54 protein-coding genes (1 of these 54 running past the window's edge) are annotated in these 56,093 nt (G+C 70.4%); 19 read left to right on the forward strand and 35 right to left on the reverse strand.

The annotated features are described in order from the left end of the window. Positions 1–90: 90 nt before the first annotated feature. Positions 91–1,179 carry a redox-regulated ATPase YchF gene (gene ychF, locus AB0389_RS29045; protein ID WP_366398472.1) on the reverse strand — a complete coding sequence of 363 codons (1,089 nt, stop codon included), beginning with the start codon at positions 1,177–1,179 and terminating at the stop codon, positions 91–93. A 361-nt stretch (positions 1,180–1,540) separates the two neighbouring features. Between ychF and AB0389_RS29050 the strand changes: the two genes are divergently transcribed. Beyond that, positions 1,541–2,029: a DUF6542 domain-containing protein gene (locus AB0389_RS29050; protein ID WP_366398542.1), complete on the forward strand. Its 489-nt coding sequence runs from the start codon at positions 1,541–1,543 to the stop codon at positions 2,027–2,029. A gap of 13 nt (positions 2,030–2,042) precedes the next feature. Here AB0389_RS29050 and ppgK read toward each other — a convergent pair whose 3' ends face one another. After that, positions 2,043–2,780 carry a polyphosphate--glucose phosphotransferase gene (ppgK, locus tag AB0389_RS29055; RefSeq protein ID WP_366398473.1) on the reverse strand — a complete coding sequence of 246 codons (738 nt, stop codon included), beginning with the start codon at positions 2,778–2,780 and terminating at the stop codon, positions 2,043–2,045. 84 nt (positions 2,781–2,864) lie between these two features. After that, complete coding sequence (locus AB0389_RS29060; RefSeq protein WP_366398474.1) at positions 2,865–3,893, reverse strand: 4-hydroxy-3-methylbut-2-enyl diphosphate reductase; 1,029 nt, start codon at positions 3,891–3,893, stop codon at positions 2,865–2,867. Between the two features lie 82 nt (positions 3,894–3,975). On the opposite strand from AB0389_RS29060, the gene AB0389_RS29065 reads away from it, so the two are divergent. From AB0389_RS29065 to AB0389_RS29080, 4 genes are all read left to right on the forward strand, one after another. Continuing rightward, positions 3,976–5,394, forward strand: coding sequence for an APC family permease (locus AB0389_RS29065; protein ID WP_366398475.1), 1,419 nt, complete (start codon positions 3,976–3,978; stop codon positions 5,392–5,394). Between the two features lie 80 nt (positions 5,395–5,474). Continuing rightward, positions 5,475–6,683 carry an exodeoxyribonuclease VII large subunit gene (gene xseA, locus AB0389_RS29070; RefSeq protein ID WP_366398476.1) on the forward strand — a complete coding sequence of 403 codons (1,209 nt, stop codon included), beginning with the start codon at positions 5,475–5,477 and terminating at the stop codon, positions 6,681–6,683. 78 nt (positions 6,684–6,761) lie between these two features. Beyond that, entirely contained in the window at positions 6,762–7,007 is a 246-nt protein-coding gene (locus AB0389_RS29075; RefSeq protein WP_366398477.1) for an exodeoxyribonuclease VII small subunit, read from the forward strand. A gap of 152 nt (positions 7,008–7,159) precedes the next feature. After that, positions 7,160–7,750, forward strand: coding sequence for a malonic semialdehyde reductase (locus AB0389_RS29080; protein WP_366398478.1), 591 nt, complete (start codon positions 7,160–7,162; stop codon positions 7,748–7,750). A 126-nt stretch (positions 7,751–7,876) separates the two neighbouring features. Here the strand turns inward: AB0389_RS29080 and AB0389_RS29085 are convergent, their stop codons facing one another. Continuing rightward, complete coding sequence (locus AB0389_RS29085; RefSeq protein ID WP_366398479.1) at positions 7,877–8,398, reverse strand: DUF4245 domain-containing protein; 522 nt, start codon at positions 8,396–8,398, stop codon at positions 7,877–7,879. Between the two features lie 122 nt (positions 8,399–8,520). Between AB0389_RS29085 and glpX the strand changes: the two genes are divergently transcribed. After that, positions 8,521–9,552, forward strand: a complete 1,032-nt coding sequence (gene glpX, locus AB0389_RS29090) for a class II fructose-bisphosphatase (RefSeq protein WP_366398480.1) — start codon at positions 8,521–8,523, stop codon at positions 9,550–9,552. A gap of 147 nt (positions 9,553–9,699) precedes the next feature. On the opposite strand, the gene AB0389_RS29095 is transcribed toward glpX, so the two are convergent. Together AB0389_RS29095 and AB0389_RS29100 are read right to left on the reverse strand one after the other, a co-directional pair. Beyond that, a complete protein-coding gene (locus AB0389_RS29095) occupies positions 9,700–10,074 on the reverse strand; it encodes a WhiB family transcriptional regulator (protein ID WP_366398481.1) in 375 nt (124 codons plus the stop codon). 255 nt (positions 10,075–10,329) lie between these two features. Beyond that, entirely contained in the window at positions 10,330–11,010 is a 681-nt protein-coding gene (locus AB0389_RS29100; RefSeq protein ID WP_366398482.1) for a DUF1707 domain-containing protein, read from the reverse strand. A 195-nt stretch (positions 11,011–11,205) separates the two neighbouring features. Here AB0389_RS29100 and AB0389_RS29105 point away from each other — a divergent pair, with 195 nt between their 5' ends. The 5 genes from AB0389_RS29105 (at position 11,206) to AB0389_RS29125 (ending at position 19,064) form a co-directional block, all read left to right on the forward strand. Further along, on the forward strand, positions 11,206–12,873 hold the full coding sequence (locus AB0389_RS29105; RefSeq protein WP_366398483.1) for a fumarate hydratase: 1,668 nt from the start codon (positions 11,206–11,208) through the stop codon (positions 12,871–12,873). Positions 12,874–12,964: 91 nt separating this feature from the next. Beyond that, complete coding sequence (locus AB0389_RS29110; protein ID WP_366398484.1) at positions 12,965–14,362, forward strand: class II fumarate hydratase; 1,398 nt, start codon at positions 12,965–12,967, stop codon at positions 14,360–14,362. 63 nt (positions 14,363–14,425) lie between these two features. Beyond that, the gene (locus tag AB0389_RS29115) at positions 14,426–15,136 is read left to right on the forward strand and encodes a DUF402 domain-containing protein (RefSeq protein WP_366398485.1); all 711 of its coding nucleotides are present in this window, start codon (positions 14,426–14,428) and stop codon (positions 15,134–15,136) included. A 426-nt stretch (positions 15,137–15,562) separates the two neighbouring features. Next, positions 15,563–17,464 carry an ATP-binding SpoIIE family protein phosphatase gene (locus AB0389_RS29120; protein WP_366398486.1) on the forward strand — a complete coding sequence of 634 codons (1,902 nt, stop codon included), beginning with the start codon at positions 15,563–15,565 and terminating at the stop codon, positions 17,462–17,464. A gap of 139 nt (positions 17,465–17,603) precedes the next feature. Further along, positions 17,604–19,064 carry a catalase gene (locus AB0389_RS29125; protein WP_366398487.1) on the forward strand — a complete coding sequence of 487 codons (1,461 nt, stop codon included), beginning with the start codon at positions 17,604–17,606 and terminating at the stop codon, positions 19,062–19,064. Positions 19,065–19,149: 85 nt separating this feature from the next. On the opposite strand, the gene AB0389_RS29130 is transcribed toward AB0389_RS29125, so the two are convergent. Beyond that, on the reverse strand, positions 19,150–21,411 hold the full coding sequence (locus tag AB0389_RS29130; RefSeq protein WP_366398488.1) for a transglycosylase domain-containing protein: 2,262 nt from the start codon (positions 21,409–21,411) through the stop codon (positions 19,150–19,152). A gap of 244 nt (positions 21,412–21,655) precedes the next feature. Continuing rightward, a complete protein-coding gene (locus AB0389_RS29135; protein WP_366398489.1) occupies positions 21,656–22,624 on the reverse strand; it encodes a LysR substrate-binding domain-containing protein in 969 nt (322 codons plus the stop codon). Positions 22,625–22,756: 132 nt separating this feature from the next. On the opposite strand from AB0389_RS29135, the gene AB0389_RS29140 reads away from it, so the two are divergent. After that, complete coding sequence (locus AB0389_RS29140; protein WP_366398490.1) at positions 22,757–23,311, forward strand: peroxiredoxin; 555 nt, start codon at positions 22,757–22,759, stop codon at positions 23,309–23,311. Positions 23,312–23,317: 6 nt separating this feature from the next. After that, positions 23,318–23,863 carry an alkyl hydroperoxide reductase gene (locus AB0389_RS29145; RefSeq protein WP_366398491.1) on the forward strand — a complete coding sequence of 182 codons (546 nt, stop codon included), beginning with the start codon at positions 23,318–23,320 and terminating at the stop codon, positions 23,861–23,863. A 91-nt stretch (positions 23,864–23,954) separates the two neighbouring features. Here AB0389_RS29145 and AB0389_RS29150 read toward each other — a convergent pair whose 3' ends face one another. From AB0389_RS29150 to AB0389_RS29170, 5 genes are all read right to left on the reverse strand, one after another. Further along, positions 23,955–24,752: a hypothetical protein gene (locus AB0389_RS29150; RefSeq protein WP_366398492.1), complete on the reverse strand. Its 798-nt coding sequence runs from the start codon at positions 24,750–24,752 to the stop codon at positions 23,955–23,957. Beyond that, the gene (locus tag AB0389_RS29155; RefSeq protein WP_366398493.1) at positions 24,749–26,197 is read right to left on the reverse strand and encodes an AI-2E family transporter; all 1,449 of its coding nucleotides are present in this window, start codon (positions 26,195–26,197) and stop codon (positions 24,749–24,751) included. The genes AB0389_RS29150 and AB0389_RS29155 overlap by 4 nt, the downstream gene beginning before the upstream one ends. A gap of 194 nt (positions 26,198–26,391) precedes the next feature. Continuing rightward, positions 26,392–27,120, reverse strand: coding sequence for a transglycosylase SLT domain-containing protein (locus AB0389_RS29160; RefSeq protein WP_366398494.1), 729 nt, complete (start codon positions 27,118–27,120; stop codon positions 26,392–26,394). Positions 27,121–27,507: 387 nt separating this feature from the next. Continuing rightward, positions 27,508–28,842, reverse strand: a complete 1,335-nt coding sequence (locus AB0389_RS29165; RefSeq protein WP_366398495.1) for a PhoH family protein — start codon at positions 28,840–28,842, stop codon at positions 27,508–27,510. A 335-nt stretch (positions 28,843–29,177) separates the two neighbouring features. After that, complete coding sequence (locus AB0389_RS29170) at positions 29,178–29,939, reverse strand: isoprenyl transferase (RefSeq protein ID WP_366398496.1); 762 nt, start codon at positions 29,937–29,939, stop codon at positions 29,178–29,180. Positions 29,940–30,102: 163 nt separating this feature from the next. Here AB0389_RS29170 and mgrA point away from each other — a divergent pair, with 163 nt between their 5' ends. Continuing rightward, positions 30,103–31,140 (forward strand): L-glyceraldehyde 3-phosphate reductase, encoded by a 1,038-nt coding sequence (mgrA, locus tag AB0389_RS29175; protein ID WP_366398497.1) that lies wholly within the window; start codon positions 30,103–30,105, stop codon positions 31,138–31,140. Positions 31,141–31,482: 342 nt separating this feature from the next. Here mgrA and AB0389_RS29180 read toward each other — a convergent pair whose 3' ends face one another. Both AB0389_RS29180 and AB0389_RS29185 read right to left on the reverse strand, forming a co-directional pair. After that, positions 31,483–32,412, reverse strand: a complete 930-nt coding sequence (locus tag AB0389_RS29180) for a methyltransferase domain-containing protein (RefSeq protein WP_366398498.1) — start codon at positions 32,410–32,412, stop codon at positions 31,483–31,485. Between the two features lie 79 nt (positions 32,413–32,491). Continuing rightward, positions 32,492–33,382, reverse strand: coding sequence for a prepilin peptidase (locus AB0389_RS29185; RefSeq protein WP_366398499.1), 891 nt, complete (start codon positions 33,380–33,382; stop codon positions 32,492–32,494). A gap of 126 nt (positions 33,383–33,508) precedes the next feature. Between AB0389_RS29185 and AB0389_RS29190 the strand changes: the two genes are divergently transcribed. Beyond that, the gene (locus AB0389_RS29190; RefSeq protein ID WP_366398500.1) at positions 33,509–33,925 is read left to right on the forward strand and encodes a DUF192 domain-containing protein; all 417 of its coding nucleotides are present in this window, start codon (positions 33,509–33,511) and stop codon (positions 33,923–33,925) included. Here the strand turns inward: AB0389_RS29190 and AB0389_RS29195 are convergent. The 17 genes from AB0389_RS29195 to AB0389_RS29275 all read right to left on the reverse strand — a co-directional run bounded on the left by AB0389_RS29195 (position 33,918) and on the right by AB0389_RS29275 (position 50,279). Continuing rightward, positions 33,918–34,742, reverse strand: a complete 825-nt coding sequence (locus AB0389_RS29195) for a hypothetical protein (protein WP_366398501.1) — start codon at positions 34,740–34,742, stop codon at positions 33,918–33,920. The two genes, AB0389_RS29190 and AB0389_RS29195, sit on opposite strands and share 8 nt — an antisense overlap. A 33-nt stretch (positions 34,743–34,775) precedes the next feature. Continuing rightward, positions 34,776–35,654: a hypothetical protein gene (locus AB0389_RS29200; protein WP_366398502.1), complete on the reverse strand. Its 879-nt coding sequence runs from the start codon at positions 35,652–35,654 to the stop codon at positions 34,776–34,778. Further along, positions 35,651–37,372: a Hint domain-containing protein gene (locus AB0389_RS29205; RefSeq protein ID WP_366398503.1), complete on the reverse strand. Its 1,722-nt coding sequence runs from the start codon at positions 37,370–37,372 to the stop codon at positions 35,651–35,653. The genes AB0389_RS29200 and AB0389_RS29205 overlap by 4 nt, the downstream gene beginning before the upstream one ends. A gap of 272 nt (positions 37,373–37,644) precedes the next feature. After that, positions 37,645–38,295, reverse strand: a complete 651-nt coding sequence (locus AB0389_RS29210) for an OmpA family protein (protein WP_366398504.1) — start codon at positions 38,293–38,295, stop codon at positions 37,645–37,647. Beyond that, positions 38,295–38,909, reverse strand: a complete 615-nt coding sequence (locus AB0389_RS29215) for a hypothetical protein (RefSeq protein WP_366398505.1) — start codon at positions 38,907–38,909, stop codon at positions 38,295–38,297. Before AB0389_RS29215 ends, AB0389_RS29210 begins: the two co-directional genes overlap by 1 nt. A 34-nt stretch (positions 38,910–38,943) precedes the next feature. Next, the gene (locus AB0389_RS29220) at positions 38,944–39,606 is read right to left on the reverse strand and encodes a pilus assembly protein TadG-related protein (RefSeq protein WP_366398506.1); all 663 of its coding nucleotides are present in this window, start codon (positions 39,604–39,606) and stop codon (positions 38,944–38,946) included. After that, positions 39,603–39,848, reverse strand: coding sequence for a hypothetical protein (locus AB0389_RS29225; RefSeq protein ID WP_366398507.1), 246 nt, complete (start codon positions 39,846–39,848; stop codon positions 39,603–39,605). Before AB0389_RS29225 ends, AB0389_RS29220 begins: the two co-directional genes overlap by 4 nt. A 206-nt stretch (positions 39,849–40,054) precedes the next feature. Further along, positions 40,055–41,020, reverse strand: a complete 966-nt coding sequence (locus AB0389_RS29230) for a response regulator transcription factor (RefSeq protein ID WP_366398508.1) — start codon at positions 41,018–41,020, stop codon at positions 40,055–40,057. A 260-nt stretch (positions 41,021–41,280) separates the two neighbouring features. Beyond that, the gene (locus AB0389_RS29235) at positions 41,281–42,609 is read right to left on the reverse strand and encodes a histidine kinase (RefSeq protein WP_366398509.1); all 1,329 of its coding nucleotides are present in this window, start codon (positions 42,607–42,609) and stop codon (positions 41,281–41,283) included. 302 nt (positions 42,610–42,911) lie between these two features. Beyond that, a complete protein-coding gene (locus AB0389_RS29240; RefSeq protein ID WP_366398543.1) occupies positions 42,912–43,799 on the reverse strand; it encodes a DUF5936 domain-containing protein in 888 nt (295 codons plus the stop codon). Positions 43,800–43,821: 22 nt separating this feature from the next. Continuing rightward, positions 43,822–44,763, reverse strand: coding sequence for a type II secretion system F family protein (locus AB0389_RS29245; protein ID WP_366398510.1), 942 nt, complete (start codon positions 44,761–44,763; stop codon positions 43,822–43,824). Positions 44,764–44,893: 130 nt separating this feature from the next. Continuing rightward, positions 44,894–46,234, reverse strand: a complete 1,341-nt coding sequence (locus AB0389_RS29250) for a CpaF family protein (RefSeq protein ID WP_366398511.1) — start codon at positions 46,232–46,234, stop codon at positions 44,894–44,896. Positions 46,235–46,334: 100 nt separating this feature from the next. Next, positions 46,335–46,742, reverse strand: coding sequence for a TadE family protein (locus tag AB0389_RS29255; protein WP_366398512.1), 408 nt, complete (start codon positions 46,740–46,742; stop codon positions 46,335–46,337). A gap of 3 nt (positions 46,743–46,745) precedes the next feature. After that, on the reverse strand, positions 46,746–47,141 hold the full coding sequence (locus AB0389_RS29260; protein WP_366398513.1) for a TadE family protein: 396 nt from the start codon (positions 47,139–47,141) through the stop codon (positions 46,746–46,748). 47 nt (positions 47,142–47,188) lie between these two features. Then, positions 47,189–48,445 (reverse strand): AAA family ATPase, encoded by a 1,257-nt coding sequence (locus AB0389_RS29265; RefSeq protein WP_366398514.1) that lies wholly within the window; start codon positions 48,443–48,445, stop codon positions 47,189–47,191. Positions 48,446–48,452: 7 nt separating this feature from the next. Beyond that, a complete protein-coding gene (cpaB, locus tag AB0389_RS29270; protein ID WP_366398515.1) occupies positions 48,453–49,163 on the reverse strand; it encodes a Flp pilus assembly protein CpaB in 711 nt (236 codons plus the stop codon). 153 nt (positions 49,164–49,316) lie between these two features. Beyond that, positions 49,317–50,279 carry a hypothetical protein gene (locus AB0389_RS29275; protein WP_366398516.1) on the reverse strand — a complete coding sequence of 321 codons (963 nt, stop codon included), beginning with the start codon at positions 50,277–50,279 and terminating at the stop codon, positions 49,317–49,319. A 354-nt stretch (positions 50,280–50,633) separates the two neighbouring features. On the opposite strand from AB0389_RS29275, the gene AB0389_RS29280 reads away from it, so the two are divergent. The 4 genes from AB0389_RS29280 (at position 50,634) to AB0389_RS29295 (ending at position 53,806) form a co-directional block, all read left to right on the forward strand. Then, positions 50,634–52,175, forward strand: coding sequence for a hypothetical protein (locus AB0389_RS29280; RefSeq protein WP_366398517.1), 1,542 nt, complete (start codon positions 50,634–50,636; stop codon positions 52,173–52,175). Positions 52,176–52,202: 27 nt separating this feature from the next. After that, positions 52,203–52,841 (forward strand): hypothetical protein, encoded by a 639-nt coding sequence (locus tag AB0389_RS29285; protein WP_366398518.1) that lies wholly within the window; start codon positions 52,203–52,205, stop codon positions 52,839–52,841. A gap of 7 nt (positions 52,842–52,848) precedes the next feature. Further along, complete coding sequence (locus tag AB0389_RS29290) at positions 52,849–53,271, forward strand: DUF3592 domain-containing protein (protein WP_366398519.1); 423 nt, start codon at positions 52,849–52,851, stop codon at positions 53,269–53,271. 91 nt (positions 53,272–53,362) lie between these two features. After that, positions 53,363–53,806 carry a hypothetical protein gene (locus tag AB0389_RS29295; RefSeq protein ID WP_366398520.1) on the forward strand — a complete coding sequence of 148 codons (444 nt, stop codon included), beginning with the start codon at positions 53,363–53,365 and terminating at the stop codon, positions 53,804–53,806. Positions 53,807–53,844: 38 nt separating this feature from the next. On the opposite strand, the gene AB0389_RS29300 is transcribed toward AB0389_RS29295, so the two are convergent. The 3 genes in view from AB0389_RS29300 to AB0389_RS29310 are tightly spaced (at most 56 nt apart) and all read right to left on the reverse strand, a layout consistent with a single transcriptional unit that may run on beyond the window. Beyond that, positions 53,845–54,273 (reverse strand): hypothetical protein, encoded by a 429-nt coding sequence (locus AB0389_RS29300; RefSeq protein ID WP_366398521.1) that lies wholly within the window; start codon positions 54,271–54,273, stop codon positions 53,845–53,847. Between the two features lie 56 nt (positions 54,274–54,329). After that, positions 54,330–55,085, reverse strand: coding sequence for an IclR family transcriptional regulator (locus tag AB0389_RS29305; protein WP_366398522.1), 756 nt, complete (start codon positions 55,083–55,085; stop codon positions 54,330–54,332). Next, a protein-coding gene (locus tag AB0389_RS29310; RefSeq protein ID WP_366398523.1) for a sugar kinase crosses the window boundary here: on the reverse strand, positions 55,082–56,093 show its 3' portion. The gene runs 65 nt beyond the window's last position; only the last 1,012 of its 1,077 coding nucleotides appear in the window; its start codon lies off the right edge, out of view — the gene reads right to left on this strand; the stop codon is at positions 55,082–55,084. The genes AB0389_RS29305 and AB0389_RS29310 overlap by 4 nt, the downstream gene beginning before the upstream one ends.

Consider the following 56,093-nt stretch of genomic DNA (forward strand, 5'->3'; position numbering starts at 1 on the left):
ACCGCCGCGATCTGGCACAACGACCACACCGGACAGCCCGTACTACGCTCACTGACCGCCTACGACCACTGACCCCTTGGAATCGATCATCTAGATATTGAACCGGAACTCCACCACGTCGCCGTCCTGCATCACGTACTCCTTGCCCTCCATGCGCGCCTTGCCCGCCGCGCGGGCGTCGGCGACCGAGCCGGTTTCCACCAGGTCGGCGAAGGAGATGACCTCGGCCTTGATGAAGCCCTTCTGGAAGTCGGTGTGGATGACACCGGCCGCCTCGGGGGCCGTGGCGCCCTGCTTGATGGTCCAGGCGCGGGATTCCTTGGGGCCGGCCGTGAGGTAGGTCTGGAGGCCGAGGGTGCGGAAGCCCACGTGGGCGAGGGTGGCGAGGCCGGGGTCCTGCTGGCCTACCGACTGGAGGAGTTCGAGGGCCTCCTCGTCGTCGAGTTCGGCGAGGTCGGACTCCAGCTTGGCGTTGAGGAAGATGGCCTCGGCGGGGGCGACCAGGGCGCGCTGGTCGGCCTTGAAGGCGTCGTCGGTCAGCTCTTCCTCGTCCACGTTGAAGACGTAGAGGAACGGCTTCGTCGTGAGCAGGTGCAGTTCGCGCAGCGGCTCGGACTTCTCGGTGCCCTGGACGATGCCGGCCGAGAAGAGCGTCTCGCCGCTCTCCAGGATGGCCTGGGCCTCTTCGATCGCCTTGACCTGGGCCACGACGTCCTTCTTGATGCGCGACTCACGCTGGAGGCGCGGCAGGACCTTCTCGATGGTCTGGAGGTCGGCGAGGATCAGCTCGGTGTTGATCGTCTCGATGTCGTCCTTCGGCGAGACCTTGCCGTCCACGTGGACGACGTTCTCGTCCTTGAAGGCCCGGATGACCTGGCAGATCGCGTCGGACTCACGAATGTTCGCCAGGAACTTGTTGCCCAGCCCCTCACCCTCCGAGGCGCCGCGCACGATGCCGGCGATGTCGACGAAGTCGACCGTGGCCGGGAGGATCTTCTGGGAGCCGAAGATCTCCGCGAGCTGGTTCAGGCGGGGGTCGGGGACGCCGACGACGCCGACGTTGGGCTCGATGGTGGCGAACGGGTAGTTGGCCGCCAGCACGTCGTTCTTGGTCAGGGCGTTGAACAGGGTCGACTTGCCGACATTCGGCAGACCGACGATTCCGATCGTGAGCGACACGTTGGCGACTTCCTGGAGTAAGGGCTGCCGGCGGGTAGGACTGCCGGCTCTTTGAGGACCGGTCGCCCAGTTTACGGGCGCCCGCCCGCCTCCCTCGCCCGGAGCCGGACCCGCCCGGACCCGCCCGGGGGGCTCTGTCGTGGTCCGCCTGGCGGTCGTGACACGCCCGGGTGGCTCGAACGTGGCTCGAAGGTCGGGCCGGATTCCCCAAAGCGCGTGTCCCGCACCCGATTCGTCCCCCTTCGCCGCCTACGTTGTCCGGGTGGAGCAGCAGAGGACATACCAGCCCCCGCGCCGTCACCGGCAGCAGCGGCCCCTCGCGGCGCAGCGCACGGCGACCGGCGGCGGCGCTGTGCCACAGGTGCCGTCGACTCGCCGAAGGCAGGTGCCCCCGGTGGTGCTCCATCTGCGCCGGCTGCCCAATCCCCGGTTCACCGGGCTCGGCGCCGGGCTGTTCGCGACCGCCACGATGCTCTTCTTCGCCTTCCTCGACCAGCTGCTCTTCGACGGCTCGCTCTTCGTCTACGGGCTGCTGTTCCTGCCGGTCAGCGCGGTGACGGCGCTCTGGGTCAGGACGGCGGACCTGGTGACGGCGCCGATCGCCGTGCCCATCGCCTTCGCGCTCGGCGTCCTGCCCGTCGCCGGGGGCACGGACGGCTTCGGCGGGCAGGTCATGGGGCTGGTCACCACGCTCGCCGTGCACGCCGGCTGGCTGTACGGGGGGACGCTGGTCGCCGGGCTCATCGTGGCCGTACGCAAGGTCCGCCGGATGGGCCGGCGGCGGCGCACCCGGGACGCCGCCGCCCGGCGCCCGGGAGCGGCGTTCCCCCGGAGCCGCCCCAGGGGATAGGCGTACGCCGGGCTCAGCGGCCTGCCGCCGCCATCGCCGCGCCCACGATTCCCGCGTTGTTCTGCAGCTCCGCCGGGACCATCTCCGCCCTGATCCCCTTGATCAGCGGCAGGAACTTGTCGGCCTTGCGGCTCACCCCGCCGCCGATGATGATCAGCTCGGGCGAGAACAGCATCTCCACATGGGCCAGATACTTCTGCACCCGGTGCGCCCAGTGCTCCCAGCTGAGGTCCTCGTCCTCCTTGGCCTTCGTGGAGGCGTGCTTCTCCGCGTCGTGGCCGTTCAGCTCAAGATGGCCCAGCTCCGTGTTGGGCACGAGCTTGCCGTCCATGAAGAGCGCGCTGCCGATGCCCGTACCGAAGGTCAGCAGCAGGACCGTGCCCTTCCGGCCGCGCCCCGCGCCGAACGCCATCTCGGCGACGCCCGCCGCGTCCGCGTCGTTGAGGACCGTCGCCCGCAGGCTGAGCCGGTCGCCCAGCAGCTGTCCGGCGTCCGTGCCGATCCAGGTCTTGTCGACATTCGCGGCCGTACGGATCACGGAGCCCGTGACGACGCCGGGGAAGGTGATGCCGACCGGGCCCGACCAGCCGAAGTGCCGGACCACCTCGACGACGCCGTCGGCGATGGCGTCGGGCGTCGCCGGGTGCGGCGTGAGTACTTTGTAGCGCGGTTCGACCAGGTCACCACGTTCAAGATCGACCGGCGCGCCCTTGATGCCCGTACCGCCGATGTCCACTCCGAAGACGTTCATGGACACAACGTTACGACCAGCCTCCGACAGTGACGCCCGGGGCGGGGCGTACGGGTCGCGACCGTTACCTCTTCGCCGGCTCCGCTACTTCTTCGCCAGCTCCGCCGCCTCGGCCCGCAGGTCGCGGCGGAGCTCCTTCGGCAGCGAGAAGACAATCGACTCCTCGGCCGCCTTGACGATCTCGACATCCTCGAAGCCTCGCTGCGAGAGCCACTCCAGGACGCCCTCGACCAGTACCTCCGGTACGGAGGCACCCGAGGTGACGCCGACCGTGGTCACGCCGTCGAGCCAGGCCTCGTCGATCTCGTCCGCGCCGTCCACCAGGTACGAGGAGCCCGCGCCGGCGCCGAGGGCGACCTCGACCAGCCGAACCGAGTTGGAGGAGTTCTTGGAGCCGACGACGATCACCAGATCCGCGTCGGCGCCCATCTGCTTGACCGCGATCTGGCGGTTCTGCGTGGCGTAGCAGATGTCGTCGCTCGGCGGCGCGATCAGCAGGGGGAACTTCTGCTTGAGCGCGTCGACCGTCTCCATCGTCTCGTCGACGGAGAGCGTGGTCTGGGAGAGCCAGACGACCTTCGACTCGTCGCGGACCTCGACGTTCGCGACGTCCTCCGGGCCGTCGACCAGCGTGATGTGGTCCGGGGCCTCGCCCGACGTGCCGATGACCTCTTCGTGGCCGTCGTGGCCGATCAGCAGGATGTCGTAGTCCTCGGCGGCGAACCGCACGGCCTCCTTGTGGACCTTGGTGACCAGCGGGCAGGTCGCGTCGATGGTGGCGAGCCGGCGCTCGGCGGCCTCCTCGTGGACGACCGGCGCGACGCCGTGCGCCGAGAACATGACGATGGATCCCTCGGGGACCTCGGCCGTCCGGTCGACGAAGATGGCGCCCTTGTTCTCAAGAGTCTTGACGACGTATTTGTTGTGGACGATCTCGTGCCGGACATAGATCGGCGACCCGTACTGCTCCAGGGCCTTCTCCACGGCGATCACGGCGCGGTCCACGCCCGCGCAGTAGCCGCGGGGAGCGGCGAGGAGGACGCGTTTGCCGGCGCGGCGCGCGGCGTCTCCACTGGGGGTGGCGGCGGGCGACGGGCGGGACGTAGCAGTCATGCGTCCCATCGTAAGGCCGTTCAGAACAGGCGGATGTGCCGACCGCTGCCGAGACTGGGCCTACGCGACAACGGAGGACGCGATGGCCCACACCGACACCGGCGGGGGAAGCGGCGCCGGAGCGCGCGGCCCGGGACAGGGGTCCGGGCACGGTCCTGGGCACGGCCCGGGGCACGGTCCGGGGCACGGGCTGCGGCAGACGCTCGGATTCCGCGATCTCGTCGTCTACGGGCTGCTGTTCATCGCGCCCATGGCCCCCGTAGGGGTCTACGGCACGCTCGACGCCAAGTCCCACGGTTCGGTGGCGCTGGTCTATGTGGTGGCGACCGTCGCGATGGCGTTCACGGCCTTCAGCTACGCCCAGATGGTACGGGTGGCGCCGCAGGCCGGGTCGGTCTTCGCGTACGCCCGCAAGGGGCTCGGCGAGGGGCCCGGGTTCATCGCCGGGTGGATGGCGATGCTCGACTACCTGCTGATCCCCGCGGTGGCGTATCTCTTCGCGGGGATCGCGATGCAGGCGCTGGTGCCGTCCGTCGGCCGCTGGGTGTGGACGGCGCTCGCGGTCGTCGTCACGACGGCGCTCAACCTCTGGGGGGTACGGGCGGCGGCGCGGGTCGGCTTCGCGGTGCTCGCGATGGAGATCGTGGTGCTGCTGGTGTTCGTGGTGTCGGCGCTCGTCGTCCTGGCGCGCGACGGCGCCACGCGCGGGTGGTCGACGCCGTTCACCAGCGATACGGGGTTCTCGGCGGCGGCGGTGCTGGGCGCGGTCTCGGTGGCGGTGCTGTCGTATCTCGGGTTCGACGCGATCGCCTCGTTCGCGGAGGAGGTGACCGGGGGGTCGCGGCTGGTGGCGCGGGCGGTGCTGTTCTGTCTGGTGCTGGCGGGCGTGCTGTTCGTCGCGCAGACCTATCTGGTGGCGCTGCTGGAGCCGTCGACCTCCGCCGAGCTGGCCGCCGACCCCGCGAAGCAGGGGTCGGCGTTCTACGACGCGGTGAACACGGCCGTCGGGAGCTGGCTGCACGACCTGGTGGCGGTCAGCAAGGCGATCGGCGCGGCCTTCGCGGCGCTGGCCGGGCAGGCGGCGGCGGGAAGGCTGCTCTTCGCGATGGGCCGGGAGCGGCGGCTGCCGCGCGCCCTGTCGCGTACGGACTCGGGTGTGCCCCGGGTGGCCCTGCTGCTGGCGGCGGTGGTGACGCTGGTGGCGGCGGTGTGGGCGGCGCGGCGGGACGACGGTCTGGACCGGCTGGTGTCGGTGGTGGACATCGGCGCGCTGACGGCGTTCGTCCTGCTGCACGCGTCGGTGGTGGGCTGGTTCGCGGTACGGCGGATGGCGGGGCCGCCGCGCCGGATCGCGCATGTGGTGGCGCCGGTGATCGGCGCGGGGATCCTGATCGCGGTGATCGTGGAGGCGGCGGGCTCGGCGCAGGTGGTGGGGGCGGTGTGGCTGGTGGTGGGGCTGGTGGTGCTGCTGCTCCAGCGCGGACGCGCCGGCGGCACGTGACCATCGGTCGGGCGGCGGCGCGCTCCCGCGCGGGGCGATGTCAGGGGGCGATGTCAGAGGCGGCCGATACGCTCCTCCCCATGGCTCTTCTCACGACCGCGGAGGCCCCGCTGCCCGTCGGCGAGGTGTCGCGGCTCATCGGCGGATGGATCGACCGGCTCGGAGGGATCTGGGTCGAGGGGCAGATCACCCAGCTCTCGCGCAGACCGGGCGCGGGGGTGGTCTTCCTGACGCTGCGCGACCCGTCGCACGACATCTCGCTGAGCGTGACCTGCTACCGGCAGGTCTTCGACGCGATCGCGGACGTCGTCTCCGAGGGCGCGCGGGTCGTGGTGCGGGCGAAGCCCGAGTGGTACGCGCCGCGCGGGCAGCTGTCGCTGCGGGCCACGGAGATACGGCCCGTCGGGATCGGCGACCTGCTGGTGCGGCTGGAGCGGCTGAAGCGGTCCCTGGGCGCGGAGGGGCTGTTCGCGGCGGACCGCAAGAAGCCGCTGCCCTTTCTGCCGCAGCTGATCGGGCTGGTCTGCGGCCGGGCGTCGGCGGCCGAGCGCGATGTGCTGGAGAACGCCCGCCGGCGGTGGCCCGCGGTGCGGTTCGAGGTACGGAACACGGCGGTCCAGGGCGTCAACGCGGTGGCGCAGGTCGTCCAGGCGGTGGAGGAGCTGGACGCGCTGCCCGAGGTCGATGTGATCGTGGTGGCGCGCGGCGGCGGCAGCGTGGAGGATCTGCTGCCGTTCTCGGACGAGCAGCTGGTACGGACGGTGGCCGCGTGCCGTACCCCGGTCGTCTCCGCGATCGGGCACGAGCCCGACTCACCGCTGCTGGACCTCGTCGCGGATGTCAGGGCCTCGACCCCGACCGACGCGGCGAAGCGGATCGTGCCGGACGTCGGCGAGGAGCTGGACCGCGTACAGGCGCTGCGGGACCGGGCGCTGCGGAGCGTACGGGGACTGCTGGACCGGGAGGAGCGCGGTCTCGCGCACGCGCTGGCCAGGCCGGTGATGGAACGGCCGCAGCGGATGGTCGAGGAGCGCGCGGCCGAGGTGGCCGCGCTGACCGACCGGAGCCGGCGCGTGCTGCGGCACCAGCTGGACCGCGCGGACTCCGAGCTGTCGCACACCCTGGCGCGGGTGGTCGCGCTCTCCCCGGCGGCGACGCTGGAGCGCGGGTACGCGGTGCTCCAGCGCCCGGACGGGACGGTCGTACGGTCCCCGGCGGACGTGGCGGCGGCCGAGGAGCTGCGCGCCCGGGTCGCGGAGGGCGAGTTCACGGTGCGGGTCGCCGAATGAGCGGGATCGTGAGCGGGGTCCCTCCCGCGCCTTCAAGCCCGCTTAAAGCTCTTAACTTTCTTTACTGAGGTGGTTCGGATGGCCAGGACGGATACGGAAAACGCGGCGGACGCGGCAGCGGCGCCCGGTTACGAGCAGGCGCGCGACGAGCTGATCGAGGTGGTGCGCCGGCTGGAGGCGGGCGGTACGACCCTGGAGGACTCGCTCGCCCTGTGGGAGCGCGGCGAGGAGCTGGCCACGGTGTGCCGGCGCTGGCTGGAGGGCGCCCGGGCGCGGCTGGACGCCTCGCTGTCCGACGAGAAGACGGCGGACGGGGGCGAGTGACCGGGGCACCTGAGCTGCGGTGACAGGGACGCGGGAGCTGAGGCGTATGAAACGGATCACGCCGATCCGGTTTTCGTTGAATGTTCATATACTTCGGCTGTAGGGTGCGATTGATCGACTGATCAGCTCCGCCTCCGGAAGGTACTCCCAGCATGTCCCTCGTTCTCGAACCCACCGCTCAGGACCTCCTCTTCCGTGAGGCCCACACCGCCAACACCTTCTCCGACGAGCCGGTGACCGAGGAGCAGATCCAGGCGATCTACGACCTGGTCAAGTTCGGCCCCACCGCCTTCAACCAGTCGCCGCTGCGCGTCGTCCTGGTCCGCTCCGCCGAGGCCCGCGCGCGTCTGGTCCCGCACCTGGCCGAGGGCAACCAGGCCAAGACCGCCGCCGCCCCGCTCGTCGCGATCCTCGCCGCGGACAACGAGTTCCACGAGGAACTCCCCCACCTCTTCCCGGCCTTCCCGCAGGCCAAGGACGCGTTCTTCAGCGAGCGCTCCGCCCGCGAGCAGGCCGCCACGCTGAACGCCTCGCTCCAGGCCGGCTACTTCATCATCGGCATCCGCGCCGCCGGTCTCGCCGCGGGCCCGATGACCGGCTTCGACCCGGCCGGCGTCCAGAAGGAGTTCCTGGACGGCGACCACACGCCGCTGGCGATCGTCAACATCGGCAAGCCCGGTGACGACGCCTTCTACCCGCGCTCCCCGCGTCTCGCCTTCGACGAGGCCGTCACCACCGTCTGAGCACGCGCGAACGGCAGAGGCCGCCACCCCCTTGATCACCGGGGCGGCGGCCTCTGCCGTTTGCGGGATTCGACCGCGGGATCAGCCGCGCGGTTCAGCGACTCAGTGGTTCAGCGGTTCAGCGGTTCAGTCGCCGGTCTCCAGCGCCGCGGCCATCTCCGCCAGCCGCTCGTACGAGGCCGTGCCGGTCACCACCGTCGTGGCGTCGCCGTCCGCCCGGACCAGGGCGTTGTACTTCGGCCCCGCCCAGCGCTGCCACGTCTCCCCCGCCACCTGCTGCGTCTCGCCCGTGTCCGCGGCTTTCTGGGTGACGTCCGGCACATATTTCTTCGCGGGCGCGGTGGACTGCTCAACCGCGACGTACTCGCCGTCCGGGTCCAGGAAGCCCAGGTGCCAGGCGTCGCCGCTCTGCCGCTTGTACGTGACCGATGTCGGCTTCCAGGCACCGGTCAGGTCCGCCGGCGCCACCACCGGATACGGCGCCGCGCGCCGGGCGGTCGCCAGCTCCACCCGGTAGTCGACGGCCCGGACGGGATCGGCCTTGTCGTCATGCGGAATGAACATGTAGATCGCGGCGACGACGAGTCCGATGACCGCCATCGACAGGAACATGTCCCGCACTGTCTGTCTGCCTCGCATACCTGCCACGGCTCCATCGTCCCATCACCCCCTCGCGCTCATACGTGGGGCCCTCTGCTCAATCTGTCGATGTGCGGATAGAGTCGTATCACCCTCTTATCCGGCCGTCGCCGTACAGAAAGGTGCGCTCGATGACCGATCATCAGCTGCCCGCCCCTCTCGAGGTGTCTCCCGAGGCCCCCGACCGCAACCTCGCCCTGGAGCTGGTCCGGGTCACGGAGGCCGCCGCCATGGCGGCCGGCCGGTGGGTCGGGCGCGGCGACAAGAACGGCGCGGACGGCGCCGCCGTGAACGCCATGCGTACGCTCGTCTCCACGGTGTCGATGAACGGTGTCGTCGTCATCGGGGAGGGCGAGAAGGACGAAGCCCCGATGCTCTTCAACGGCGAGCACGTCGGCGACGGGACCGGCGCCGAGGTGGACATCGCGGTCGACCCCGTCGACGGCACGACGCTGAACGCCAAGGGCATGCCCAACGCCATCGCGGTACTCGCCGCCGCCGACCGGCACGCCATGTTCGACCCGTCCGCGGTCTTCTACATGGACAAGCTGGTGACCGGCCCCGAGGCCGCCGACTTCGTCGACATCAACGCGCCCGTCTCGGTCAACATCCGCCGGGTCGCCAAGGCCAAGCGCTGCGCGCCGGACGACGTCACCGTCGTCGTACTCGACCGCCCCCGCCACGAGGCCATGATCAAGGAGATCCGGGAGACCGGCGCGCGGATCAAGTTCATCTCGGACGGCGATGTCGCCGGTTCGATCATGGCCGCGCGCGAAGGCACCGGCGTCGACCTGCTGATGGGCGTCGGGGGCACCCCCGAGGGCATCATCTCGGCCTGCGCCATCAAGTGCCTGGGCGGTGTCATCCAGGGCAAGCTCTGGCCCAAGGACGACAAGGAGCGGCAGCGCGCGATCGACGCCGGGCACGATCTGGACCGTGTGCTCTCCACCGACGACCTGGTCAGCGGCGACAACGTGTTCTTCGTCGCGACCGGCATCACGGACGGCGAGCTGCTGCGCGGGGTGCGCTACCGCGCGGAGACGGCGACCACCCAGTCCCTGGTGATGCGCTCAAAGTCGGGCACGATCCGGCAGATCGACTCGACGCACCGGCTGTCGAAGCTCCGGGCGTACAGCACGATCGACTTCGACCGCGCCAAGTAGCCCGGACGCGTACGAGGCCGCGGGTGCGCGTGGCCGCGTACGTACGTGAGGGGGCGCCCCCGTTGTGCGGTGGGGGCGCCCTCGCTCCGTCTCCGCGTCCGTACGGCCGGGCGTCGTCCCCGCGCCGGCCGTGCGAGCGTGCCGGGGTCAGCCGGCGGCGGCGATCCGGTCGCCGGCCGCGGCGGTCTTGCGCAGCTCCACCTCGCGCCGTCTGCGCCGCGCCAGCGCCACCCGGCGCTCGGCCGCCGTCAGGCCGCCCCACACCCCGTACGGTTCGGGCTGGAGCAGCGCGTGTTCGCGGCACTCGACCATGACAGGACACCGGGCGCAGACCCGCTTCGCGGCCTCCTCCCGCGCCAGCCTCGCGGCTGTCGGCTCCTTGGAAGGGGCGAAGAACAATCCGGCTTCGTCACGGCGGCACACCGCCTCCGAATGCCAGGGGCCGGCCTGATCCTCCCGAGCGGGACTCCGCTGCGGGGGGACGGCGGCGACCTGCAGGGGCTGATGCGGCAGTTGCAGCACGGTCTACTCCTGACGACGGCTTCGCGAGCGAGAGACGATGAGGCTCTCCCTACCCGCTGTACGCACTCCTATGCACTGAGTGGTACCCACTTCCGGCGTTCGGAACGCAGTGCGGAATTGACGCGCGTCGCCGCCATGGGCGGCTGTGGCCGGAAACAGCCGTAAAACCACAGTCAGTTGAAATCTGAATTTCAAGCGCCGCAAGAGCGGAGGCGCTTCGGGCACCCGGGGTTCAGAGGTTCAGGTGTTCAGGGTTCAGGTACCGAGGTACTTGCGCAGATGCTTCTGCAGATCCGCGATCACCTTGCCGCGCTTCGGCTTGGCCTCCACGTTTCCGAACACCGAGTAGCCGTTCACGACGACGGTCGGCGCGTCCGGGTCCTCGGCCACCAGCGCCTCGACCTCGAAATTGCCCAGGATTCCCGTACCGTTGCCCCGCAAGGAGATGTTCTGCGGGACACGGATCTCGACATTGCCGAAAATGGACGTCGCGTTGATCACCGTGATCCGCTGGCTGAACAGCGCCTCCGTGAGGTCGATCTCGATATTGCCGAAGAGCGCGAAGGCGTCGGTCCTGCTGCCGATGCGCCAGCGGCCCCTGCGGACCGAGCTGCTGAAGATCGCCACCAGATTCTCGGTGCGGGAGGCGTCCGCCGGCCCGTATCCGTACGCCCCCGGCGGGGACGCCGCGGCGAAGGCCGGACCGCCGTCGGCGCCGGGCGCCGGCAAGTCCCTTACCAACGGCTCCAGTTCGCCGACGGTCTTGGCCCGGTAGACGGAGTCGATCCGCTCGGCATGCTCCTCGGCGTCCAGCCGTCCCTGCGCCAGGGCCTCCCTGAGGATGTCCGCGACCCGGTCCCGGTCGGCGTCGGAGGCCCGGATGCCCACGGGCTCAGCGGGGGCGACCGGCTTCTGAGGGTGCTTTTCGAGGTCCACCGCACCAGGGTAGCGAAACGCGATAGATCGCGACTACCCCGCAGCGCGACATTACGGCGGAAGCAGACGTTCCACGCCGTCGCGCCCCTACTGAGCCTTACCTCACAGAGGCCCTGCCGCGGTGGCGTCCTACGCTGGAGGGCGCCGCTGCCAATGGAGGCCGCGCCGCCGTCTGTCGAGTGAGGAATGGCCGTAATGCCGGAATTTGCGTACTCCGATCTGCTTCCCCTGGGCGCGGACCCCACGCCGTACCGCCTGGTGACCGCCGAGGGTGTCTCGACCTTCGAGGCCGACGGGCGTACGTTCCTCAAGGTCGCGCCGGAGGCGCTGCGTACCCTCGCCGCCGAGGCCATGCACGACATCTCGCACTATCTGCGGCCGGCCCACCTCGCCCAGCTGCGCAGGATCGTGGACGACCCGGAGGCTTCGTCGAACGACAAGTTCGTGGCGCTCGACCTCCTGAAGAACGCGAATATCGCGGCGGCGGGCGTGCTGCCCATGTGCCAGGACACCGGTACGGCGATCGTGATGGGCAAGCGCGGCCAGAACGTGCTGACCGAGGGCGGCGACGAGGAAGCCCTTTCGCACGGAATCTACGACGCGTACACCAAGCTCAATCTCCGCTATTCGCAGATGGCTCCGCTCACCATGTGGGAGGAGAAGAACACCGGCTCGAACCTGCCCGCGCAGATCGAGCTGTACGCGACCGACGGCGGCGCGTACAAGTTCCTTTTCATGGCGAAGGGCGGCGGCAGCGCCAACAAGTCGTTCCTCTACCAGGAGACCAAGGCGGTCCTCAACGAGGACTCCATGATGAAGTTCCTGGAGGAGAAGATCCGCTCCCTCGGTACGGCCGCGTGCCCGCCGTACCACCTCGCGATCGTGGTGGGCGGCACGTCCGCCGAGTTCGCGCTCAAGACCGCGAAGTACGCCTCCGCGCACTATCTCGACGAGCTGCCGGCGGAGGGCTCCCCCACGGGCCACGGATTCCGTGACAAGGAGCTGGAGGAGAAGGTCTTCGAGCTGACGCAGAAGATCGGGATCGGCGCGCAGTTCGGCGGAAAGTACTTCTGCCACGACGTCCGGGTCGTCCGGCTGCCGCGGCACGGCGCGTCGCTGCCGGTCGCGATCGCCGTCTCCTGCTCGGCCGACCGCCAGGCGCTCGCGAAGATCACCGCGGAGGGTGTCTTCCTGGAGCAACTGGAGAAGGACCCGGCGCGCTTCCTCCCCGACACCACCGACGAGCACCTCGGTACGGACGACAGCGTCGTACGGATCGACCTGAACCGACCGATGGACGACGTCCTCGCCGAGCTGACGAAGTACCCGGTCAAGACGCGGCTCTCGCTCACCGGCCCGCTGGTCGTGGCCCGCGACATCGCGCACGCCAAGATCAAGGAGCGGCTCGACGCGGGCGAGGAGATGCCGCAGTACCTGAAGGACCACCCGGTCTACTACGCGGGCCCGGCGAAGACCCCCGAGGGATACGCCTCGGGCTCCTTCGGCCCGACGACGGCCGGCCGGATGGACTCGTACGTGGAGCAGTTCCAGGCGGCGGGCGGCTCGAAGGTGATGCTCGCCAAGGGCAACCGCTCGAAACAGGTGACGGACGCCTGCGGCGCGCACGGCGGCTTCTACCTGGGCTCGATCGGCGGCCCCGCGGCCCGGCTGGCCCAGGACTGCATCAAGAAGGTCGAGATCGTCGAGTACGAGGAGCTGGGCATGGAGGCGGTCTGGAAGATCGAGGTGGAGGACTTCCCCGCGTTCGTCGTCGTGGACGACAAGGGCAACGACTTCTTCACGGACCCCGCCCCGGCGCCGACCTTCACCTCCATCCCGGTGCGCGGTCCCGGCCTCGGATAGCGGTTCGGTCGCCTCTTTCGGGGGACATGCGTTCGTCGTGGGAACACCCGCGATCACTCGGACGCTCTCCCTCGTAGGAGGTACGACCACGATGACAACGGACGACAGCGAGTACCGCACCGAGCACGACTCCATGGGCGAGGTGCGGGTCCCCGCGCACGCCAAGTGGCGGGCCCAGACGCAGCGCGCGGTGGAGAACTTCCCCGTGTCCGGGCAGCGGCTGGAGCGCGCGCACATCGCGGCGCTGGCCCGGATCAAGGCCGCCGCCGCCAAGGTCAACGCCGATCTCGGCGTGATCGGCGCGGAGGTCGCGACCGCCATCCAGGACGCGGCGGGGGAGGTCGCGGAGGGGCGCTGGGACGAGCACTTCCCGGTGGACGTCTTCCAGACAGGCTCGGGCACCTCGTCCAACATGAACACGAACGAGGTGCTCGCCACCCTCGCCACCGAGCGGCTGGGCCGGCCCGTCCACCCCAACGACGACGTCAACGCCTCGCAGAGCTCCAACGACGTCTTCCCGTCCAGCATCCACATCGCCGCGACCGGCGCCGTGACCGGCGAGCTGATCCCGGCGCTGGAGCATCTCGCCGCCGCGCTGGAGCGCAAGGCCGAGGAGTTCGGCGAGGTCGTCAAGGCGGGCCGTACGCATCTGATGGACGCCACGCCCGTCACGCTCGGCCAGGAGTTCGGCGGCTACGCGGCCCAGGTGCGGTACGCGGTGGAGCGGCTGACGGCCTCGCTGCCCCGGCTCGCCGAGCTGCCCCTGGGCGGTACGGCGGTGGGCACCGGCATCAACACCCCGCCCGGCTTCTCCGCCGCCGTCATCGCGGAGGTGGCCAGGACGACCGGGCTGCCGCTGACCGAGGCCCGCAACCACTTCGAGGCGCAGGGCGCGCGCGACGGCCTGGTGGAGACCTCGGGGCAGCTGCGTACGCTCGCCGTCTCCCTCACCAAGATCGCCAACGATCTGCGCTGGATGGCGTCGGGCCCGCGCACCGGACTGGCCGAAATCAGCCTCCCGGATCTCCAGCCCGGCTCCTCGATCATGCCCGGCAAGGTCAATCCGGTGATCCCGGAGGCCGTCCTGATGGTGGCCGCGCAGGTCACGGGCAACGATGCCACGGTGGCCGTGGCCGGCGCCGCCGGGAACTTCGAGCTGAACGTGATGCTCCCGGTGATCGCCAAGAACCTCCTGGAGTCCGTCCGGCTCCTCACGAACGTCTCCCGGCTGCTCGCGGACCGTACGGTCGACGGCATCGTCGCCCACCCCGAGCGCGCCCGCCGGTACGCGGAGTCCTCGCCGTCCGTCGTCACCCCGCTGAACAGGTACATCGGGTACGAGGAGGCCGCCAAGGTCGCCAAGAAGTCCCTCGCCGACGGCGCCACGGTCCGCGAGACCGTGCTGTCGCTGGGCTATGTGGAGCGCGGGGACCTCACCCTGGAGCAGCTCGACGAGGCGCTGGATGTGCTGCGGATGACGCGCCCGTAAATCCCCGGTGTGCGGGCGGAGGTGTGCCCCAACTGCCCCTGGGACAGCGCCTAGGATCTGCGCATGACAGCGACGGTGAGTGGGGCGGACAGCCAGACGGCGGGCGGGCGATGGGCGCCCGGGGAGCAGATCCTGTGGCGGTACCGGGAGAACGCCGGGGACCGGGTGCACATCTGCCGTCCCGTCACGGTCGTACGGGACACGGACGAGCTGCTCGCCGTCTGGCTGGCGCCGGACACCCCGTGCGTACGGCCGGTGCTCGCCGACGGCACCCCGGTCCACCAGGAGCCCCTGGCCACCCGCTACACCAAGCCCCGTACGGTGCTGCGCGACCGGTGGTACGGCATGGGCGTACTGAAGCTGGCGCGGCCAGGCCAGCCGTGGTCCGTATGGCTGTGGTGGGAGCGCGGCTGGCGCTTCAAGCAGTGGTACGTCAACCTGGAGGAGCCGCTGACCCGCTGGGCCGGCGGCGTCGACTCCGAGGACCACTTCCTCGACATCGACGTCTATCCGGACCGCCGCTGGCACTGGCGCGACGAGGACGAGTTCGCGCAGGCGCAGCGCGACGGGCTGATGGAACGGTCCCAGGCGCGCCGCGTCGAGGCGGCGGGCCGGGCCGCGATCGAGACGATCACCGCCTGGGGCGCGCCGTTCCGCGACGGCTGGGAGCGCTGGCGCCCCGACCCGGCCTGGCCGGTTCCGGAGCTCCCGGAGGGCTGGGACCGCGCCCCGGCCAGGACCGCCGGAGCGTCCGGCCCCCTGATCCGGCCCTGATCCGGTCCTGATCCGGTCCTGATCCAGACCCTGATCCAGGCCCGTTCCGGCCCCGATTCGGTCCTGATCCGCCCTTCTGGCATACCCGGTCGGCGCATGCGACGTCATGAGACCCTTGATTGGACCCCCGGGTCCAAACGTAGGATCGCCTTCCGGAAGACAGTGGCGTGGCAACTGACGTGCGCGGTAACCAGACTGACCATTGGTCACACCGCGGCTCGCACCACACGCCAGACTGTTGACCGGTACGACCACAGAGCACAACGACCGTGAGTCACTACGAGGGGGTGGAGCCGTGCATGCGGGCTGCCGCTCCTTCGACGCCACCCGCCGTGCGACGGTCTCGCCCGGTTCTGCCGCCCCGCGGCAGTGCCGGTACGAAGCCGCCGCGCCGCGGTCCCGGCCCGGACGGACGGAATCCCACGCGTGACGGAGCACCCCCCTTCCCACGAAGGCAGGCAGCCCCTGGCTGCCCGGCCGCAGGAACGCACCCGGCCGCGGCAGGAGGCGGCGGCCTCCGCCGTGCCGGGGCCCTCGGTGCCGTCCCCGGCACCCGACCCCGCCGGGACGGCGCGGCGCGAGGGCGACCGGCTGCGCTTCGTGGGAGCCGCCACCCGCCGAATCGCGCGCGGCATAGATCTGGACGAGATCGTGCTCGGCCTCTGCCGGGCGACCGTGCCGACGTTCTCGGACGCCATACTCGTCTATCTGCGCGATCCGCTGCCGGTGGGCGACGAGCGGCCGGTGGCGCCGTTCGTACTGCGGCTGCGGCGCACCGACCGGCTGCGGCTGACCGACGACGACCCCGAGAACGCCCTGGGCGCCGGCGGGCTGCCGGTCCAGGTCACCGAGGGCGTCAGGCTGTCGCTCCTCGATCCGCAGTCCGATGTGCTGCCGGCCGCCGAGCTGTGCGAGGTGCACGTCGGCGGCGCGCTCTCGGAGGTGCTGCGCGGGGTGCGGCCGGTCTTCGGTGACTCGGCCGCCGCGCGGGCGGCGCTGCCCGAACTGCTGGGCGCGGACCGTACCGTACCGTCCGGGCACCGGGCGATCCTCGCGCCGCTGCGCGGCCGGCGGCGGGTGATCGGCGCGGCCGTCTTCCTCCGCAGACCGGACCGCTCCGCGTTCGAGTCGAACGATCTGCTGGTCGCGGCGCAGCTCGCCACGCACACCGCGCTCGGCATCGACAAGGCGGTGCTGTACGGCCGCGAGGCGTACATCGCGGACGAACTCCAGCGCACGATGCTCCCGGAGAACCTCCCGCAGCCGACCGGGGTACGGCTGGCCTCGCGCTATCTGCCGGCCGCCGAGACCGCCCGGGTCGGCGGCGACTGGTACGACGCGATCCCGCTGCCGGGCAGCCGGGTCGCCCTGGTCGTGGGCGATGTGATGGGCCACTCCATGACATCCGCCGCGATCATGGGCCAGCTGCGCACGACCGCGCAGACCCTCGCCGGCCTCGATCTGCCGCCGCAGGAGGTGCTGCACCATCTGGACGAGCAGGCCCAGCGGCTCGGCACGGACCGGATGGCGACCTGCATGTACGCGGTCTACGACCCGGTCGCGCACCGGATCACCATCGCGAACGCCGGTCATCCGCCGCCCATACTGCTGCATCTGGGCGGCCGGGCCGAGGTGCTCCGGGTGCCGCCCGGGGCGCCGATCGGGGTCGGCGGCGTGGACTTCGAGGCCGTCGAGCTGGACGCGCCCGCCGGGGCGACGCTGCTGCTCTACACGGACGGGCTCGTCGAGTCCCGGCTGCGGGACGTGTGGACGGGGATCGAGCAGCTGCGGGAGCGGCTCGCCGCCACCGCCCAGCTCACCGGGCCCGACCACGCGCCGCCGCTGGAGGCGCTCTGCGACGACGTGCTCGACGTACTGGGCCCCGGCGACCGGGACGACGACATCGCGCTGCTCGCGGCCCGCTTCGACGGGATCGCGCCGAGCGATGTCGCGTACTGGACGCTGGATCCGGAGGACGCAGCTCCGGGCCGGGCCAGGCGGCTGGCCCGGCGGGCGCTGGCCCTCTGGGACCTGGAGGAGCTGAGCGACTCGGTGGAGCTGCTGATCAGCGAGGTCGTGACCAATGCCGTGCGGTACGCGGAGCGCCCGGTGACGCTGCGGCTGCTCCGTACGGACGTACTGCGCTGCGAGGTCGGGGACGACTCGCCGCAGCTGCCCCGGCAGCGGCGCGCCCGTGACACCGACGAGAACGGGCGGGGGCTGTTCCTGGTCAACCGGCTGGCGCGGCGGTGGGGTGCGACGCGGCTGTCGAGCGGCAAGGTGGTCTGGTTCGAGCTGACGACCCGGCCGCCGGCCGCCGCCACGTAAACGGCGTAAAGCGCGTAAAGCGGCACAAATGTTGCCGACGTCGTATGCGGGCGTTTAGCTGGGGCAGGCGGCCGTACCGACCGCTGTCCCCGCCCGGGCCGGTTCCGTGCCCGGGCGCCCTGACGACGGGAGGACATTCGTGGCCGCGGCATCCCCCACTCCGTACACGACGAACAACGTCGGCATCCCGGTGGAGAGCGACGAGCACTCGCTCACCATCAGTTCCGACGGTCCCATCCTGCTCCAGGACCACTACCTCATCGAGAAGATGGCCCAGTTCAACCGGGAGCGGGTCCCCGAGCGGGTCGTCCACGCGAAGGGCTCCGGGGCGTACGGCGTCTTCGAAGTGACCAACGACGTCAGCCAGTTCACCAAGGCGGACCTCTTCCAGCCGGGCAAACGCACCGACATGCTGGCCCGCTTCTCCACGGTCGCCGGTGAACTCGGCTCGCCCGACACCTGGCGGGACCCCCGCGGCTTCGCGCTGAAGTTCTACACCGAGCACGGCAACTACGACATGGTCGGCAACAACACGCCGGTCTTCTTCGTCCGTGACCCGATCAAGTTCCAGGACTTCATCCGCTCGCAGAAGCGCCACCCGGCGACCGGGCTGCGCGACAACGACATGCAGTGGGACTTCTGGACGCTGTCGCCCGAGTCCGCGCACCAGGTGACCTGGCTGATGGGCGACCGGGGCATCCCGAAGTCGTTCCGGCACATGAACGGCTACAGCTCGCACACCTATATGTGGGTGAACGGGGCGGGCGAGCGCTTCTGGGTGAAGTACCACTTCAAGACCGATCAGGGCATCGAGTGTCTCGCGCAGGCGGACGCCGACGAGATGGCCGGCTCCGACGGCGACCACCACCGGCGTGATCTGTACGAGTCGATCGCGTCCGGGAACGCGCCGAGCTGGAGTCTGAAGGTGCAGGTGATGCCGTTCGAGGCGGCGGCCGGCTACCGCTTCAACCCGTTCGATCTGACGAAGGTGTGGCCGCACGCCGACTATCCGCTGATCGATGTCGGCCGGATGACGCTCGACAAGAACCCGGAGGACTACTTCGTCCACATCGAGCAGGCCGCCTTCGAGCCGTCCAATCTGGTGCCGGGCATCGGCCCGTCGCCGGACAAGATGCTGCTCGGACGGCTCTTCTCGTACCCGGACACGCACCGCTACCGGATCGGGCCGAACTACACCCAGCTGCCGCCCAACCGGGCGCGGACGCAGGTGAATTCGTACGCCAAGGACGGGCCGATGCGCTACGAGCCGGCGAACACCGCGCGGCCGTACGCGCCGAACTCGTACGGCGGCCCGGCGGCGGACACCGAGCGCTTCGGCGACCCTGCGGGCTGGGCCTCTGCGGGCGAGATGGTGCGCGAGGCGGCCAAGCTGCACTCCGAGGACGACGACTGGGGCCAGGCGGGCACGCAGGTCCGGCAGGTGCTGGACGACGCGCAGCGCGACCGGCTGGTGTCGAACGTCAGCGGGCATCTGAAGCAGGGCGTGTCGCGGCCGGTGCTGGACCGGGCGCTCCAGTACTGGCGGAACATCGACAAGAAGATCGGTGACCGGATCGCCGCGAAGGTCAACGGCGGCTGACGGCAGCCGACGGCGGTACGTGAACGGGCCGGGCCCGCGGAGGGTATCCGCGGGCCCGGCCCGTTCTCCCGTACCGCCAACGCCGTTACGGCAGGAACGGCCCGCGGTCCGACTCGGGGTCGTCCTCGCCGGTGGTCGGTGTCGGCGACTCCGCGCCCGGATCGCTGCCACCGCCGCCGCTCGTCGTCTCCTCCGGGCCAGGCTCGGTGGCCGGCGTGGACGGCGGGGTCGTCGTGGTGGTGGGCGGGGCGCTCCGCGTCGGGGTGGGGGTGGGCGACTCCGTCGCGGACTCGGTCGGCGTCGGGCTGCTCGACGGCGACGGGGTCGGGGACTCGGTGGTGGGCGTCGCCGACGGCTCGACGGGCTCGGTCTTGGCGATGTCCAGGTCGAACTCGGCGTCCGAGCCGCCGTTCAGCGCGCCCAGGGTGTAGTCGGCCCAGATCCTGGCGGGGAAGCCACCGCCGTTGGCGCGGCCCGAGTTGGCCGTACCGGTCAGCGTGACCTGCCCGCCGCCCTCCTTGGTGGACTCGCCGTACAGCGCGACGACGGTGGTGAGCTGGGGCGTGTAGGCCGCGAACCAGGCGGAGAAGTTCTTCTCCGAGGTGCCGGTCTTGCCCGCGGCCTGGTAGGCGTCGGTGTACGCGGCCCGGCCCGAGCCGTTCTTGACCACGTCCTGGAGCACATGGGTCACGGTGTCGGCGGTCTGCCGGCTGATCGCCTGCTTGCCGATCGCGTCGGGCGGGGAGACCGGCTTGCGGTCCCGGTGCTCGGCGGACTTCACGATGGTCGGGGTGACCTTCTTGCCGTGGTTGTCGAGGGTCGCGTACACCCCGGCCATGTCCCAGGTGGAGGCGTTCATCGTGCCGAGGGTGATCGCGGGCCGCTCGGGGAAGTTCTTGTCCTCCATGCCCAGCGCGAGCGCCGTGCGCTTCACCTTGGCGGGGGTCACGTCCACGACCATCTGCGCGAAGACGGAGTTGATGGAGAGGTCCATCGCCTTCTGGACGCTGACCGGGCCGTAGTCGCGGTCGTCCTCGTTCTGCGGATTGAAGGGGGTGTCGCTGCCGACGACGGGCCGCTTGCTGGTGCCGTCGTACTTCGTGGCGGTGCCGATCTTCTCGCCGTCCTGCGTCTCGGAGCCGTTCTCCAGCGCGGAGGCGAGCACGAGCGGCTTGAACGTCGAGGCGGGCTGGTAGTCGGAGCGGGTCGCGTTGGATATCCAGTGCTCCGTGGCGCCGACGCCGCCGTACAGCGCGACCACATGGCCGGTCTTCGGGTCGACGGAGGTGGCGCCGGCCTGGACCGTCGCGTCGGTCTTGTTCTTCTTCCGGTCGAGCTTGCTCTCCAGCTGCGCGTCGACCGACTTGACGAGCTGCTTCTGCTTCTTCCGGTCGATGTTGAGGGTGATCGTCCAGCCGCCCTGGGCGATATCGGCCTTGTCGACGCCCTGCGCGGCGAGTTCGTCGTTGGCGGCCTCGACCAGATAGCCGGTCTGGCCCTCCATCCCGGGCGCGGCCTTGGGCTCGTGCGGTACGGGGAACTTCAGGCCGGCCCGCTCGGACGCGTCCAGCCACTTCTTCTCGACCATGTTGTCGAGGACGTAGTTCCAGCGCGCCTTGACGAGCCGCTTGCTGGTGGCCGAGGCGGACGCCCAGTCGTACTGGCTGGGGGCCTGGAGCAGCGCGGCGAGATAGGCGCCCTGCTCCACGTTGAGCTTGACGGCGTCGACGCCGTAGTACGCCTGCGCGGCGGCCTGGATGCCGTACGCCTGGCGGCCGTAGTAGCTGGTGTTGATGTATCCGACGAGGATCTCGTTCTTGGTCATCTTCTGATCGACCTTGAGAGAGATCACCAGCTCTTTGAGCTTGCGGGAGACCGTCTGGTCCTGGGTCAGGAAGTAGTTCTTGACGTACTGCTGGGTGATGGTCGAACCACCCTGCTTGCCCTTGCCCGAGAGGGTGTTGAGCAGCCCGCGCGCCGTGCCCTTGAAGTCGACGCCGTTGTCGTTGTAGAACGTCTTGTTCTCGGCGGCGACGAAGGTGTGCTGGACTTCGACGGGTATCTTGTCCAGCCCGACGATCTCACGGTTGACCTTGCCCGTGCGGGTGAGGATCGTGCCGTCGCTGTACTTGTAGACGTTGCTCTGCATCTCGGCCTGCGCGTTGGCGTCGGGCACCGGGACCATCAGATACACCGCGAAGAGCCCGCCCATGGTGAGCAGGCACAGGGCGAAGAACGTCCCGAGCATCTTCTTCCAGGTGAAGAGCCGTCGTATCCAGCTCTTCCGCTCCTTCGCCGCGCGGGGCGCCGCGTGCTGTCCCGCCCGTCTGGCTTCCGCTCGGCCCATCGCCGTGTCGCTCCGCTCTCGCTCTTGTCGTCAGGTCTCGTCAGATGTCGTCCGCAGCTCACCCACCGGAATCAGCTCAGAAAGCTAACACCACCCGCTGTGACAAAGGGCGACTGATCCGTTCTTTTGGGACGTGACAATCAGCACCCACCGCACTGGAACCGACTCATGAGAACGCCGGAGGGTTGCCCCGCGCGGACGGGGAGTAACGGAAGGGGGGCTTCCCCGCATCCGCGCGCGGTCCTCATGGCGGCACCGGCGCCGGGATCCCGGCCGCCACCCGTACCGGCAGCGTCCGCAGCGCCTCCCGCAGCGCCTCGGCGAACGCCTCGAACTCCGCGGCCCGCGCCGCGCCCGTCCGCATGGCCAGCGCGATCCGGCGCGCGGGCGCGGGGGCCGTGAAGTACCCGGTCGCGAGCCGGTCGTTGCGGCCGGTCTCGACCCGTACGGCCGTACGCGGCAGCAGCGTGACGCCGAGGCCTCCCGCGACCAGCTGGACGAGGGTGGAGAGGCCGGCCGCGGTGGTCGTCACGGGCACGCCGTCGGCGCGGCCCGCCTCCCGGCAGATGTCCAGCGCCTGGTCGCGCAGGCAGTGCCCCTCGTCGAGGAGCAGCAGCGGCAGCTCGCGCAGCACCTCGCGCGGCAGGTCCCGGCGCCCGCCCGCCTCGTGCCCGGCCGGGGTGACGAGGACGAAGTCCTCCTCGAACAGCGGCAGTTCGGTGACGGCCGGCTGCCCGAGGGGTACGGCGAGCAGCAGCAGGTCCAGCCGGCCGGCCGCGAGCCCGTCCAGCAGGGACGCGGTCTGCTCCTCGTGGACCTGGAGGTCGAGCACCGGATAGCGCTCCCGGACCAGCCGCAGGACGGACGGCAGCAGATACGGCGCCACGGTGGGGATCACGCCGAGCCTGAGTATCCCGGTGAAGGGCGCCCGTACCGCCTCGGCCTCGTCCACCAGCGCGCCGACCTCGTACAGCACGGCCTTCGCCCTGACCGCGATCCGTTCACCGGCCGGGGACAGCAGCACCCTGCGCGTCGTACGCTCCACGAGCCGTACCCCGAGCACCTCTTCCAGCGCCGACACGGCCCCGGAGAGCGCGGGCTGGCTCATGCCGATCGCGGCGGCGGCGTCCCGGAAGTGCAGATGCTCGGCCACGGCGGCGAAGGCGCGCAGCTGCGCGAGGGTGGGCTGCTTGGCCCTCTGTCCGACAGTCACTGATAGGTACCTCCGATCACGGCCACCGAGTCTAGCTATTTCTATGATCAATGTTCCCTGTGCCACCATCAGTAACTGTCCAGCCTCCCGGAAGCCCCCAAAGGGGACTTCCCTCCCCCGCAAGGAGCGCGCGTGCTCACCGTTGGTGACAAGTTCCCGTCGTTCGACCTGACCGCCTGTGTGTCGCTGGAGAGCGGCAAGGAGTTCGCGCAGATCGACCACAAGACCTACGAGGGCAAGTGGAAGGTCGTCTTCGCGTGGCCCAAGGACTTCACCTTCGTGTGCCCGACGGAGATCGCGGCCTTCGGCCGGCTCAACGACGACTTCGCCGACCGTGACGCCCAGATCCTCGGCTTCTCCGGCGACTCGGAGTTCGTGCACCACGCCTGGCGCAAGGACCACCCTGACCTGACCGACCTGCCGTTCCCGATGCTGGCGGACTCGAAGCACGAGCTGATGCGGGACCTCGGCATCGAGGGCGCGGACGGCTTCGCGCAGCGCGCGGTCTTCATCGTCGACCCGAACAACGAGATCCAGTTCACGATGGTGACCGCCGGTTCCGTGGGCCGTAACCCCAAGGAGGTCCTGCGGGTGCTGGACGCGCTCCAGACGGACGAGCTGTGCCCGTGCAACTGGAACAAGGGCGAGACGACGCTCGACCCCGTCAAGCTCCTGTCGGGCGAGTGATCGCGGATGTCACTCGATGAGCTGAAGTCCGCGCTGCCGGACTACGCCAAGGATCTGAAGCTGAACCTCGGTTCGGTCATCGGCAACAGCGAGCTGCCCCAGCAGCAGCTCTGGGGCACGGTGCTGGCCTGCGCGATCGCCTCGCGCTCGGCGCGCGTGCTGCGCGAGCTGGAGCCGGAGGCCCGGGAGAAGCTGACCCCCGAGGCGTACACGGCCGCCAAGTCGGCCGCCGCGATCATGGCGATGAACAACGTCTTCTACCGGACCAGGCACCTGCTGTCGGACCCGGAGTACGGGACGCTCCGCGCCGGTCTGCGGATGAACGTGATCGGCAAGCCGGGCGTGGAGAAGGTCGACTTCGAGCTGTGGTCGCTCGCCGTCTCCGCCGTCAACGGCTGCGGCCAGTGCCTCGACTCGCACGAGCAGGTGCTGCGCGGGGCGGGTGTGGACCGCGAGACGATCCAGGAAGCGTTCAAGATCGCCGCGGTGGTCACGGCGGTCGGTAGGACGCTGGACGCGGAAGCGGTGCTGGCGGAGGCCGTCACGGCCTGACGTCCGGTACGGAACGAGAGAGGCCCCATGGGCCCGGCGGGATACGAGCCGGGTGCGCGGGGCCTCTCCGTGTGCGGCGCCGGGCGGCCGGTCACTTCTTGAGCGCGGCCATCAGGTCCGTCATGTCGGAGATCAGTTCGGCTTCGATATCGGACAGGTTGAACACACCGGACAGGTCGGCGTCGACCCCTGTGCCCGTCACCGGACTGACGACCGCTACCGTCCCCAGGCTGACGTCGATCGCGAACTCGGCCCGGCCGTCCAGCACTCTGAGCCGCGCGTTGACGCCCGGCGTGGTGTTGACCAGATAGGCACGGTCGCCCAGACCGGTAACCCCGGCGACGGTGGGTTCCCCGTCCCCGGAGGGCGTCAGCTCGGTCAGGGTCGCTTCGAACTCCGGCGCCGGATCCGTCTTCTTGTGGCGGATGTAGTCGATCCGGACGTTGGCGTACGTGGCGGGCCCCGAGCCCTCCTTCGTCTCGCTCGGCCCGCCCGGCATCAGCGTGACCTGGCAGACCGCCCGGTCGACGGCCGGTGTCTCGTCCGACCCCGCCTTGTTCTCCGTCCGCTTGCCGATGCGGTCGGCCAGGGCGGGCAGCTCGGCGGCGAGGCAGAGGTTGCGGCTGACGCCGTACCCCCGCAGATCCGGGCCGGCCCGGTCGTACGCGTACAGCCCGCCGGCCCAGACGGCGGAGGCGACGACCGCGCCGCCGAGCGCCCAGAGCCAGGGGCGGTGGCGGGCCGGGGCGCCGGGCGGGCCCTCGGCGTCGAGCGTCTCGTACGTACCGGAGCCGGCGTCCGGGCCGGGGGCGGTCCCGGCACCGTCGCCGCGCGGACGGGGGACCGGCGCCGCCGGCTCCTCGCCCTCCAGCTCCGGTTCGGATATCACGCCGGCTCCTCCCCCGGCTCGGCGACGGCCGGAGCGGGCGCCACGGGCGCGGAGGCGGAAGTGGTGGTGGCCTGTGCCGTCGCGGGCGCCGGCGTCGGGGCCACGGCGTGTGCCGTCGCGCCGTGCGGCGGGGGCGAGTTCCGCAGCTCCTGCTCCCGGCTGTACGCGCGCAGATAGCCGACGACGGTATTGGTCACCGCCACCAGCGGCACCGCGACCACCGCGCCCGCGATGCCCGCGACCAGACCACCGGCGGCGACGGCCAGCACCACGGCCAGCGGATGCACCCGGACGGCCCGGCCGAGGATGAACGGCTGTAGCACATGGCCCTCGATCTGCTGCACGCCGAGGACGACGGCCAGCACCATCAGCGCCGTGAACACGTCCTGCGTGACCAGCGCCACGACGACCGCCAGGGCGCCCGTGACGACCGCGCCGACCAGCGGGATGAACGCGCCGAGGAAGATGAAGACGGCCAGCGGCACGGCCAGCGGCACGCTGAGGAAGTACAGCCCGAGGCCGATGAAGACGGCGTCGATCAGGGCCACCAGAACGGTGCCGCGCACATACGCGGTCAGGGTGGACCAGGCGCGCGGCCCGGCACCGGCGACACCCTCGCGGGCCTGGGCGGGCACGAGCTTGAGGGCCCAGTTCCAGACCTTGCGGCCGTCGTACAGCAGGAAGAGCGTCGAGAACATCGCCAGGAACATCCCGGTCATCAGCTCGACCACCACGGTCAGCCCCTGGAGCCCGGCGGACGTGATCTTCGCGGTGTTCGAACCGACGGCGTCGCTCAGCGACTTGGCGACATCGTTGATCTGGTCCTCGGTGACATGCATCGGGCTGTCGAGCAGCCAGCGCTTCAGCTCGTTGATGCCGTCCGTGACCCGGTTGGAGACATCGTCGAGGTTCTCCATGACCTGCCACACCACGAACCAGCCGACCAGCCCCATCAGGACGAATCCGGCGACCGCCGTCAACGCGGTGGCGAGCCCGCGCGGCATCCCGATCCGCTTCAGCCAGGCGACCGTCGGCTGGAGGAACGCGGTGATCAGCAGCGCGACGACAAAGGCCACGACGACCAGCTGTACGGCGCTGATGACACGCATCAGCACCCAGAGCATCCCGGCCAGCACCAGCAGCCGCCAGGCGGCCTCGCTCGCGACCCGCATCCCCCAGGGGATGGCGGTGGCGGGCTCCGGCCTGGCCGGCACGGCGGGTACGTGGCCGAGGGAGGCGGAGGCATCGCCCCGGGCACCGCCACCGGACGATCCGTCACCGGATCCCTCGCCGGACCCTGACCCGGACGCGGCCCCGGACGCGGATCCCGCGCCGAGCACACCGTCGTTGTCGGCCTCGGCCTCGGCGCGCCGCTGCTCCAGGCGCTCTCCCACCCGGTTCAGCTCCGCGCCGACCTGACCCAGCCATGCTGGCACTCTTGACATGAGTTTTCCTCTTCCCCCAGGCTGTCTCCCCACTCACGCTCCCGCTCCCCCTGAGTGGTCCGATTCGAACGGTACACGGGCGCGGCGAGGCCCCGGCAGAGCGGACGCGAACGGCCGCGGGCCGTGTCCTCCGGGTGGAGAGGACACGGCCCGCGGCCGAAGCGAGTGTGAGCGGTACGCCTACCGGGCCACTCCTAGTAGGAGTGGTGGGTCTGCCAGTACGACCAGGCGCCGCAAGGGCTCCCGTAACGCTCGTTCATGTAGCCGAGACCCCACTTGATCTGGGTCGCCGGGTTGGTCCGCCAGTCGGCGCCGACCGAGGCCATCTTGCTGCCCGGATACGACTGGACCAGACCGTACGCACCCGAAGAGGGGTTCTCCGCGAGGTAGTTCCAGGTGGACTCGCGCTCCACGATGTTGCTGAAGCACTGGAACTGGTCGCCCGGCACGATCTGCCGGGCGATGGCCTGGACCTCGGCCACCGTGTAGGAGGACTTCTGGAGGAAGGAGCCCGAGCCGACGGTGGAGGTGGAGCGCACTTCGCTGCGGCTCGCGCGCTCCTCCTCTTCCTTCTTCTTCTTGGCCTCGTCGGCCGCGCGCTGGACCTCGTCATCGGCGGCCTGCTTCTTCGCCGTGGCGTCCTTGGCCGCCTGGAGGCGCGCCGATTCCTCGGCGGACTTCCGTGCGGAGGAGTCCGCGGCGGCGGCCTGCGCGTCCGCCTGCTGCGTCAGCGACGCGGTCTGCACCTGGGCCTGCTGGCCCGCGGGGATGTCTGCGAGAAGCGTCATGTCGGCTGCGGTCGCCTCGAAATCGTTCGAGGTCGTCTGGGGGTCGCCCGAGGCAACACCCACGACAGCGCCGACGGTGGTGACCGCAGTGGCAGATGCCACAGCAAATCCCCGGACCGCCGAGATCCGGCTCACACGGTGTCCTTCCAGCGTCGCCCGCCCACGTGACCTCGCGAGCGCGATCGTGCCCCTGGCACTGGCCTCCGCACTACTCGGTCACGGGGAGACACGGGCCCGATGGACAATTCCCTTGCGGGAAGAGCCGCGTGGTGCACGGGCGGCATGCGGCGGCAGTTGTTGAGTTGTGTGGTGCAGCATCCTTGGGGATGCACGTGTGCCGCATGCGGGGCCTGACGGAAGCAAGACTCTGCCGGAACCGGCACCGCGAGGCAATTCTTGGTTACGTGGGAAAGCTCACACCCCGTTTGCCTCAGCGGTTACTTGGAAATGCCCGCGCAGCACGGCGCCGCCCGGCTAAGCTGTCGCGCTTCGCCGGGCGGCGCCAACTGTGGTGATAAGCGATCAGATCTGGCCGTCCTCCAGCATTTCGGTCACGAGCGCGGCGATCTGCGAGCGCTCGGAGCGGGTGAGCGTGACATGCGCGAAGAGCGGATGCCCCTTCAGCTTCTCGACGACGGCCACGATTCCGTCGAACCGGCCCACCCGCAGGTTGTCGCGCTGCGCCACGTCGTGGGTCAGCACCACCCGGGAGTTCGCCCCGATCCGGGACAGCACGGTCAGCAGGACGTTCCGCTCCAGCGACTGGGCCTCGTCGACGATGACGAACGCGTCGTGCAGCGAACGGCCCCGGATGTGCGTGAGCGGCAGCACTTCGAGCATGCCGCGCCCCAGCACCTCCTCGATCACCTCACGGCCCGCGACCGCCGAGAGCGTGTCGAAGACCGCCTGCGCCCAGGGGCTCATCTTCTCGGCCTCGGTGCCGGGCAGATAGCCCAGCTCCTGCCCGCCGACGGCGTACAGCGGCCGGAAGACCATCACCTTCTGATGCTGCCGGCGCTCCAGGACCGCCTCAAGACCCGCGCAGAGGGCCAGCGCCGACTTGCCGGTGCCGGCCCGGCCGCCCATCGACACGATGCCGATGTCCGGGTCGAGGAGGAGATCGAGGGCGATGCGCTGCTCGGCGCTGCGGCCGTGGATGCCGAACGCCTCCCGGTCGCCGCGTACGAGCCGTACGTTGCCCTCGGGCGTGACCCGGCCGAGCGCCTTGCCGCGCTCGGACTGGAGCACCAGGCCGGTGTGCACGGGCAGTTCGCTCGCCTCGGGCACATAGAGGGTCTCCTCGGTGAAGAGGAGGTCCACCTGGTCCGCGGCGAGCGTCAGTTCGCTCATGCCCGTCCAGCCGGAGGAGCTGGCCGGGTCGGTGATGGCCAGTTCGGCGCGGTACTCCTCGGCGAGGAGTCCGACCGACGACGCCTTGATGCGCAGCGGCAGGTCCTTGGAGACGACCGTGACGTCGTACCCCTCGGCCTGGAGATTGCGCGCGACGGCGAGGATCCGTGAGTCGTTGTCCCCCAATCGGAAGCCGGCGGGCAGGATGCCGGGATCAGAGTGGTTGAGCTCGACGCGCAGCGAGCCCCCCAGATCACCCAGGGGGATGGGTGCGTCGAGACGGCCGAACCGGATACGGAAGTCGTCGAGCAGGCGCAGGGCCTGCCGGGCGAAGTAGCCGAGCTCCGGATGGTGCCTCTTGGCCTCCAGCTCCGTGATCACCACGATGGGGAGCACGACTTCGTGCTCCTCGAAGCGGGACATGGCGTTGGGATCGGCCAGCAGGACGCTGGTGTCGAGAACGTAGGTGCGCCTGTCGGGCATGCGGCGCTTTGTGCTGGTCACCACGGAAGGACGTACCCCCTCGGATGAGGTCGGGGTGCGACGGCGTCGCGGGCGGACGACCGGGCTCCGGCCCCATGCGCGGGCCGACGCTCCGGCCCTCCACGTCGCCCGTACGACTCGGCGCACGGTCGTCCTGGTGCAAAGGGCCTCCCGGGCGGACGGCTCCATGCCGTCCGCTGAGATGCGGTGTCCTCTGACCTGATCTTTTCGGACACCGACCTGGAAGAGGTATTCCCTCGAACACGCGCCGCCATGCCACGGCATACGGCGGACGGTGGATGAACCCGTGGTGAATCGGCTGCGACCCCTTGGGGCACCCCGCCGGAGGGAGGACCGGGTCAGGTTCCGTAGCGGCGGTGGCGGGCCGCGTAGTCGCGCAGCGCGCGCAGGAAGTCGACCTTGCGGAAGGCCGGCCAGAAGACCTCGCAGAAGTAGTACTCCGAATGGGCGCTCTGCCAGAGCATGAACCCGGAGAGCCGCTGCTCGCCGCTGGTCCGGATGACCAGATCCGGATCCGGCTGCCCCCGGGTGTAGAGGTGCGAGGAGATCAGATCGACGTCGACGATCGAGGCGAGGTCCTCGAAGGAGGTCCCCTTGCTCGCGTGGTCCATCAGCAGGGAGCTGACCGCGTCCGCGATCTCCTGCCTGCCGCCGTATCCCACGGCGACATTGACGAGTATCCCCTTATTACCGGCGGTGGCCTGTTCGGCCTCCTTCAGGACGGTCTGGGTATGGGCGGGCAGCAGGTCCATCGTGCCGACGTGGTGCACGCGCCAGCGGCCGTCGGCCGCGAGGTCGGTGACCGCGTTCTCGATGATGCCGACGAGCGGCATCAGCTGCTCCTCGGGACGGCTCAGATTGTCCGTGGAGAGCATCCAGAGCGTGACGACCTCGACATTGGTCTCGGAGCACCAGCCGAGCAGCTCCTGGATCTTGCTGGCGCCGGCCTTGTGTCCCTGCTCCGCCGTGCCGCCCGACGCCCGCGCCCAACGACGGTTGCCGTCGAGGATGACGCCGATGTGCTTGGGCGCCTGCGCGAGATCCAGGCGCCGTTCCACCCGGCGTGCGTAGAGCCCATACACCAGGTCGCGCAAGTTCACTGAGTCCACCTCTCGATTACAGGGGGACCGGCCGCGTCCACCGACGGGATCCTGGGGCCGGCCCGGGGACCCCGAAGCCGACACATTACTGCGCGCCCACCAGGGTCACCCAACCCGGTCTGTCACAACTGCGCGATAACGAGTCCGTGATAGGGAGGGAAGCATGAACAATTCACCCTCCTACCGCGCGGCCGATGACCGGTACGCATCCATGGAGTACCGGCGCAGTGGCCGCAGCGGCCTGAAACTGCCCGCGATCTCCCTCGGCCTCTGGCACAACTTCGGCGATGACCGAACCCTTGATTCCCAGCGTGCGATCCTGCGTCGCGCCTTCGATCTGGGGGTGACGCACTTCGATCTGGCGAACAACTACGGGCCACCGGCGGGCTCCGCAGAGTTGAATTTCGGCAAGATCTTCGCTCAGGACTTTTCGGCCTACCGGGATGAACTCATCATTTCGACCAAGGCCGGTTATTTCATGCATTCCGGCCCTTATGGTGAATGGGGCTCCCGGAAGTATCTGCTGTCCTCGCTGGACGCGTCTCTGAAGCGGATGGGCCTCGACCACGTCGACATCTTTTATTCCCACCGTTTCGATCCTCACACCCCGCTGGAGGAGACGATGGGCGCGCTGGCCTCCGCGGTGCGGCGCGGCAAGGCGCTCTACGCCGGGGTGTCCTCGTACAGCGCGGCGCAGACCGCCGAGGCGGCGCGGCTGCTGCGGGAGATGGGCGTCCCGGCCCTGATCCACCAGCCGTCGTACTCGATGATCAACCGCTGGACGGAGGACGACGGGCTGCTGGACACGCTGGAGACGGCCGGCATGGGCTGCATCTCCTTCGTACCGCTCGCCCAGGGGCTGCTGACGGACAAGTACCTGACGGGCATTCCGGCCGGGTCCAGGGCCACGCAGGGCAAGTCCCTCGACCCGGATCTCCTGTCGGACGAGGTGCTGCGGCGGCTGCGCGGGCTGGACGCGATCGCGTCGCGGCGGGGGCAGTCGCTGGCGCAGCTGGCGCTGACGTGGGTGCTGCGCGATCCGCGGATGACGTCGGCGCTGATCGGGGCGTCGAGTGTGCGGCAGCTGGAGGAGAACGTGGCGGCGGTGGGGGCGCCCGGGCTCACGGCGGCGGAGCTGGCGGAGATCGACACGTTCGCGGTGGACACGAAGGGGACGAACATCTGGGCCGACCGGAAGTAAGGATTCCGGCGGGGATGCCGAGGGGATGTCGGCGGGATGTCGGCGAGCACACCGACGGGCATACCGCCGGGATGTCGGCGGGCACACCGACGGGCAGAGAAAACGGGCCGGTCCGTGGGGGGGGATACGGACCGGCCCGAGGGGGGGTTCCCACCATAACCCTTCGTGAGCGTTGATGGGGGATTCAACGCGCCCCGACGGTGTTCGGGCGCGTCCCGGGCGGCCCGCTCCCTCACATAAGCGCAGGAAAAGGGGTTTCCGACGCTCTGGACCCCGGTGTGGCGAGTATGCGCCACACCGTCCCGTAACGCTCAGGAGTGGTACGGAACGAGCGGTACGGGCTCAGACCGGCCGGCGGCCGGTCTTGACCGCCTCGATCAGGAAGCGTGTCGTCGTCGCCACGAAGGGTCCCTCGGCCTCGATCCGGCGGTGCAGCTCCGCGAGCCGGTCGCGGTACCGCTCGACGGTGAAGCCGGGCACCATCCACACCACCTTGCGCAGGAAGTAGACGACGGCCCCGATGTCGTGGAACTCGGTGCGCAGGGCCGCCGTGCGCAGGTCGACGACGTCGAGTCCGGCCGCCCGGGCGGCGTGCGCGGCCCGCTCGGGGTCGCGTACGGCCCGTTCCTCCGGGGTCCGCGGCCCGAGGAAGAACTCGACGAGTTCGAAGACGCTGGCCGGGCCGACCTCCTGGGAGAAGTAGGTCCCGCCCGGCCGCAGGACGCGGGCAATCTCCGTCCACCACGCCGTGACCGGGTGACGGCTCACCACCAGGTCGAAGGCGCCGTCCGCGAACGGCAGCGACGGCACATCGGCGGCGGCCACGACCGTGGCACCCAGGGGCCGGAGCAGCGCGGCGGCCCGGACGGTGTTCGGCGGCCACCCCTCGGTGGCTACGGCCGTCACGGGCCGGGTCGGCGCGGTGGCGGGCGGTACGAGGGCGCGCGGTTCGAGGGTGGGCGGCTCAAGGGCGAGCGGTTCGAGGGCGAGCGGTTCGAGGGCGAGCGGTTCGAGGGCGAGCGGTTCGAGGGCGAGCGGTTCGAGGGCGAGCGGTTCGAGGGCGCGGGCGAAGATCTCCCCGCCGCCGGTCTGGAGATCCAGCACGGCGGAGGCGCGGGCCACCCGCTCCCCCATCGCCCGCGCGTATCCCCAAGGGGGCCGGGCCTCGGTGGCGCGGCCGTCCAGCCAGGAGAAGTCCCAGCCGTCGACGGGGACGGCGGCGGCCTCGGCGACCAGTTCGTCGAAGGTACGGGTCGGGGTGGACGATGTCATGGCGGCGATGGTGGCAGAGCTGTTGCCGGGGCCGCGAACGCTTTTCCCCTCAGGCCGCGTCAGGCGGCGTCACGCCACGTCAGGCGGCGGCCAGAGCGCCCAGGAGGATGCCGAGCAGCGCGCCGACGATCATGAAGGGGCCGAACGGAATGGCCGACTTGCGGCCGGCCCGGCGCAGCAGCATCAGCCCGACCCCGTACACCGCCCCCAGCAGGAACCCCAGGAACGCCCCGACGAACAGCACCAGCCAGCCGTACCAGCCGAGCGCGACGCCGAGCGAGAGCGCGAGCTTCACATCCCCGAAGCCCAGGCCGTTCGGATTGATCAGGAACAGCACGGCGTAGCAGCCGCCGAGCGCGAGCCCGCCGAGCAGCGCCGTCGGATACGAACCCGCGCTGCCGGGCAGCAGCGCGGCGGCGCCCAGCAGCACCGCGGCCCCCGCGGCGAGCGGCAGGGTCACCTGGTCGGGGAGCCGGTGGACCCGGCGGTCCACGAGGGCGAGCAGCACGGCGAACGGGGTGAGTAGCAGCCAGACGGCCAGTTCCGGACGGGCGCCGGTGCCGGCGGCGAGCGCGGCGCAGACGAGGGCGGTGAGCAGGGGGACGGCGACGAGCCCGCCGTAGCGCGCGCCGGTGGTGTCCGGTGTGCGGGTGTCCGGTGTGCGGGTGGTGTCCGGTGTGCGGGTGGTGTCCGGTGTGCGGGTGTCCGGTGTGCGGGTGTCCGGTGTGCGGGTGGTGTCCGGTGTCCGGTGTGCCGGTGTGCCGGTGTCCGGTACCGGTGTGGTGGCGCAGGGCGGGCAGACGGGGCGGCCCAGCCAGCCCCGGACCGGGCCGGTGAGCGCGTGGCCGGCGGGACAGGTGTCGCGCCAGGGAACGTCCGAGTCGACCGAGAGCCGGTAGGCGGCGCGCGGCAGCGGGATTCCGGCGGCCACGCCCCACAGGGCGGCGGCGGCGATCAGCGTGGCGTACACAGCACCGACCCTAGAGCGGGCCGCTGGGCCCGGTCGTGGGTCCAGGGGCCCAACTCGGGGCGCCCCAGGACCCAGAAGCGCCCCGGACGCTACGGCGGCCGACGGGGCAGGCGTTACGGTCTGGCCATGGGTACTTGGCGCAACGGCACTGGACAGCTGACGGTCGAGGGGCAGGACTCCCCGGTCGCCCTGGAGATCGCCGCTTCGTACGGGACACGGCGGCGCGGACTGCTCGGCCGCGACGGGATCGAGGGCGCGCTGCTGATCACGCCGTGCAACAGCGTGCACACCTTCCGGATGCGCTTCCCGATCGATGTGGCCTATCTGGACGAGGAGTTGAACGTCGTCGATGTCCACACCCTCAAACCGGGCCGGCTCCCGCTGCCCCGGCTGAAGGCCCGCCATGTGCTGGAGGCCGAGGCCGGGGCGATGGCGCGCTGGGGGCTGCGGCCCGGGGGGCGGGTGACGGTGAGCGTGGACGGCGCCGGTGACGGTGACATCGACGGCGACGCCGGTGACGCCGGGCGGGACGGCGCTACGTGAGCTTGGCGGCCTGGGCCGCGGGCAGGGCCCCGGGCAGTTCCGGGGTCGCGGCGCCTTCGAGGTTCGCGGTGTAGAAGGTGGCGACCGTACCGCCCACCCGTATCACTTGGAACACCAGCGGTACGGGCGTGCCCTCGAAGTCGCCGGTGAGCTGGTAGGCGAGGGTGTCGTCCCCCACGTCGGGCACCCGGAGCCGCTTCACCGCCGTATAGGAAGACGGGCCTTCGCCGCCGCCCTTGGCGGTGAAGCCGCCGGCGCAGCTCTCGACGGCGGCGCGCAGCTCGCGGACGAGGACGGTGGCGTCCCTGGTGCCGTGGGCGGTGAGGAACTCGGAGACGGCCGGGGAACCGTTCTCGGAACCGGCCAACTGCCGGTAGGCGACGGCCTTCGCGCGCGGTTCCGGCCTGCCGTTGAGCACGGCGGTGAGGGGCGCGCAGGCGGCGGTGTCCGCGCTCTCGCCACCGGGCGGCGGCGCGTCCATCGGAGCGACCCGGAAGCCCGTCACATCACCGTCGGCGAGCACCGCCGCGTCCAACTCGCTCTGGTCCAGCACTCTGCCGTCGCTCGCGCCGACGCCGGCGAGGCCGGTCGGGTTCGCGGAGGGGGTCGCTGGGGTGGTCGGGGTGCGCGACTGATCCTGTGTGGCGGGCGCGGCATCCCCGTCCGTATCCGCTCCGGTTCGCGTTCCTCCGCAGGCTCCCGCGAGCCCCAGCGCGAGCACGACCGCCACGGCGCGCACGGCGGCCCGGCGTACCCGTACCCGTGTACGTGTACGTGTCCGGTCCCTGTCCCCGTCTCTGTCCCTGTCCTTGTCCATGCGCGGTCTCCCCACTCCCTGTTCGTCTCTCGGTCAGCCGTCGGACGGCCACGGCGGCTTCGCGGGCGCCCGGCGCCACCACGGGCTCGCCCCGGCTTGTACCCCCGCGGCGCGCAGCGCGGCTCCGCCGTCGTCCACCGTGTGCGTCAGGAACAGCTCGTCCAGTTCGGCGACGGCGTTCAGCAGCGCCGCGCGCTCGGCCGGGGCGCGGCGGGCCGCCTGCTCGTCGAAGAGGTCGCGGGCGGCCAGCCCCTCCGCGTACAGCTCGGGCAGATACCGTCCCCCGGGCGGCCAGCCCGCCGCCATCCGCCGGCCCAGCCGCTCCCAGATGTACAGCGATACGACGGCAGGGCCTTCCGAGCCGACGGCCGCGGCGACAGCCGCCGCCACGGGGGTCGGGACGGGCTCCGACCGCAGGATCTCGGCGAGCGGGCCGACCTGGGCGCGGGGGAAGGCCGCCACCGGCGTCTCGACGGCGTCCACGGTGTACGACGGCGGATCGTCGTCCGAGGCGACCAGCCGGGCCCGGACCGCGGTGGCCGCGCCCGAGCCTGGCGACGCGGGGTCGGGGGCGGTCAGCCAGTACGTCTCCGGGTCGGTCCGGTCGTCCGGGTAGAGCACCGCGACCCCGGCCCGGCGGGCGAACTCCACCGCCAGCGCGGGCTCGTCGGCGGGAACGCCCGGCGCCTGGGTGGCCGGCTGGAGCTGCACCTCCAGGCTCTGTACGACATCGCCGCGCACCGAGTGGTACGTGCACAGGACGGGCGCCTCCCAGTCGCGGTCGGTCTGGTCGCTGTCGGCGTGGCGGACATCGACCCGGCCGGGGTCGAGCCGTACCGCCCCCGCGAGGGCGGCGGTCTGCTCGGCCGGGGACAGCGCCCGGCCGAGCAGGAAATTACAGATGACGATCACGCGTACGTTCCCTCATAGATGCTGCGGGCCTTCTCGACCGCCTGGGGATTGTTCTTGAACTTCGGGTTCATCTCCAGCTGCTTGAGCGATTTGGCGTCCCCCTTGACGATCAGCTGGAGCGCCGAGTATTCGACCCGGTCCAGTTTGACGAGTCCGGGGCCTTCTTTCGGGAAAACCGTGCCGTTCGACTTCACTTCGTAGCCGCGTCCGTTGATGCGATACGTGTTCCCGTCGGGGTCGAGCTTCGCCTTCCCCTCGGCGATTCCCTTGATGTCGTCGTCGATCTTCTTCTGCATTCCGTCGAGGATGACGGTGTTCGACTCCTTGACCTCGCTGCCGACCGATCCCTTGATGGTGTGCCGGTGGTGTGGCCGCCTCAGCGTCTTACCGGCGGCGGGACCCGGCACATTGTCGGCGACGGGCCACTCGCAGCTGTTGTTGTGGACAAGGGCGGCGCTATTACCCACACCTACGTAGTAGGTGTGCAGTCCGGCGACGCTCAGATCGTGTGTCGTCTGCCGCAGGACGAAGTGGCGCACGGTGAGGACCTTCAGCGCGGCACCGCGGTCGGTGCGGAGCAGGTCGCCCGGCGTGAGGTCGCCTGCGTCGCGCCAGCGGTGGAGGCCGGCGAGGTAGAACGGGTGGGTGTCGGTGGCGGTGACGAAGGCGGTGCCCGAGTCCGTACGTACCGTGAGCCGGGTGAACTCCTTGTCGGCGTGGGTGGTGAACGTCCGGGTCACCCGCCGGACCAGGGTCCGGCCGGTGAGCGGATCGGCGGCCAGGACGGCGTCCCCGGCCCGTACCTTCTCGATCGGCGTGCGACCGCCGTCGGCGAGGAGTACCGGAGTGCCGGGCGGGAAGCTGTGGCTCACCGGGCAGGTGGCGGGCGGGTCCTTCGGCTTGCCGTCTGCATTGCCATCCGCATCGCCGTCCTGTTTGCCATCCTTTTTGCCGTCCTGTTTCCCGTTCTCTCCCCCGGGCTTCTTCTGCTTCTCGGCGTCGAGGGCCTTGCGGGCGTCGGCGACCTTGTCCTCGGCCTTGCCGACGCGCTTACGGTTCTTGATCAGGCCCTTGATGCTGTCGTACAGCTGATCGCCGTGCTTCTTCAGCGTCCGTACGAGCTCGACGGCCTTCTTCCACTTCCAGGGCGCGCCGTACTTGGCGGCGAGCTTGCCGACGGCGCCGCCGACGAGGTTGAGCAGAATGTTGACCAGCGTCTCGGTGCAGGCGCCCATGTCGCCCTTGGTCACGCAGTCCAGCGCGTCGGTGATCCCCAGCTCGTCGGCGAGGATCTTCGCCAGCTCCTTGGCGGCTTCCTTGGCCTTGTCGGAGTCGGACTTCTCGTCGGCCTGGGCGTCCTGAAGCTCCTTCAGCGCGGCTTCGTAGTCCAGCTGGGCCTGGCTGGTCCCCGGGACGTCGCCGCTCCGGTCCACGGCCTCGTCCCTGTCGGCGGTTACAGGATCGGGGACGGGGACGGGCGCCGCCTCCTCCTCACCGGCGCCTTGCACGCCACCGTCCCCTACGCCACCGCAGTTGTCGCCGCCGGTGATCCGGCACAACTGCGTACGCATCCCGTCGGCGATGACCGGCCCGACCCCGGTCAGCACCAGCGCGGCGACAATCCCGGCGACGACGGCCACCAGGCCGACGTACTCGATGGCCCCTTGCCCACGCTGCGCCTTGCGCAGCCCCAGCAGGCGGACATCCGTGCGCGGCATGGACGCGCGTACTCGACGACAAATCTGACGCACTACCCCCAGTGGCGACATATGAGGGAGATTAGGCGCCCGAACGGGCCCAGTCCTGGGCCCTGGGGCCCAACTCCGGGCTCAAAAAGAAGAGGTAAGGGGCAGGGCGAATGGTCAGGGGAACGGGCAAGGGAACGGGCAAGGGAACGGTCCGGGGGAACGGGCAGAGAAAAGGGCCCGGCCCTCGGCGTCATCGCTCTCCGCCGTGGACCGGGCCTTCCGCGAACCGTCGCCGGCTCCCTCTAACCACCGCGCGGGAAGGAAACCTCCACGCGGCGGTTCTTCTTGCGGCCTTCCTCCGTGCCGTTGTCCGCGATCGGATAGTCCTCGCTGTAGCCGCGGATCTCGTAGGTAATGGAGGGATCGTTGAGCTGCTGGTTGAGAACCTTCTGCACCGCGTCGGCGCGCTGCTTGGAGAGCACCTTGCCGTGCGCGTACGTGCCCAGGTTGTCCGTGAAGCCGAAGACACGGACCTTCGACGTGCCCTGCTTCTTGATCTCGTTGGCGATGGCGGCGATACGGCCGTTGGCCTGGCTGCTGAGTGTCGCGCTGTCCTTGCCGAAGAGGACTTCGGCCTGGAGCGCGAACTTCACGTTCTCGTTGGTGTCCTCACGGCGCTCGTCGCCGCCCTCGGACTCGACGACGGAGATGATGTCCAGCACCTTCGCCGGCGCGAGCGTGGCGCCCGAACGGAGCTTGAGACCGGGCGCGTTGCCGTCCACCTCGGGCGGCGGGGACGTCGACTCGGTGCCGGGCGGTGTGCTCGGACTCTCGTCGGCGCGGGCGCCGGACGCGAGCGTCAGCTGAACGCCGGCGAGGAGCACGGCGGCGGCAAGAGCGGTGGTGGCGGGACGCCTGGCCGCCCGGAGCCCGGGGGGCGTCGTGGCAGGCATCAGGAGATCTCAATCGTGGCGGTGGGCATCAGGGGAAGCTGGAAGTCGACCTTGGTTGTGGACTCGGGCGGGGCAGGGAACTGGGCGAAGAAGTCCACGCTCTCGTTGGCCTTGAGGAGAGCGATCCCCGTTGTGGTCAACGGGTAGCCATCCGTATCACGCAAGACGTAGTAACGCTTCTTCTCCGCCTTGTCCACCAGGGTGATGCCGGCCAGTGACCGTCCGGTTCGAAGCACCTGAGACTCTTGGCCGTTCCATACGATAGGGAAGGCGAGTTGCTTGTTCGTGGTGTTCTTGATGCTTCCCATCACTGTGAGGAATCCGCCGTCATCACGGTCCGCGCTATTGATAACGAACTGGAATCCGTTGGTTCCATTAATCGTCACCAGCGTTTTACTGGTGTCGGGCACCGTCGTGCCGCCGTCACCACCGCCGTCCTTGGGCTTCGCGTCGCCAGGAGCGGAGGACGACGCGCTGGCGCTCGCGCTTTGGTCCTTGTCCTTGCCGCTGTCCCCGCCGTCGCCTCCGCAGGCGGTGAGGGAGACGCTCAGCGCGACCGTGGCGAGGGCGGCTCCCGCCGCCCTGCGCGCCTTCGCTCCGTGCCACACACTCATGAGTCCTGTTCCTTTGCGTTCGCTCGCGGTCCGGTCAGTCCTTGGCCAGTCGGACAGTGAAGAGGTCGGCCATGTCCGGAAGCAGATCCAGATGCTTCGGATCGATCTCCCAGGGGTCCCTGCCGCCGCATTGGAGCTCCCCCGGTGACGACGGTTCGACGTCCTCCGGGTCGCCCCCGTCCGCCGGGTCGCCCCCGTCGCCTGGCTGTTCCTCTTCCACTTCAGCGGCCTTGAAAGTGCACCGGGGCTGGACGATCGCCGTGGCGTGCGCCTTGGCGTGCTTGGTCTCCGTGCCCGGCAGAATGCTGGCGCCCACCGGCTTCTGGGTGATGACGTCGACCCTGAAGCCCCAGTAGTAGGCACCGGAGCGGCCGCAGCCGTCCAGATCGGCCTTGTTCTCGTCCGCGAAACGGGCCGCGGCCCCACAGCCGTAGGGGGTGCCGATCGGGTTGCCGTTGAAGACGCCGTCGAGATATCCGGGAGTCAGGAGATTCGCCAGCAGATCGGCGCGGAACACATCGCGGGATTCCTGAGCGGCGGCCAGAGCCGCGGCGTCCGCCGCGGACTGCGCACCGTTACGCGTCGCCCCTGCCTGACCGACCGCGAAGAACGCGAGCGCGAGAAAGAGCAGGCCCGCCACCATCGTGATGTAGATGGGAGCGGCCTGCCCTGACTCGCTGGTCCTACGAGTGATCACGCGCCGCCGCCACCGCCGACGATCTCGCCGACCTTGGCGGTAAGAGCGTCCGCGATGGTCGCCGCCACACCCGAGCCCACGATCGCCGCGATGATCAGCGCCACCAGCACGATCACACCCACGTACTCGACAGCGCCCTGGCCCTTGTCGCGGCGGGTCTTCATCGCCGTGACCGCCGTGTTGGCCCAGGTGCCGACGTAGACCTTGGTGGCGGTCGCGGCCTTCAGCGTGATGTTCGACATGGTGTTCTCCTCCGGTGTCGGCCGGCCGCAGTCCGGCCGACTCGTACGAGTCTTTGGTGTCGTTCGCGATTCCGGCTTCCTCCTGGCCGGTCTCGCTGGCGACATGAGAAACGTACGCCGGGGAGGTGGCCATCGCCATGGGCCTGCGGGCCCAACTGCGGGCCCAACGCGGGGATTGGGCCCGTCGGACGGGGGCGGAGAGGCGCTTACGCATGGCGGGGCGCACCCCCTCGCGCGGTGCCGTTCCACAGGGCGATGGCCTCGCCGCGGCTGGCGGCGTTCAGCTTGGCGAAGATGCGATTGATGTGGTTCTTGACGGTCTTCTGGCTGATGAAGCAGGCGGCGGCGATCTGCTGATTGGTCATGCCCGACGCGATCAGATCCATGATCTCCACCTCCCGCTGGCTCAACTCGGAGTAGAGGTTCCCGCGTGGCGCGGGATGCCCGGTGGGTACGGCCTGCTGCCGTCCCTGGAACGAATGTGCCACATCCGCTTGCGAAAGCGAAGCATCTTGAGTGAATTGTTGCCTGCTCAACCCTTGCTCAACTTGCCTCACCTGCGAGTTTGTTGGCGGCATCGGCGGAAAGTACGGCGGATGCCCCGGCGAGGCACCGTGTGCGGTTGCAGACGACTGCTCGGGAACGGCGGGTATGTAGCCGGGGCCCGTGAACGCCGTCCCCAGCCCCTCCGGCAGCGGCTCCGCCCCTCCCACGCCGTCATACCCGCCGGGCCCTCCCGGGACACCGCTCCGCACCGTCGCCAGCAGGGCGCTGGAGGCGGAGTAGCTGAAGTGGGCCCGGCCCTGCTGGATGTCCCGTACGGCGTGGACCAGTTGGTCGGCGGTGAACTCGCCGTGGACGAGATAGCCGCCGGCGCCCAGCCGCAGCGCCTCGTGGACGATCCGGCTCTCCCGGCTGTACGTCATCATCAGCACCGGCGCGAGGCGCACCAGGTGCGGCAGGGCGGAGATGCCGTCGACGCCCGGCATCCGCACATCCAGCAGGATGACATCGGGCCGGGCGTGCAGGGCCTGCTCGTACGCCTGACGGCCGTCCGACGCCTCCGCGACGACCTCGATGTCGTCACGGCCGGAGAGCAGGACGGTGAGACCGGCGCGTACGACCGGGTTGTCGTCGGCGACCACCACGCGCAGCGCCGGAGCGGCGGGCATCGTCGGTGGGAAGGCGGGGAGTCCTGCGGGAGCTTCGGGTGCCACAGATGTCGCCGAAAGTGCTGGCGGTGCTGGCGGTTCTGGTGGTGCGGGCGGTCCTGGCGATACAGACGGAGCGGTCGGTACGGGCGGTACGGGCGGTACCGGTGTGGGGGACGGGCTCGCGATGTCGTCCGGCATGGCTGCGGCCTCCTCTCAGAGTGTGGGGAACAGGGTCGTGGTGGGGAACAGGGTCGTGGTGCGGTGCGGTGTGATGCGGGTCAGTTCCTCAGGGGTGCTACGGGCCTGCCCGTGGCCGCGGCCAGGACCACGGCCGGGAGGTCCAGCCGTACCTCCGTGCCCCGGGCCGCCCTGCCGCGTCCGATCCGGATCCGGGCCCCGATGGAGGCGGCCCGCTCGACCATCCCGACCAGGCCGAAGTGGCCGGCCCGGCGGAGGTCGTCGAGGGTGGTGCCTGGCGGGAGGCCGGGACCGTCGTCGTAGACGCTGATGCGCAGCACATCGCCGACGATCCCTGCCGCGACGTTCACGTACGTGGGGTGGGCGTGGCGCTGCGCGTTCTCCATCGCCTCCGTGGCGATGGTCAGCGCGTGCCGCGCGACGGCGTGCGGCAGGGGAGGTACGGAGGCGTCGCCGAGCTGCCTGAAGGTCGCCTCGACCCCGTGGCGGCGCGCGAAGTCGTTCGTACGGGAGGCGAGTTCGGCCAGTACGTCGACGCCGCCGTCGAGCCCGGACTCGCGCCGCAGGTCCGAGAGCAGCTCGCGTGACTCGGCCGCCGCCCGGCGCGCCGAACGCGCCACCAGCTCCGCCTGGCGCTTGACGGTCCCGGGGTCGAGCCGGTCGGCCGAGCCGGCCAGGCCGTCGGCCGCCATCGCGAGGCCGTGCAGGGTCTTGGCCACCGAGTCGTGCATCTCGCGGGCGAGCCGGGCGCGTTCCTCCTCGACGGCGCCGGCCACGGCGAGCCGGGCGCGCGCCTCGGTCAGGGCCTGGCTGGCGGCGCCGAAGCCGAGCATGAGGTTGCGCAGGGTGCTGCCGATCGCGCCCGCGATGACGCAGAGCCCCGGCAGGAGCAGCGCGGTGAAGCCGGCTTTCGCGTCGGGGGGGTTGACGGCATAGGCGGCGGCGACGATCAGGGACTGGAGCACGGCGAAGACGGCGGCGCCGCGCCAGCCGTACACCAGCCCGGCGAGCAGCGGCGTGCAGATCGTGACGTACGCGAGCGGCGAGTCCGGGGACGCCGTCACCAGGAGCAGCGCGCCGAAGGACATGTCGGCGCCGAGCAGCGCGGGATGGCGCAGCAGGATCGGCCCGAACCGCTCCCAGTCGCGCAGCAGTACGTACGACACCATGAACGTGACGAGTACGGCCGCGCCGACGAGCCAGGTCACCAGCGGGGACGACGTGCGCGCGAGGGCGAAGGGCGCGGCGAGCGCGATCATCGCCAGGCGGAAGCCGAAGGTCTGCCGGCAGAGCGCCTGGAGGGCGTTGACCTGGATGGGCAGCGAGGGCAGCCGGCTCGGGGCGATTACGGCCGAGCGCGGTACTTCGCTGGTGTTCCCGCCCGTGAGGGTGAGGGTCTTCTGAGCCATGGGGGTCACCTCCCGTTCGAGCGGGCGCGTGTGGGGCTGGGGGTGCGTCTGGGGGTACGTCTGGGGGTACGTCTGGGGGTGGGGCGGTGAGTGGGTCTGTGGGTGGTTCTGTGGGTGGTTCTGTGCGTGGGGGGTCGTCTGCTGCGGGCCCCGTCGTCGCGGCGCGGTCAGCCTGACGGTGCGGGTCGTCCGTGTCGTCACGCCCGACCCAGCCGCCTCGGCCACCTCGGCCACCTCGGTAGTCTCCGCCGCCTCGGCAGTCTCCGCCGTCTCCGCCGTCTCCGCCGTCTCCGGGATGCCGGTCATCCGGAGAGAATGCTCGCGAAGTCGACGCCGGATCCGTAGTAGAAGCTGAGCACGATCAGAATCATGGTGGCGGGCAGCATCACCATGGTCACGACAAGCGTGCTCTTCGGTACGGCCTGGGCCGCGCTGCGCCGGGCGCTCTGGGCGTCCGCGCGGCGCATGTCGTTGGCGATCTGGATCAGCGTGTCGACGATGGGGGCGCCCAGCTCCTCGCCCTGCTGAAGCGCGGTGACGAACATCGACACCTGCTCGGAGGCGTTGCGCTTGCGCAGCTGCTCGAACGCGTCGCGACGGCTGACGCCCATGTCCATCTGGCGGAGTGTCACGCTCAGTTCGTCGGCCCAGGGGCCGCTGTACTTGCTCGCGACCCGCTCCAGCGCCTGGCGGAACCCCAGACCGGCGGAGACCACGACGGCGAGGACGTCGAGGAAGTCGGGCAGGGTCCGCTCGATGTCCGACTTACGGCGCCGGACGGCCGCCCTGATGATCACGTCGGGCCAGACCAGCCCGTACGCCAGCGCGACCAGCGCGACGACCGTCTGCCCCCTGGTGAGCATCGCGAGGGCCGCGAGCGCGCCGAGGGCGCCGTACACCGCGCGCCGGGCGGCGAACCGGTCGACGGTCATACCGCCCGGGTTGCCCGCCATGTCGAGCCGTCGGCGCAGCGCGTCGACGCGCTTGGGGCCCATCATCCTGAGCACGCTGGGCGCCCAGCGCATGCCGAGCCGGTCGATCCCCGATCCCACGGCGGTGGTACGGGTGGCGCCGACCTCCAGGGCCAGCGCGAGGTCTCCCGGCAGCCGGGCGTCCGCGCGGTACATGCGTACGCCGTGGAAGACGCCGTACACGCCGAGTCCCACGAGGACGGCGTAGAGAAGTCCCATCATGTGTCTGTCCCCTCCCTTCTCAGACCTTGACCCGGGACATGCGCCCGATCAGGAGATAGCCGACGGAGTACAGGGCGAAGGCGACGACGGTGCCGACCTGGCCCACTGCCGAGCCCGTCATCTTGTCCAGCGCTCCCGGTGCCGTCGCGTTGATCATCAGCAGGAAGCCGAGGCCGAGCAGCGGAACCGCCAGTGCGGTGACCTTCACCTGCGAGAGCATCGTCTTGACCTCACGGCGGGTCTCCTTGCGCTCCTCCAGCGTCTCCGTGAGGTTGCGCAGCGAGCTGACCACCTGGCCGCCCGCCCGGCTGGAGAGCACCAGTGTGGTGACGAGCACGACCAGTTCGCGCGAGGGCAGCCGGTCGGCGAGTTCGCCGAGGGCGTCGTCCAGCGAGTGGCCGACGGCGAGCTGGTCGGCGACCCGGTGCAGCTCCTCGCCCGCCGGATTCTCCAGCTCCTCGGCGGCCATCGCGAGCGCGGTGCGCATCGCGAGCCCGGCGTGGGTGGCGTTGGCGAGGACGCGGGTCAGCTCGGGCAGCTGGTTGATGAAGGCCTCCGTACGTTTCACCCGCTGCCAGTTGAGGAAGGCGTTGCCGCCCCAGACCCCGATCAGCAGGGCCAGGACGCCGAAGAAGGGCGCGAAGACGGCGCCGACGACGAAGTACAGCGCCAGCAGCCCGGCCGCCACGTACACGACGTACTCGCCCACCGTCAGATCGAGGCCCGTCGCCCCGATCTTGCGCTCGATGCGCTTGCCGAACGACTTCCTGCGCAGCCATCGGTCGAGGCCGGCGAAGCGGCGGCGCCGGCCGGTGACCGCCTCCATCTGTCCCGTCTGGGACATACGGTCGACGAGCATCTGCTGCTGCGACTTGCCCGACGCGTACACGTGCACGCCGATGACCCCGAGCACACAGGTGAGCAGTGTGACGCCGATCGTCAGAAGCGGGAGATTATCCATGTCGTGCGGGACCTTCTCGGTGGACGGGGACTGTGTGTGTGGGGGGGGGACGGGTGGTGGGTGGCGGGTGGCGGGTGGCGGGTGTGGTTGACGGGTGGTGGGTTACGGGTGGTGGCGACGGGCGCGGTCCTCAGGCCGCCGTCCGGCGTACGGCCAGCTCCCCCTCGGAGGCCGCGACCCCGAAGGCCGGCGGTACGGGCTCGCTCTTCAGGTAGAGCCGTTCCGCGATCCGGCGCGGCAGCGGGTAGTACTCGAACGTGCCGTGGATCCGGCCGTCGGAGCTCATCGGCCGGGCGAGATAGCGGCAGACGGAGACGATCCGGTACTCCTCCCGTCCGTGGGAGTCGACGATGGCGATCTCGGTGATCCGGCGCGAGCCGTCGGCGTGCCGGGTGAGCTGGACGATGACATCGACGGCGCTGTTGATCTGGTCCTTGATCGCCACGAACGGGATCTCCACCTCCGACATGGACGCCAGCGTCTGGAGCCGCATCAGCGCGTCCTCGGCGCTGTTGGCGTGGACGGTGGCGAGCGATCCGTCGTGACCGGTGGACATCGCCTGGAGCATGTCGAGGGTCTCACCGCCGCGGACCTCACCGACGATGATGCGGTCGGGGCGCATACGCAGGGAGTTGCGTACGAGGTCGCGGATGGTGATCTGGCCCTTGCCCTCGACGTTCGAGGGGCGGCTCTCCAGCGTGATCACATGCGACTGCTGGAGCTGGAGTTCGGCCGAGTCCTCGATGGTGACGATGCGTTCGCCGTTGGGGATCAGCCCGGAGAGGGAGTTGAGCAGGGTCGTCTTCCCCGTGCCGGTGGCGCCGGAGACGATCACATTGAACTTGGCGCGCACCAGCCCGGCCAGCAGGACCATCATCTGCTCGTCGAGCGAGCCGAGGCCGATCATCTCCTGAAGGGTGAAGGCGCGCGGGAAGCGGCGGATGGTGAGGATGGGGCCGGTGAGGGAGAGCGGCGGAATGATCACGTTGACGCGCTCGCCCGACGGGAGGCGGGCGTCGACCATCGGATTCGCCTCGTCGACCCGGCGGTTGACCGTCGAGACGATCCGCTCGATGGTCTGCATCAGCTGTTCGTTGGAGGTGAAGCGCATGGGCAGCAGCTCCAGCCGCCCGTTGCGCTCGACGAAGACCTGGTCCGCGCCGTTCACCATGATCTCGCTGATGGAGGCGTCTTCGAGCAGCGGCTCCAGAATGCCGAGCCCGAGCGCCTCGTCGACGACCCGGCGGATGAGCTGGGTGCGTTCGCCGGTGGAGAGGACCGGTCCCTCGCGGCTGATGATGTGGCCCAGCACGCGTTCGAGCCGGGCCCGCCGCTCGGCCGCGGCGAGCGCGGACATCTCCGCGAGGTCGATCTCCTCCAGGAGCTTGGCGCGGTAGACCCCGACGAGAAGACTCTCCTCGCTCTGCCCGTTCGTCGGTTCGGGGCTGCTGATGCGCGCCCGGAGGCTCATGCTCCTCAACTCCCTGGTTCTGCTGGTGCGGTGGTAGTGGTGGAAGGGGTGGGTGGTAGGGGTGGGTGGTGGTAGGGGTACGGAGCGATCCGTACCCCGGTCAGTCGAGCGGCATGACCGTGCTGCGCCGGGCGTCCGGCAGGTCGAAGAGCGGGAGGACCGACGGGATCGGCACCCTGGCGGTGACCTTCACCTGCTGGGCCCCCGGGACCACGGTGAAGCCGCTGCGCCCGGCCAGCCAGTCGCTGAGCGCCGCGCGCCCCGCCTGGTCCGCCGTCACGGTGGATTCGCGGTACGTGGCCGCCCTGGCCGCCGCGCGGGACGCCGTACCGGCCTGCTGCATGGCGTACCCGGCGATGCCGAGCTGGATCGCCGCCAGGGCGACCACCAGCAGCAGCGAGATCACGCCGACGAACTCGACGGCGGCCTGGCCCCGGTCCCGGTCCCGGCCGCTCCTGGCAGTGATGTGCGGGCGCTTCCACCTGCTCAGCATGGTCATGGTCGGCATGGTTCAGCTCTCCCTTACCGCGGAGGCGTGGGCAGGGACGGAGAACGGCATGTTGACGCCGGGGAAGAGCAGCGGCACTCGGATCGAGAGGTTCGCCTTGACCTCGGACCCGTCCGACCAGCAGTTCACGCCCGTCACCCGCCATGCCCCGGACACGTTCTTCTCCGCCCCCGCCCGGCACGCCGGCGTCCGCGCCCCGTCCGGGGCCACCGCTCCGGCCCGTACCGCCTCGTCCGCCGCGTTCCCCGCGAGCGAGAACGTGTAGCCGATCAGCGCGGCCTGCCAGAGCAGGATGACCGTGGCCAGGATGACCGGGACCATGCCGGTGAACTCGATCGCGGCCTGTCCCCGGTCGTCACGCAGCAGCGTGGCGGTTCGGCCTTTCAGTTGAACGCCCATGGCGCAACGTGCCCCCTCGACCTCGTGAACCCTGTCTGTCCGGTCCATCACTTCGAACGGCCGCGGCGGACCCGGATCGAGCCCCGGTCCGCCTCGCCCTTGAACTTGCCCTGCTTCTTCTCCGTGGGCTCCGGTATCTTCACCAGCCCCAGCTCCCCGGCCAGTCCCCACATCGCCTGCTTCACCGTGGACTTGGCCTCCAGGTCCTGCATCCGGCCCGCGTCCACCGACGCCTGCAACTCCTTGAAGTTGGCGGGGATCGTCACCTTGGCGACCCGGGTGCCGGTGATCCGTTCGATCAGCGCGGGCTGGATCTCGGTGCTGCGCGTATGGCGGTTGACGACCGTCACGGTCTCCTCGGCCTTGCGGATCTGGAGCCGGTCCCAGAGCCGCACCATGCGTTTGGCCGCGCGGACCGACACCACGTCCGGCGTCGTCAGCAGTACGGTCGTTTCGGCCATCTCGATGGCGGCGGCGTTCGCGCTGTTCATCTGGGTGCCGCAGTCGATGACCACGACGTCGTAGCGGTTGCGGAGCGCGCTGACGATCTGCCGTACGGACCGTTCGTTGATCTCCTCGCCGCGCTCCCCCTCCCCCGGCGCCAGCAGCAGTCCCAGCCCGGTCGGATGGATGAAGACCGCGTCCTGGAGGACCCGGGGGGAGATGTCCTGGATCGACGCCAGGTCCACGATCGAGCGGCGGAACTGGACATCAAGGTACGAGGCGATGTCGCCGGACTGGAGGTCGAGATCGGCCAGCGCGGTGTTCATGCCGGACGCCTTCGCGGCCAGCGCGAGCTGCACCGCCGTGAGGGTCGTACCGACGCCGCCCTTGGCGCCGCTGACCGTGACCACGATGCCGCCGGGGCCGGTGAACACGTCGGCGCCCTGGCCGAGATGGCGCCGTACCCCCACGGTCCAGGCGGCTGCCGCCTGGACGCGCTGGGCGAGTTCCTCGTACGAGAGCGGCATGCCGACCAGGCCGCGCGCGCCGGAGTCCATCGCGGCCGAGAACAGCCCGGGGCTCGGGTCCGTGGTGACCAGGACGACGCCCACCGCGGGGAAGCGGAGGGCGACCTCCCTGATCAGTTCGAGCGCCGGCACCGGGCCGATCCGCTCGTGGACCAGCACGACCTCCGGCAGTTCGTCGATCGACTCGGCGGCCAGCCGGGCAAGGGTGTCGATCAGGGTGGTCGAGTCACCGACCGGCCCGGCCGGCTCCGCGTCGGGGAGCTGGCTGAGCAGGGTGGTGATGGACCGGGCGGCGTCGGTTTCGCCGACGACCGGGAGGATTCGGGTGGTCATGCGTCCCTCACTTGTCCCCTTCGAGGGTGTAGGAGTTCTCGCCGGGCCGCAGCGTCGTCGGGCTGCCGTCGGCGAGGAGGGCGAGTCGTACGTGCTGGGCGAAGGACTCGGCGTACGCGACGCGCTGCGCGTCCTTCGTCTTGAGGGCGAAGGTGATCGGTACGGCCTGCTTCACCGCGCTGCGGTTCCGGTCGTTCTCGTCGGGCTCCAGGACGGTGAGCCGGCCGACGTCGATGACCTTGGCGTTGGGGACGATGATCCGGGACTCCGCCTTGGCGCCGTCGTTGTTGCCGGCGAAGGTGGCGAAGATATTGACCAGGGCGCCCGGGGTGATCTTGCCGGCGACACCGGTCGCGGCGTCGATCATGATGGCGATCTCCTGCTCGTCGTTGGCGAGCGCGGGCCGCTTCACGATCATGTCGTTCTGGAGCAGCGAGCCCTGCTTGAGCTGGGTGACGGCGATCTTCCCGCTGACGATGGACAGATCCGTCACGGCGTTCTTGGAAAGCCAGCGCCGGGGCATCGTGATCTTCTCGAACTGGTCCGGCGAGAGCTGGGTGTACGGCGCGATGTCCGACTTCAGTTGGTACGCCCGTACTTCGGGGCCGACTTTCGAGTTCACGTCGCTGATCACCGAGAGAACACCGGCGAAGGCACCGAAGGCGCAGAGGACCGAGAGAAGAAGCAGTATGACGCCGCGGCGTTGCCGTGAATTCATGAGCGGGACAACCTCGTTCGGTGACGGGGGACGTAGAGCCTGGCGGGGACAAGGGCGAGGGACCGGGACGGGGAAGCCGAGGGGCCGAGCGGGCCGAGGGGCCGAGCGGGCCCGCCGCGGGCCGGAGGCGACCGCGGGGAGGCGGGGCGCGGGTCAGGTGCCCCGCCGCTGAGGACCCCCCTGCTTCAGGACACCTGTGGCCTGGATTCGGTTCTCCGCCGATGTGACCGGTACGAGCGCGGTCGACGCGGACGCGGCCGGCGCGGACGACACGACCGAAGCGGACGCGGTCGGCGGACCGGCCGGGAGCAGCGGCGCCGAACAGAAACCGCAGCGGTCACCTATCAGTTCGATGCCGCACCAGGAACACGCTTCCCTGCGGACCGAGGAGACCAGTTGATAAAGGGTAGAAATATCCGGCATGAAGGCGGCGAATTCGACCATCTTGGCCGTTCCCCACCAGCCCCGTGAATCGGCCGGAAGGGCGCTTTCCTCGATGCCCTGGACCTTCCATGCCGGCGCCAGCGTCGCGGTGACCCAGTCCGACTGGGACTGTCCCTTCGCGACCATCAGGCGCGTGGCGAAGTCGGGTCCGGTCAGCTCGCCGGAACCGATCTTGACCAGCTGGGGCGCCGGATTGGCGACCACCCCGAACTGTGAACCGGGGACCCAGGACCTGGCGTGGGCCTTGAGGGTCACCGGCACCCGGTCGAGCTTGGCGACGGTGTGGAGCAGCGCTCCGGCGTAGATGTAGTGCGACAGCAGCCGGGCCGCCGAGGCGACCACCCCCGCGCTGAAATCGCAGATGGACAGCTGCCGCAACTGCCGGACGAGTACGGCGATACCGAGGGGCGGCAGGTCGAGCTTCAGCAGCGCGATCCGGTCGCTCTCCAGCATCGATCTGACGGTGTGCAGCCGCCGTTCGTGCGCCACCGGGATCGTGGCGGGGTAGAGGGCGACGACATAGCCGTGCTGCTCGACGAGGACCTGCATGTCGGCGAGCGCGGCGTCCAGCGGCTGGGCTTCGGGTGACTGGAGCAGCGCCGCGGTGGGCGTCTGATGGTCCGTTGGTGGCAGCACCAGATCAGGGCTGGTGACTGCGATCGCGGTCGGCACGCTGGTTCCCCGTTCGGCTCCGGACACCGGATTTCCGGCATCCGCAGTTCTCTCCCGCTGGACGCTTCTGGGCTTCTGGTCGAGCACTTTATCCACGACCTGGGGCTCGGAGAACACCTATCGGATCCCGGTGATCGGCTAACCGGGCAGTAACCACTGGCAAAGTCGGGCGAAGCAGTCAGCAGTTCACTGGTGTTTCAATGAAAATTCCACGTTTGTGAATTCCGCGGCCCCAGCTCCACTTTGGGCCCACGTTGGGCCCACGGGCCCACGCCACCCCTGTGCCCACGTCCGTACGCTCCCATTCCGATTCCGCGTGCGAAAAGATACGCGGTCGTGCACGGGGGCGTTCGGATGAGTCGGCAAACGGTACGGAGACGGGGGCGGCCCGGACGCGACCGGGGCGCCACGGGCACCGAGTACGTGGGAGTCATCGTGGTGGTGGCGGCCGTGGCGGGGGCCATGGTCGGCACGGGTGTCGACCGGACCATCGCCTCCCAGCTGCGGTGTCTTGTCACCTTCAGCGGGCCGTGCGTGCCCGGCGCGCCCGGCACGGAGGATCCGGAGGCCAGGACCGACGCCGCCTACGAACCGGCGTTGTGCCAGGTCGCGTCGTTCGCCGACAAGGCCGGCGCCAAGGCGAAGGTGCTCTTCATCGAGTGGGGCCAGGAGTACGGCTTCCAGCAGACGACCCTCCAGTCGAAGACCGACATCAACGGGGACGGCAAGGTCGACGAGAACGACCAGCGGGTCATGATGACGTTCACCGACGCCGCTTCCGTCGCCGCCAAGAAGGACTGGAAACCGGGCGCGAAAATAGGCAAGTTCGGAGCCGACAAGGTGGAACTCGGCGCCGGTATCAAGGTCACCAACGGCGACACCTGGGTCTTCGACAGCGAGGCCGAGGCCGCCGCCTTCCGGGACGACATCGAGATGCTCAAGGCGTACGAGCTGTCCAACCGGAACACCAACGCGCAGGGCGGCGGTCTCGGCAACAGCATCCTCTACTTCTTCGGCAAGGGCCCGATGGCGGAGGAGGAAAAGCTCCGCGACCGCATCAACAAGCAGCTCGGCGACCGGCACATCACGTACGGCAAGATCGGCCTGGATGCCTCCGCGTCCGCCGGGCTCAAGGTGTCGGCGGGCGACGAGAAGAAGCTGGGAGCCACCCTCGGCGGGAATTTCAAGTTCTCTCCCGAAGTGACCTGGACCGACAACAAGTTCAACGGCACGAAGGCGTACACATACAGCGCGGCCATCGAGTACGGCTCGAACGTCGGCTACGAGGCCGGGCCGATCAGCGGCGGCGCCGCCATCTCCTCCACCCAGACCGGCACGATCACCGTCACGTACGACAAGAAGACCGGCGAGCTGCTGCGGATCGACATGACCCGTACGGTCGAGAAGGACAGCACCAGCGACAGCGGGGGCCTCGGCGGCGACAACGGCAAGAGCGGCAAGGACAAGCGCGGTGGCGGCGGCAAGGCGACGGACGGCTCAGGCACCACCGGAATCGACGTCGTCACCAACTCCGTGATCATCCCGCCCGGCTCCGACGGCGACCGGCAGCGCGCCGTCGCCCAGAAGTGGCTGGACGGCGGCGGCGACAACGCGGCCCCGTTCACCTACATGTTCGACGACCACGCCCCGACGAAGCGGCCCGGCGCCGACGACCCGTTCGGACGGCTGCTCTTCGACGAGGGGCTCTCCAGCCGGACGAACTACACCGGCGAGACGCAGGCGGCGGAGTACGGCTTCGAACTGAATCTCGGGCTGAGCCTCGGCTTCTCCGTCTCCACCCACAAGAAGGAAGAGACCCTCAACAAGGCCGAGTTCCTCGGCGCTCCGCACGGAGACAGCCGTACCTATGTCCCGTACAGCTACTGTGCGAACTGACCCGCCGGCGACAGGAGCGCAGACGCCATGAACACCAGAGTCCACAGCCGGAAGCCCCCGCGGTGGCTGACCGCCGTCGCCGTCTCCGCCGCCCTCGTCACCCTGGCGGCCGGCTGCGGCACCCGGACGGGTGACAGCGGCGCCGGATCGGGCACCCGAGGCGGCGATACGGGCACGAGCGGCGCCCTCCCCGAGGGCTGGGGCACCCTGCGCACGCCCACGGTCACCGTCGCGCACCCGCCCGCCTTCACGCCGCAGAGCGCGGCCGACCGCAGCAAGTACAACGCGGCGGCGGCCACGCTCGCGGAAGAGGGCAAGGACGGGAAAGACGGCAAGGGCGGGAAGAATGTCGGGATGATCACCGTCCAGCTCGGCTTCACCAACGCCGGCACCGCGGAGGAGGCCGCGATCGGCGCCGAGGCGGGCATCGCGCTCGGCTCGACGCTCAAGCGGCAGACGAAGATCGAGGTCAACGCCCCGGGGGGCAGGGCGGAGGCGCGACGCGTCGACTTCGAGTTCACCGAGAAGGGCTCCCGCGTCGAGGGCGTGATCGTCGCGGGCATCGACACGGCGGAGAAGGCCTACGCCGTACGGATCGACGCGGTCAAGGGGAAGCTCAGCGACGGCGATCTGCGGCGGATCCTCGACTCCATCACCCTCAAGTAGGCGCGCCATGGACATCCCGGGCGGTGACTACGTCTTCTTCGTGGGCATGATTCTGCTGTTCGGCTGGCTCACCGCGTACTACGGCCGCCGGCTCGCGGCGGTGCTCCGGGCGCTGCGGGCGGGCGGCCGGGCGGTGGGCAGGTGCGTACGGGTCGAGACCGAGCCGTACAACCGGTCGGACGCGCAGCGGTACTTCTTCACCTTCCGGCTGCCGGCCGGCCGGGAGATCGAGTTCGAGGATCTGGCGACGCGCGCGATGGAGGTGGGCGCACCGGTCACCGTGGCGTACGACCCGGCCGACCCCGAGCGCACCGCGACGGTCGCGGGGCGCGGCAGCTGGTCGCCGGTGGCGCAGTACGTGCTGCTGGTGACGGCGTGCGGACTGGCGGCGGCCGGCTTCACGGTCGTGTTCCTGTTCACGGTGGTCTGAGGAACAGCGCGATCGCGCGGGTCGGTCACACACAACACACGTCAAAATACGGGGTCTTGATGCACGGCGATCTGTTCGGATGTGAGCGGCGATGACGCGTTACGAGTACCCGGGTGCGCCCGTGCGGCGGGACGACGGGCGCGGCGCGCCGGTGTTCGCCCTGATGCGCGCCTGGGCGGCCGGCATCATCGCCCTGCTCTTCACCGAGTATCTCCAGGCCACACTGGTCTACGACTATCTCGCCTCCGAGGAGAAGCTGGAGACCTTCGCCGGCCGGCTGATGCTGATCCATCTGCCGAACGCCGTGTGCATCGCCGTCGCCGCCTGGGCGGCCGGCCGCGTCCACAGCGATCCGTACCGCGACCACCAACTCCAGCACCTGCCCGCGGCGTTCGCCGTCCCGGTGGCGGCGCAGGCCGTCAATATGGCGCTCCAGTGGGACGGGCTGGTCGCGGAGGGCGTGCTGATGTCCAACGCGGTGCTGGTGGTGGGGTGTGTGACGGGATACGCGGTGGAACGGCTCCAGGAGGACTGAGCCCGCCGGCCGGCCGGTCGGCCTCTCGCGGGCCGGGGCTACCGGCCGGCGAGGTATACGCCCAGGACGTGGGCGAGTTGGCGCATCCACTCGTTGAGCTTGACCGCGCTCCGGGCGTCGACGCGGCACTCGAAGAACCTGCCGTCGGGCACGATCACGGCCACCATCAGGGCCGTACCGCGATCCACCTTGTAGCGGACCGTGAGAATGCCGTGCCAGGGGAAGTCGGCGCTGTGCCCGTTGATCTCGAAGGAGACGCCGTCCTGGTCGACCACGACGGCGTTCCTGCGGTCCACCGCGAGGAAGTCGGGTCCGGGGGGCGGGGGTTGGACGCCGTAGGGAGGCTGGACGCCGTACGTGGGCGGGGGTTGCGGCGGACCGTAGCCGTAACCGTAGCCATGGCCCGCGGGCGGTGGGCCGAAGCCCTGCCCGGGGCCGCCGTGCTGATGTCCCCCGTACTGATCCACTGCCCGACTCCCCCGTTGTCTCCCGCTCAGGGGCTTCACGGTATCCCCTGGCGCGGCTACCGGGACGGGACGGTGGTCCCCGAGTACTCCCCGCTGATCGCCTCGGCCGTGCGGCGCACCAGCGGGAGCAGGCCGAGGAGTTCCTCGGCGGTGACGACGACGTTCGGCGCGGACACCGACAGCGCGGCGACGACCCGGCCGTCCCCTCCCCTGATCGGCGCGGCGACGCAGTTGATGGACTCCTCGTGGCCGCCGAGGTCGGCGGCCCACCCCTGGTCGCGTACGGTCGCCAGCTCCTTGAGGAAGGCGGCGGCGTGGGGCGTGGAACGGGACGTGTAGAGGGGGTAGTCGAGGCGCCCGGCCACCGCGCGCCGCTCGCCCTCGGGCAGGTCGGCCAGCAGCAGCTTGGCCACGGCGGCGACGGTGATCGCGACGGGCTTGCCGACGCGCGAGTACATCCGTACCGGATAGCGGCTCTCGACCTTGTCGATGTAGAGGACTTCGTTCTCCTCGTACACCGCGAGGTGGACGGTGTGGCCGCACTCATCGTTGAGCGCGCGGAGATGGGGGTGCGCGATCTCGCGTACGTCGAGGTTCTCCACGGCCTCCGCCGCCAGCGCGAAGAGGCGCGCGCCGAGCCGGTGGCGGCCGTCCTGCTGGCGGTAGACGAGGCCGTGGTCGTGGAGCGTACGGAGCAGCCGGAGCGCGGTCGACTTGTGGACGCCGAGCGCGTCGGCCACCTGCCCCAGGTCGGCGGGGCCCCGCGCGAGGAGCGGGAGGATGCTCAGCGCCCGGTCGACACTCTGGCTCATGGACTGCCTACCTCCGTCTCCGTGGCCGCCGTCCAGCCGGGGCCCAGCCGAAGTGTCCCCCAGTCGGCGTCGTCGAGCGCGGCCAGCCGGTCGGCGGCGGCTCGGGAGGGCGGCGCGCCCAGGTCGCCGGGGACCGTGAGGGCGGCGGCGGCCATGAGGTGGCCGTGGCGCAGCCGGGCGGCGGTGGGCAGGCCGCGGAGGGTGGCGGAGAGGAATCCGGCGGCGAACGCGTCCCCGGCGCCGACGGGCGCGACGACATCGACACGCGGCGCGGGGACGGAGGTGACGGTGTCGCCGGCCGCCGTGCGCCGGTCTCCCGTGCTTTCTTGTGTGCGGGTGTACGCGGTGGCGCCAGCGGCGCCGCGCTTGACGACGACCGTCGCAGGCTCGGGGAGCGCGGCCCTGATCGCGTCGGCGCCGTGCACGTCCCACGCCTCCGCCGCCTCGTCCTCGCCGACGAGGACCAGGTCGGCGCCCCGGGCCAGCTCCAGCAGGACCCGGGCGTCGGAGGCCCGGCGCCACAGGCCGGGGCGGTGGTTGACGTCGAAGGAGACGAGCGGGCGGCCGGGGGCCCGGGTGGTCAGCTCGCGCGTCAGGGCGAGGCAGCCGTCCGAGAGCGCGGGCGTGATGCCGGACAGGTGCAGTACGCGCCCGGCCCACAGGTCGTCCCTGGGCGGGTTGCCCGGCGCCATGGCGCTCGCCGCCGAGCCTGCGCGGTAGTAGGCGACCTCGTGGGCGGCGTCGGCGCGGTCCGTGGCCGTACGGAAGTAGATGCCGGTGGGGCGGTCCTGGTCCCGGCGTACGCCGGAGGTGTCGACGCCGTACGCGGCGATCGCCTCGGTCAGATGGTCGCCGAAGCCGTCGGCGCCGACCCTGCTGATCCACCGGACGCGGTGGCCGGCGGCGGCCAGCGCGCAGGCGACATTGGACTCGGCGCCGCCGATCGTGCGGTCGAAGGACGGGACGTCCGCGAGGCGGCCGGGGCGGGCGGGCAGAAAGGTGACCATG

The sequence above is a fragment of the Streptomyces sp. NPDC093109 genome, from assembly GCF_040701725.1.
Taxonomy (GTDB): Bacteria; Actinomycetota; Actinomycetes; order Streptomycetales; family Streptomycetaceae; genus Streptomyces.

What these genes read in the sequence shown, in the direction of transcription:
- ppgK (WP_366398473.1), bottom strand. Translation starts at nt 2,780, where the DNA reads ATGAACGTCTTCGGAGTGGACATCGGCGGTACGGGCATCAAGGGCGCG.
- AB0389_RS29060 (WP_366398474.1), bottom strand. Translation starts at nt 3,893, where the DNA reads ATGACTGCTACGTCCCGCCCGTCGCCCGCCGCCACCCCCAGTGGAGAC.
- AB0389_RS29065 (WP_366398475.1), top strand. Translation starts at nt 3,976, where the DNA reads ATGGCCCACACCGACACCGGCGGGGGAAGCGGCGCCGGAGCGCGCGGC.
- xseA (WP_366398476.1), top strand. Translation starts at nt 5,475, where the DNA reads ATGGCTCTTCTCACGACCGCGGAGGCCCCGCTGCCCGTCGGCGAGGTG.
- AB0389_RS29075 (WP_366398477.1), top strand. Translation starts at nt 6,762, where the DNA reads ATGGCCAGGACGGATACGGAAAACGCGGCGGACGCGGCAGCGGCGCCC.
- AB0389_RS29080 (WP_366398478.1), top strand. Translation starts at nt 7,160, where the DNA reads ATGTCCCTCGTTCTCGAACCCACCGCTCAGGACCTCCTCTTCCGTGAG.
- glpX (WP_366398480.1), top strand. Translation starts at nt 8,521, where the DNA reads ATGACCGATCATCAGCTGCCCGCCCCTCTCGAGGTGTCTCCCGAGGCC.
- AB0389_RS29105 (WP_366398483.1), top strand. Translation starts at nt 11,206, where the DNA reads ATGCCGGAATTTGCGTACTCCGATCTGCTTCCCCTGGGCGCGGACCCC.
- AB0389_RS29110 (WP_366398484.1), top strand. Translation starts at nt 12,965, where the DNA reads ATGACAACGGACGACAGCGAGTACCGCACCGAGCACGACTCCATGGGC.
- AB0389_RS29115 (WP_366398485.1), top strand. Translation starts at nt 14,426, where the DNA reads ATGACAGCGACGGTGAGTGGGGCGGACAGCCAGACGGCGGGCGGGCGA.
- AB0389_RS29130 (WP_366398488.1), bottom strand. Translation starts at nt 21,411, where the DNA reads ATGGGCCGAGCGGAAGCCAGACGGGCGGGACAGCACGCGGCGCCCCGC.
- AB0389_RS29145 (WP_366398491.1), top strand. Translation starts at nt 23,318, where the DNA reads ATGTCACTCGATGAGCTGAAGTCCGCGCTGCCGGACTACGCCAAGGAT.
- AB0389_RS29155 (WP_366398493.1), bottom strand. Translation starts at nt 26,197, where the DNA reads ATGTCAAGAGTGCCAGCATGGCTGGGTCAGGTCGGCGCGGAGCTGAAC.
- mgrA (WP_366398497.1), top strand. Translation starts at nt 30,103, where the DNA reads ATGAACAATTCACCCTCCTACCGCGCGGCCGATGACCGGTACGCATCC.
- AB0389_RS29180 (WP_366398498.1), bottom strand. Translation starts at nt 32,412, where the DNA reads ATGACATCGTCCACCCCGACCCGTACCTTCGACGAACTGGTCGCCGAG.
- AB0389_RS29190 (WP_366398500.1), top strand. Translation starts at nt 33,509, where the DNA reads ATGGGTACTTGGCGCAACGGCACTGGACAGCTGACGGTCGAGGGGCAG.
- AB0389_RS29195 (WP_366398501.1), bottom strand. Translation starts at nt 34,742, where the DNA reads ATGGACAAGGACAGGGACAGAGACGGGGACAGGGACCGGACACGTACA.
- AB0389_RS29205 (WP_366398503.1), bottom strand. Translation starts at nt 37,372, where the DNA reads ATGCCGCGCACGGATGTCCGCCTGCTGGGGCTGCGCAAGGCGCAGCGT.
- AB0389_RS29210 (WP_366398504.1), bottom strand. Translation starts at nt 38,295, where the DNA reads ATGCCTGCCACGACGCCCCCCGGGCTCCGGGCGGCCAGGCGTCCCGCC.
- AB0389_RS29215 (WP_366398505.1), bottom strand. Translation starts at nt 38,909, where the DNA reads ATGAGTGTGTGGCACGGAGCGAAGGCGCGCAGGGCGGCGGGAGCCGCC.
- AB0389_RS29225 (WP_366398507.1), bottom strand. Translation starts at nt 39,848, where the DNA reads ATGTCGAACATCACGCTGAAGGCCGCGACCGCCACCAAGGTCTACGTC.
- AB0389_RS29230 (WP_366398508.1), bottom strand. Translation starts at nt 41,020, where the DNA reads ATGCCCGCCGCTCCGGCGCTGCGCGTGGTGGTCGCCGACGACAACCCG.
- AB0389_RS29235 (WP_366398509.1), bottom strand. Translation starts at nt 42,609, where the DNA reads ATGGCTCAGAAGACCCTCACCCTCACGGGCGGGAACACCAGCGAAGTA.
- AB0389_RS29240 (WP_366398543.1), bottom strand. Translation starts at nt 43,799, where the DNA reads ATGGGACTTCTCTACGCCGTCCTCGTGGGACTCGGCGTGTACGGCGTC.
- AB0389_RS29245 (WP_366398510.1), bottom strand. Translation starts at nt 44,763, where the DNA reads ATGGATAATCTCCCGCTTCTGACGATCGGCGTCACACTGCTCACCTGT.
- AB0389_RS29250 (WP_366398511.1), bottom strand. Translation starts at nt 46,234, where the DNA reads ATGAGCCTCCGGGCGCGCATCAGCAGCCCCGAACCGACGAACGGGCAG.
- AB0389_RS29255 (WP_366398512.1), bottom strand. Translation starts at nt 46,742, where the DNA reads ATGCCGACCATGACCATGCTGAGCAGGTGGAAGCGCCCGCACATCACT.
- AB0389_RS29260 (WP_366398513.1), bottom strand. Translation starts at nt 47,141, where the DNA reads ATGGGCGTTCAACTGAAAGGCCGAACCGCCACGCTGCTGCGTGACGAC.
- AB0389_RS29265 (WP_366398514.1), bottom strand. Translation starts at nt 48,445, where the DNA reads ATGACCACCCGAATCCTCCCGGTCGTCGGCGAAACCGACGCCGCCCGG.
- cpaB (WP_366398515.1), bottom strand. Translation starts at nt 49,163, where the DNA reads ATGAATTCACGGCAACGCCGCGGCGTCATACTGCTTCTTCTCTCGGTC.
- AB0389_RS29280 (WP_366398517.1), top strand. Translation starts at nt 50,634, where the DNA reads ATGAGTCGGCAAACGGTACGGAGACGGGGGCGGCCCGGACGCGACCGG.
- AB0389_RS29285 (WP_366398518.1), top strand. Translation starts at nt 52,203, where the DNA reads ATGAACACCAGAGTCCACAGCCGGAAGCCCCCGCGGTGGCTGACCGCC.
- AB0389_RS29290 (WP_366398519.1), top strand. Translation starts at nt 52,849, where the DNA reads ATGGACATCCCGGGCGGTGACTACGTCTTCTTCGTGGGCATGATTCTG.
- AB0389_RS29295 (WP_366398520.1), top strand. Translation starts at nt 53,363, where the DNA reads ATGACGCGTTACGAGTACCCGGGTGCGCCCGTGCGGCGGGACGACGGG.
- AB0389_RS29305 (WP_366398522.1), bottom strand. Translation starts at nt 55,085, where the DNA reads ATGAGCCAGAGTGTCGACCGGGCGCTGAGCATCCTCCCGCTCCTCGCG.